This window comes from Bacteroides caecicola, assembly GCF_023337095.1.
GTDB classification, from domain to species: Bacteria; Bacteroidota; Bacteroidia; order Bacteroidales; family Bacteroidaceae; genus Phocaeicola; species Phocaeicola gallinarum.
This window is the reverse complement of record NZ_JAMBLM010000017.1, coordinates 1-45,322: the sequence shown is the minus strand read 5'-3', so window position 1 is coordinate 45,322 and position 45,322 is coordinate 1. Positions and strand designations below refer to the sequence as shown.

Genomic DNA, 45,322 nt, shown 5'->3' with positions numbered 1-45,322 from the left:
GCCCCGCGCGGGGAAACCGAATAGGCTTGTATGTCGTAAAATATGGATTTTATTGAGATGTTTTGAGCGGTTTTCCATATTATTTTCATTACTTTTGGGCATTAATCACTAATATCTGAAAAAACATGAAACTGACATTTCGCATCCGGTATCGCACTGTGTGGGGGGAGAACCTTTGTGTTTTGTTAAACGATGATGAAACGCAAATCATATCTCTTTCTACCCGCAATGGTGATGAATGGCAGGGAAGTTTTGAATATATTCCGGTTGGGTCGAATCAGCTCGTAACCTATCGGTATGCCGTTTATCGGGATAATATATGTATACGTAAAGAGTTGGGAGCTATATCTCATCTATTCTCTTTAGGGAATGCCCAGCAGAATCATTATGTAATTGATGATTGCTGGAGAGACTTGCCTGCCGATTCTTATCGTTACAGTTCAGCATTCAATAGTATTTATACTCCTCAATCTTATAATAAGCTATCCGACAGCGTCGGAAGTTGTATTACGTTTCGTGCCCTTTGTCCGGAGTTGGGCAATCGGAATCAGGCGTTGGGACTTATAGGAAGTTGCAATGCTTTAGGAAGTTGGGAATATTGCCGTCCGCTGCGTATGCAGGAAGTAAGACCTAATGTATGGCATATAACGCTGGATGCTTCCTCTTTGCAATTACCTTTCGAGTATAAGTTTGTAGCCATAAATGCCGAGAGCGGAGCGGTGGAAGAATGGGAATCCCGTCCGAACCGACTTTTCAACGTGCAGCCTTTACAGCGTGGTGAGACTTATCTGCCGATGGAAACAGAAGTCTTTTTTGCACTTCCAGCCCGTAAATTTGCAGGTTCTGCCATTCCTGTTTTTTCGCTTCGTTCGGAAGGTAGTTGCGGAGTTGGGGATTTCGGCGATTTAAAGACGTTTGTATCATGGGCTGCCGATACAGCGCAGCACGTTGTACAGATTTTGCCTATTAATGATACGAGTATAACCGGAAGTTGGACCGATTCTTATCCTTATAACAGCATTTCCATTTATGCTTTTCATCCCATGTACATCGACCTCCGTCAGCTTCCTGCTTTGGCGGATGCCCAATTTGCTAGTCGGTTTGAAGAAGAACGGGCTCGCTTGAATGCCTTGTCGGTAGTAGACTATGAGGCAGTTAACCGGTTAAAGCAGTCCTACTTAAAAGAAGTTTACCGGCAAGAAGGAGAGAATGTATTGAAATCGGATGAATTTAATACCTTTTTCGCTGATAACCGACATTGGTTACAGCCTTATGCTGCATTCTCTTATTTGCGTGATTTATACGGAACATCTGATTTTCATTGCTGGGAGGCATATAACAAGTACGATGAGGAGGAAATACAGCAACTGTGTTCGTCTGAAAGCGATGCTTATACATTCATCGGGTATTATTATTACATGCAATACCTGTTACATGTACAATTGCTCGCCGTAGCCGAATACGCCCGTCGGAAAGGAGTTATTCTGAAAGGAGATATTCCCATCGGAATCAGTCGTACCAGTGTAGAATCGTGGGTAGAACCTTATTATTTCAATATGAACGGGCAGGCAGGTGCACCGCCTGATGCTTTTTCCGTAAACGGTCAGAATTGGGGATTCCCTACTTATAATTGGGAGGTTATGGAGAAAGATAATTACCTGTGGTGGCGCCGCCGCTTTGCTAAGATGGCAGAATACTTCACGGCGTATCGCATTGATCATATTTTAGGGTTCTTCCGCATTTGGGAGATTCCCACGCACAGCGTTCACGGGCTGTTGGGACAGTTTGTGCCCTCTTTGCCAATGAGTGCCGATGAAATCCGCAGTTTCGGGTTGAACTTCCGTCCCGATTTCATGCTCCGTCCGTTTATCAGCGAATACATTTTGAATACTGTTTTTGGCGAACAGAGCGATTACGTGCGCGAAACCTTCGTACGTCCGCTTCATCATGATTTGTATGAGATGCGTCCGGAGTTTGATACGCAGCGCAAGGTGGAAGCCTTTTTCGAAGGAAAGACCGATTCGGAAAGCATTTGGTTGAAAGAAAAACTATATGCTTTAATCAGCGATGTATTGTTTGTTGCCGACCGTAATAATCCGGAATTGTATCATCCGCGTATCGCTGTTCAGAATGATTACATATTCAAGCAGCTCGCCGAGCAAGAGCAGGAAGCCTTTAACCACCTGTATAATCATTATTACTACCAGCGCCATAACGAGTTCTGGTATCATGAAGCCATGAAGAAACTACCCGTACTTACTCAGTCTACGCCGATGCTGGTTTGTGGAGAAGATTTGGGGATGGTTCCCGACTGTGTATCGTGGGTGATGAACGAGCTGCAGATACTCTCGCTTGAAATCCAGCGTATGCCGAAAGCAATAGGCCGCGAGTTCGGGTGCCTTAACGAATATCCGTTCCGTTCTGTTTGTACGATTGGAACGCACGATATGCCTACCTTGCGCGGCTGGTGGGAAGAAGATGCTGCTCTGACCGAGCGTTTCTATCACAACGAACTTCATCATTGGGGAGAGGTTCCGAAACATGCTCCCGGTTGGCTCTGCAAAGAAATCATCGAACAGCATCTGCAAAGCCCTTCCATGCTCTGCGTGCTTGCATGGCAGGATTGGACTTCGATAGACGAATCATTGCGCAATCCCGATGTACAGGCAGAGCGTATCAACGTGCCGGCAAATCCGCATAACTATTGGCAGTGGCGTATGCACATCACGCTGGAAGAACTCATGCAGGCCGATGAACTGAATGATGCCATCCGGCAAATGATTCAGTCGAGCGATAGAAATACAGCGTGCTAAGGGATATGAATCAGCTTGTGTGTTTGCAGACTTAACCGCCATTGGGGATGTGCTTTGATGTAAGCGATGACTTCCTCCGTATTGCTGCACGAACAAGGCTGTAAGAAATAATGCAGGGCAGGCAGGGCAAGATAAGATTCCACATCTTGCCCTGCTCCTGTATAAACCACTTTTACTTCGTCTATTCGTTTTACATTGAGTTTGCCTCCTTGCTTGGGCGAGCAGGTAACCCAGTCTATTGCTTCAGGGAGTACACACGTTCCGTTGGTTTCGATGGCAACATATTTGCCGAGTGCGTGCAATTTCTCTACCAAGTCATCATCAATCCACAAGCCCGGCTCTCCTCCCGTAAGAATAACCATCCGGCACGGAAAAGCCGACACCCGTTCCAATAATTCCTCGTCCGTCATAAGCGTTCCGCTTTCATGGCGGGTATCACAGAAGTCACATTTCAGATTACAACCCGAAAACCGAATAAATACGGCAGGCGTACCCGTATGGAAGCCTTCACCCTGAAGACTGTAAAACAGTTCGTTAATCTTTCTCATAGATCGCCGTGTTTCCTTCCGATTCACACACTTCTACTTTGTAACAGTTCTCCACCTCGGCGCATATCCATCGGGCGATATTTTCCGCCGTAGGGTTAAACGGAAGTACGTCATTCAAATGCTGATGGTCGAGCTTGTCTTTCACTTTTTCCTTGATGTGAGTAAAGTCGGTTACCATTCCGTCGGCGTTCAGTTCTTTAGATCGACAGTAAACGGTCACTATCCAGTTATGACCATGCAAGCATTCGCATTTGCTCCGGTAAGAGAGTTTCAGAAAGTGCGAAGCTGAAATTTCGATTCGCTTGATAACGGTGTACATAATTGTCTTATTAAAAATCTTTGGTTAGATAATATAAAGTAAAGACGCTTAATGTCACCTCAGCGTCGGTGCAAAGATACGGATTATTTTGTAGCGGGACTATAAATCGAATATAGATTGAGTCTTTTTATCGGTTGTTGTACTGTATCGATGAAAGAAAAACTTTGCATCTGTCACATATTAAAATCCTGTTCTTTTCCAACTATCAAAGTATGTGATATCGGTGCTTTGATTTCCAATATACCTTTGAGGAGGTGTTTTCTCCCGGTTCTCGGCTGGCTTACATAAATATCACAATATACGTTGAACTGTCCGTAACAACATTCTATAGTGCAGATTTGTAGCTTATGAGGGTTGATGGGGAACATTTTGTAGATGTTGAATATATCTTCCGGAACCGGTAGGCATTGTGTGGTTTCATTGAGCTGTATAGTTGTTTCTTTCATGACAAGTTTCTTGCTGACATCGTTGTTGAACCGCTCTGTTTCAGGGGCAGGAACTGTCGGAATGTTTCCCTTGAATATCTTCAGTACATCGTTTTGTCTGTACGGATTCCCTGCAATGTACAAGTTCGTAAAGGTATATTCTTGCAGAAAGTGTGAGTAAGGCATTATGATATAATTGATGACTTCCGAGGTCGCATTGGTCATCTTTATCATTTTTATATCAACCGTCACGTTGTCTTGGTACGTGTAAGAGTCTAATGCATACACGATGCTGTCAATCTCGTACCTCGACGAAGGTTCTAACTCTACGGAAATTTCCCTTTCGTCATAGTCGTTTCCTACGTTTATGGTCAGCATCATAGGCTCAAGGTTCATGTTTTCGGGCTTTGAGAAACACAGATGCGTTTCGTCCGTGCGCTCGATGGTCAGATGGATGTCCGGCTGATCGATTACCATCTTAACCGTTTCTTCTTCCGACATATAGAATGGAGAGTTCATCGCAATCAGGTGACCGTCTTTTGCGTAGATGTCTCCGAGGACTTCGCGGAACGCTCCGTCTTCGTCGGTGGAGAATACGTTTCTTATAACCCAGTTTGATGCTTTGAAGCTGACGGTTACGGTGGAGTCGGTATCCGAAAGTTTTATTTCTTCCGCCGACGGTGCATAGTCGTTGATGAACACGTCGCGGTTACATCCGCAGAGCAGGGCGGAGAGGGTGGCGATATAAAGAAGGAAAATTCGTTTCATAGGGAGTAAGGTTTTAAAAATTATCTTGCGTTGAAACGGTAACCTATGCCCAGCATCAGGTTGTTGGGGTCTTTAAAGCGGTAAAGCTGATAACCCGTGTGCAGGAACAGGTTTTTGGTAAGATTGGTTTTCAGTGCAAGTGTTTGGTAAAACTTGTTCGTATCAGGTCCTTTACACAAGAAGTTCTTGCCGATACCTATGTTAATAGAGAATATCGGCATTACTACTTCTGCCCTTACAGACAGCCCCATCGAGAACTGCTCTTTGAAGGGAGGCCGGTAAAACCGAATCTCTTCCGGGGTAGAGGGAATAACTTCGTTGGCAACGTGTTGTTGGATGTTTGCACTTTCGTCATATTGCACGTCGAGTGATACGCCGGCACGGAAGTAACGGTTAAAGTTATAGAGTGGGTTGAAGTTCAATCCCACGATGCCGAAAGAACCCGGAACAAGAAACGAGTTGTTATTCTCGAAAAACACACCTTTTTTTCTTGTAGCCCCGTATACGATTAAGTCGTAGCTCATGTATCGGCTGAACGACGGTTTACATCGCAGGTACGCCGGTTTCTCACTCTTGTCGCCGCCCCCGAAAAAGCGGGTTACGCCGATAGAAGCCCCTATGGTGTTTACTCCGGAATTGGGATAACCCGTGTTTCCGTTCGAATAATGAGTAAGGTCGATTCCGGCACGCAATTCCGTACCGGGTGCCAACTGCCAGTTCAGGAGGAATTCCAAATTGATGTAAGCATTAATTTTAGAACCTACAACCCGGTTCATCGGGTTGGTTTCCGGATTATACTTTTTCCAGCCGAACGAGGCTCCGAAATTCCATTCATAATCGAAAGATAGTTTAGGAGTAATGGTGGCTATCCTTGATGTCTGAAAAACATATACGGCGAGCGGATTCCCCATTTCCGAAGAATTGAAGAACGTATTGTAACCAATGCCTATACCCTGAACCGCGTGCGGATACAGCTGTCCCAGTTTTGTTTCGGGAGTAAACCGGAATCCGTATTTCAGATGTCCCGACAATGCGGAGTTTATTGGGCTCTGTGCGTTATTCATCCCTTTGAGAAATTCATGAGTGGGGAAAACGTATGTAGGCTTAAAGGCGACTCCAATCGCATGAACCATCTTTTGGGGATGGGAATCATTCCCTGCCGAAAAGCTGTTTCTTGTCACCGAATCGGTTGGTGTTGTTGCAGGTGAGGCGGCACAGAAGCCCGAAAAAAGGAACAGTGTCAATATTCCGATTAGCTTTTTAGCATTCATAGCTTTCTGACAGGTTACATTCATTCATAATAGGGGTTATTATTTTCTCTGTTGTAGATGCAAATGTATACGAATAACCGGAAGATGCAAAAAATTGTACGGTAAAAAAGCACAACCGGTATGCTATATTTCCGGAAAGTTTGGTTGGCAGGAACTGAGCTTTTATCAGGGATAAAAACGCTACCCGTAGAGCCGTTGAACGCTACCCATAGAACCGATGTACGCATCCGCATGGGATAACAAAAACTAACGGTAGCGTTTTGACGGACAAACCGCAGCGGAATTTGTGCGTGCGGCTGTCCGATAAAACGCCTGCCGTTTTCAACTGTCAGACAGATGTATGTCTTTGACTTACAGCAAGGTATTCAGTAAAACTTTCCCCGACGTATCTACTACCTTTACTCTGATTTTTCCGTCTGATAAATCAAGACGGGTAGCACTCCGATTGCTTCCCACGATTACCGGGAAAGCATTCCCCGCCTTATTTTTCTCGTGGAAAGCAAACTCATGCGTATGCCCCGACACCATCAAGTCGATATGAGCTTTGTTCAGAATCGGGAGCATTTTGGCTTTCAGATCGTTGATGCCGTGAGTCAATTCCTCTTCTGGGAAAATGTCGACCATCGGATAGTGGGAAATAACAATACGGTACCGGGCTGTTTTAAATTCCTCCGTTTCTACTAATTGAGCCAGCCACTCCGTCTGCTCGGTGCGGTAAGCGTCGAAGTCGGTCAGTCCGGCATACACCTGCGTATCATCGGGTTTATCCTCACCGCAATCCAGCATCACAATCATGATGTCTCCCATCCGGCACGAACCGTAAATCTTCCCGTTCGATTTCGGGAATAATTTCGGATAACTGCGTGCCAGTTTTCCGCGGGTCTCATGGTTTCCGCGCACCATGTTGAAAGGTATGGAAGAAGCAAACCGCTGTACACTCTTGTCGATGAAAGCGCGGAAAGGTGTTTCGCTGTCCTCTATGTAATTCATCATATCGCCAGCATAGAGAAAAGCGTCGCACGTTTTGTAATCGCAAAGATTAAGCAACGTGTCTAATTGTTCAGAGTTGTTATGCACATCGCTTACCACAAACAAAGACCCGCCTTCATGCGTAGGGTCTGTGGTGCGGAACGTGTACCACTGCGAAGTGATACTGTCGCCAAACACCACCTTGTAAGGCTGGAAGTCGCGCATCTCCTTCGAGCGAATCCGGTAATTATACACCGCTCCCGGCTTCAGTCCCTCTGCCCTGACGCTGTGGAAAACCGTATTCGCATCGCGCAGTCCATGCTCCGTATGGTAATAAGATTTGATATCCTTTCCGCCTTCCTCCTTCACTTCGATAAAAGAAAACGAAGGAAGCGAAGTGGTAAACACAAAAGTAGCCCCTTGCGCAGTCACCTCTTGAAGATAAGGTCCGTGATTCACTTGAAACTCCGTTGTTTCTTGGGCAAAAGCGTGCGTTGCCCCGAAAACGAACAGCGCACTCATCAGAAAATCTTTCAGTTTGTTTCTTCTCTGCAACATAATTCATACTATTAATGATGATACCTATTTACAGATACAAAAGTAGACTAATAGTTCAAAGTTGCAAATACCGGGTGGTAAAAATGCTTTGTTTATCTTTCGTTATAGGATTATGTGTTGTTTTTGACCGGAAGAGTGAAATGATAGTGAAACATTAGGGTTAGTTAAATTCCCCAAGTTGTAAATGTTTATTCTTTTGTAAAGGCACTATAAAATATGATTGTGAGAAAATAGTTTATAGTGCCTTATGTATTTATGTGAAGCCTCATTCATTCGTGTGTGGGCATCGAGCTAAATTTGAAACTATTCCTTTAAATGATCTATTTCTTTGATAATCTCATCATTGATGCGTTGCATTTTCCGGAAGATTAAGAAAGCGATTCCGGTACCAACGAGACACCCGATTCCAATGCCTGTTCCCATTATAATGGCATAAGCTCTATCAGATAAATCATAATTCAAAAACTCAAACAAGAATATACTTGCCCAAACTATGCATATCGGAATCCCGACTACCATTTGATTTATGCGATTCTTTTTCATCTTTACAAAAATCTGGCGCGAAGTCAGCAAGTCATGTTTTAGCCATCCTTTTCCTATTACCTTATTAATAAAGAAATCAAAACCAATTTCTACTGCTACAAGTAGCATGGTTGTGATATAAAAGTATAATGAGACTTTCCCCGTTTGGTAAAAGTAAAGAAACATAAGGGCTAATAAGGGCATGAGCAAGAATAACTTTATATAGATATACTTATCTATCCATTTCATTTTGTTCTGCATAACAGTTCGCAAAAGTCGTTCATTATTAATCTGCTGAGATTTTATTTTCTCGGTAAGGATAGCAAACTGTTGTCTCAATTCGTCCATATCGTTTATATTATTCTTTTCCATGATGAATGTCTTTTAAGGATGCATATTTTTAAGTTGTTCTCTGATTCGGGAAAGCCTCACCGAAACATTCTTGGTTGAAATACCTACAATGGCTCCTATCTCATCGTAAGGAAGGTTTTCCAGCCATAGGAGGATTATGGCCCTGTCGAACGGCTCCAATTTGTTGATACGGTTATAGAGTGCTTTAATTTGCTTTGATTCGTGGTCATTATCCTCAAAGAGGTCAATGTCTACTGTTAACGGAACTGTTTTTCTCCGTTTTTTCTTCCGGTCGAATGATATGCACGTGTTCAGACTAATCCGGTAAATCCAAGTTTTCATTTCACTCTTTTGTGCGAAGTTGTCAAATCCTTTCCACAGATTGATAGAGACTTCTTGGTACATATCGTTCACTTCATCTTTGTCTTTTGAGAACATGAAGCAAACGGTATATATGGTCGTTTTATACTCTTTTAATATCCGGATGAAGTCAGTTTCTTTCTTATTCATCTTATCCATAACTTTTAGTACGTTAGACACAAGACATGTTTGGTTCTCTGCAAAATATTCGTTTTTAGAGCCTTCAGACTATTTCACGGCTTCTATCGTGTACCCTTGTTTGCTTAGCAAGTTTAAGATGCCACGTTCACCAGCCAGATGTCCGCTTCCGACAGCAAAAAAAGTCGCTTTTTCTTTCATGATGGCAGGCATGACCTCAGCCCAGTTAGCATTACGCCTGTAAATCAGAGCCTCTTCTTCTTCAGGAAGTGCGTCGCAGGAATTACCCTGCTTTTCTTCAACGATCTCCATTAATTGTTTCAAATCCTGTTTCATATAAGCAGCCGACATCCTTCGGGTTTGTTGTTCTGCCTTATTTAAATTCATGACGGTACAGAGTAGCTGGTCGGCCTGACGCTGAAGAGTTTGCGTTCCGAATAAAACTCCCATTTGGAAATCCATTGTCTCCAAACCGGCAACAGCTTTCCCCTTCTTTTGAGCTTCAGACTGAATCCATCCGTCTAACTGCTGCTGAGGATTGAATCCTTCTACGGTTTTCATGGCTATCAGTGCACTTATTTGCGCAGTGAGAAAAGCCGGTTTTATTTTATCGAACATCTGCAACTCTACCCCCATCAGTTGCTTAATTTTTACAGCCACACTATCATACTGTGCACTATTGAATAACGTATGTAGCGTAGTATCACCCGGTAACATAATAGCCTGCTGCATTTTCTGCATGTTGATTGGACTTTGCATTTCTTCCATCACTATTTCTCCATATACCTGCTCCGTTTCATTCATAGCCTGTTTAAAACCGGGTACACTATCTGTTATTGATAGCGGCGCCAAATGATGAGTACCAAATACATACGACGGTTTAGCCAAATCTTTTCCGGAAACTTTCCATAACAGCTGAGCATTAGCTCCATAAGTGATGCACAGAAGCACTACTAATACCAAAATCTTTTTCATATTCTAAAATTTTAAATTGTTTCTACTTGTTAGACGCACAGGTAAGCAATTTACTACAAAAAATCGGAGAATTTTTTAAATTTATTGGAATTATGCTTCAAAAGTCGAAGTTTGAATTATGGAAAAAGAGGGATTACGGTGGGCGAACAATAACCGACTCAAAGCATTTGTTTGCGCAAGAACACAAAAAAAGCACCTACAAAAACTTTGTAAGTGCTTGATTCTTAATGTGGACCAGCCAGGGCTTGAACCTGGGACCTCCAGATTATGAGTCTGTTGCTCTAACCAACTGAGCTACAAGTCCGGTGTTTCATTTGTGTTTCAGAAACCGAGTGCAAAAGTAATAGTTTAAAAGAAAACAAACAACATTTCTGCGGAAAAAATTAATAAAAAAAACTAATAAGTTCATTGCTTCCAATATATATTGTATTTTTGCGTCACTGAATATTTTAATTTTAGACTTATGTCACAGAATGTTAAAGACTCTCATTTGACCGGACTTACTGATAACGAAGTTCTCGAAAGTCGTCAGCGGTATGGTAGTAATCTTTTAACTCCGCCCAAACGACCTTCCATGTGGAAACTTTATTTGGAAAAATTCAATGACCCTGTGATACGGGTATTACTCGTTGCGGCTATTTTTTCTCTGATTATTTCTATCATTGAGAATGAGTATGCTGAAACGATTGGTATCTTTTTTGCAATATTCTTGGCTACAGGGATTGGCTTTTATTTTGAGTATGACGCAAATAAAAAGTTTGATTTGTTAAACGCTGTGGGTGAGGAGACGCCGGTTACGGTACTTCGAAACGGTAAGGTACATGAAATACCTCGTAAGGATATTGTAGTGGGCGATATCGTTATTCTGAATACCGGAGAAGAGGTGCCGGCAGACGGTACGTTGGTTGAGGCGGTTTCATTGCAAGTTAATGAATCGAGCCTTACCGGGGAATTGATGGTGAATAAAACCACGGATGAAGCGCATTTCGATGAGGAGGCTACTTATCCTTCGAATGCGGTGATGCGTGGAACAACGATTACTGACGGACACGGTACGATGCGGGTTGAACGGGTAGGGGATGCTACAGAAATTGGAAAGGTGGCTCGTCAGGCTACGGAGCAGAGTCAGGAGCAGACGCCGTTGAATATCCAGCTTACCAAACTTGCTAACTTGATCGGGAAAGCCGGATTTACGATTGCTGCGTTGACCTTCATTATTTTTACCAGTAAAGATTTATACGTATATTTTAATAATAACACGGTTACCGATTGGCATCAATGGTTGGAAGTTGCCCGTATCGTGCTTAAATACTTTATGATGGCAGTGACATTGATTGTGGTTGCTGTTCCCGAAGGTTTGCCGATGAGCGTGACGTTGAGTTTGGCTCTGAATATGCGTCGGATGCTGAAGACCAATAACCTCGTGCGTAAGATGCACGCTTGTGAAACGATGGGTGCCATTACGGTGATTTGTACAGATAAGACGGGTACGCTGACGCAGAATCTGATGCAGGTTTACGAGGCGAAGTTAGATGATACTAAATCTGATTTGATAGCCGAAGGTATATCGGCTAACTCAACGGCTTTCTTGGAAGAAAAGGCAGAAGGAGAAAAACCGTCAGGGGTGGGTAATCCTACGGAAATAGCATTGCTCTTGTGGCTGAATGAGCAGGGGAAAGATTATATGGCGTTGCGCGAAGGAGCGAAAATCGTCAATCAGCTTACGTTCTCAACCGAGCGTAAATACATGGCTACGCTGGTTGACTCGCCCTTGCAAAATAAGCGTGTACTTTATATTAAAGGTGCTCCTGAAATCGTAATGAGCAAGTGTGATTTGAGTGCCGAACAGGTACGTTTGAATAATGAACAGCTATTGGCTTACCAGAACAAGGCGATGCGTACGTTGGGGTTGGCATATAAATATGTAGATGCAAGCGATCCGACCGACTGTGCCGAACTGGTGAAAAAGGGAGGCATGACTTTCTTGGGCATTTTTGCCATCAGCGATCCGATTCGTCCGGATGTGCCCGATGCCGTGAAGAGATGCCAGTCTGCCGGAATCGGAATCAAGATTGTTACGGGAGATACGCCGGGTACAGCTACAGAAATAGCACGCCAAATCGGGTTGTGGAAACCGGAAGATACAGAGCGTAACCGGATCACCGGAGTAGAGTTCGCGGCACTGAGCGATGAAGAAGCTCTCGACCGTGTACTCGATTTGAAGGTAATGAGCCGTGCGCGTCCGATGGATAAGCAACGACTTGTACAGTTGTTGCAACAAAAAGGTGCGGTGGTTGCCGTTACCGGAGACGGTACGAACGATGCTCCGGCGTTGAATCATGCTCAAGTAGGATTGTCGATGGGAACGGGAACATCCGTAGCAAAAGAAGCCAGTGATATTACCTTGTTGGATGATTCGTTCCGCAGCATAGCCACGGCAGTTATGTGGGGACGTTCGCTTTATAAGAATATCCAGCGGTTCATCGTATTCCAGCTTACCATCAATGTGGTTGCTTTGCTTAGCGTGTTGTTAGGCGCATTCTTCGGAACTTCCCTTCCGCTTACCGTTACCCAGATGCTTTGGGTTAACTTGATTATGGATACTTTCGCTGCTATGGCGTTGGCTTCTATTTCGCCCAGCATGGATGTTATGAACGAAAAGCCACGTAAGCGCACCGATTTCATCATTACACCTGCCATGCGTAACAACATCTTCGGGGTAGCTTTCGGATTCCTTGTTATTTTAATGGGACTGTTGGTTTATTTCAAAGGATTGCCCGATGGCTTGTTGCCCGATGGAGAGATGAATGTTCATTACCTCACCATATTCTTCACCATCTTCGTGATGTTGCAGTTCTGGAATCTTTTCAATGCTAGCGTGTTCGGAACCAATCATTCTATCTTTAAGGATGCCGGTCATGCGTTGGGTATGCTGAGCGTGGCGATTATCATCCTTATCGGACAGATTATCATCGTTACATTCGGTGGAAAAGTTTTCCGTACCGAACCGCTTTCGTTGGTCGAATGGGGTTATATCATCGGTGGAACATCCATTGTACTGTGGATAGGAGAAATCTGGCGTGGTATCAAGAGACTTAACAAGGCGTGAGTATGAACGGTAATGCTGTGCGGAATGTGGTTTTCGACTGGGGCGGCGTGTTGGTCGATCTCGATGTGGAAGGCTGCATAAAGGCTTTCGAGAATGCCGGGGTAGCAGACGTGCGAACGTTGATAACCGGAACGAACGAAGCGGGACTTTTCCGCCATTATGAATGTGGGGATATCAGTACGGCTGAGTTTCGGGAGGGCGTGCGCAGCCTTACCCGCCGGTCGTTGCCGGATGAGGTGATAGACCGTCTTTGGAATATGGAGGTGCTTGATATTCCGGAGGAAAAGTTGCGTTTATTGCTGGATTTGTCCGGACGGTATAACCTGTACTTGCTGAGTAATACGAACGAATTACATTGGGAAACAGCTTCCCCGCGTGTGTTCCGTTACGAAGGTACGGACGTGAGAAGCTGTTTCAAGCAAATATTTCTTTCTTATCGTATGCGCATGGCGAAACCCGACCCGGCTATTTTCAGGCAGGTGCTGAGCGAAGCCGTGCTGAATCCGGAAGAAACATTGTTTATTGACGATGCCGAGGTTAATTGCCGGTCGGCTGCTTCGGTGGGTATGCAGACCGTTCATTATGTTCCCGGTTCCGATCTGTCGGACATATTTCGATACATTTCATGAAGATAATCACAGACGATATACAAATATCACTTCCTCCCTGTGTCGCTACCATTGGGTGTTTCGACGGGGTACATCGCGGACACCGTTATCTGGTCCGCCAGTTGTGTCAGGTGGGGGAAGAGCGCCGGATGCCGACGGCTTTAATTACTTTTCCCGTGCATCCGCGTCAGGTGATGCAAGCCGATTACCAGCCTCAATTATTGTCCTGCCTTCCGCAGAAAGAGGCCCTGCTGCAAACGCTGGATGCGGATTATTGTATCATGTTGCCCTTTACCCGCCAGCTTTCGCAACTTTCGGCACGTGAGTTTATGGCGTTGCTGCGTAACCGTTTCAATGTCCGTGCGCTGGTTATCGGTTACGATCATCGTTTCGGTCATAATCGCAGCGAGAGCTTTCACGATTATTGTCGTTATGGAGAAGAGTTGGGGATGGAAGTCCGACAGGCGCGGGCATTGGTGGAAGAAGGTGTTTCCATCAGCTCGTCGGTCATCCGCGACCTGCTGAAAAGAGGACAGGTAGAAGATGCCAATCATTATTTAAGTTATCATTATTATTTAGACGGGGTAGTGGTAGACGGATACAAGGTAGGACGCAAATTGGGCTTTCCTACAGCCAACCTGCGCCCGTCGTGTGCCGACAAGTTGGTTCCTGCCGAAGGCGTCTATGCGGTAGCCGTCTATATCGGCGGGAAACGTTATGCGGGTATGTTGAATATCGGACATCGTCCTACGGTGGATAACGGCGCTGAACGGAGTATCGAGGTTAATATCTTTGATTTTTCCGAAGACATCTATTATAAGCAGATGCGCGTTGAATTTTTACATTACATTCGGGGCGAGAAAAAATTCGACAGTCTTGATGCGCTGATATCTCAGTTGCGGCGCGACAAAGAAACAATTATTCACTTGCTGAATCTGCAATCTTAAAATATTATATTATGAGAAACAAAAGCATTAATAGTAATAAGCAATTCATGATAGGCAACGGGCTGTTGGCGTTTGGGGTTTTCTTTGTGGTTTGTCTGTTCTTGTATTTGGGCTTCCGTTCCCGTTCGAAAGGTGAACAGCGGGCGTTCGAAGGTGTTTATACCGTAGAAATCACATCCGGGTTTGCAGGCGACAGCCTGTCGGTTTTTGTGAACGACAGTCTGCTGATGAACCGCACGATGGGCAGTGCCGATGTTACATTACAGATAGAACGGTTTGCAGAAGAAAGCGTGCTGATGGTGGTCGATAACCGTACGGAAAACATCACGCCGTTTAATCTGAACCCCAAAGGAAGTAAGGTTAGCGTATCCAAGCGGAACGGAAAAGTGTTTATCGAAGAAGAGGGCAACTGATTATTATCGCACTAATGAGAAAACTTCCGGTGACGGATAGGTTATAAGGTGAACCCTGAAAGTTGGATGGAAAAACTTTCAGGGTTTATTTTTTATTATTGGGCTGATTGATTTAATGTGTTGATTTTTAGGAGGTGTTTGCTTTCGCTTGGAGCCGAAAAATTCTACCCGTAGAACCAATGAACTCTATGGGTAGAACCGGGCAACGCTACCGCATGGGATGACCAACGCTAACGGTAGCGTTTTTCCGGTTCTGTCATCATGGTTTTCTTCCGTTTGTTCGGCTGGGTTTAAAAATTATTCAGTATCCAATCGCAGGTTATTACGATACAAATTCGTACTTTTGTGACAACTAAAAATTATGAAGGATATGGCACAAAGTTCACGTCAGGTACAAACTCAAGCACAGCAACAAATACAGACTTTATCACCCCAACAGATTTTGGCGGTGAAATTGCTGGAACTCCCTACCGTGGAGCTGGAAGAGCGTGTCCGTGCGGAACTCTTGGATAATCCTGCATTGGAAGAAGGTAAAGACTCTGCCGATTCGTCGGATGAGGCGGAAGAAAACTATGCCACCGACGAGGACGGAGAACCGAATACCGATTATGGAGAAGACCTCTCGCTGGGCGATTACCGGAGTGAGGATGACATACCGGATTATAAACTTCAGGAAAATAATCATTCAAAAGATAATAAGCCCGAAGAAATCCCTTTTTCGGACAGCGTGTCTTTCTATGAGACACTGAAAGAACAGCTTGACATGCAGAATCTTACGCCGGAGGAAAAACAGTTGGGCGAATACCTTATCGGTTCGCTGGACGATGACGGACTCTTGCGTAAGTCTACCGAAACGCTGATTGATGAACTGGCTATTTATCAGGGAGTTTACGTAACATCAGAACAGTTGGAGCATGTTCTGTCGGTCATCCAAGATTTCGACCCTGCCGGGATAGGCGCACGCAGTTTGCAGGAATGTCTGTTGCTGCAAATTCGGCGCAAGGAAGATTCCCCGTTGAAGCAGATAGAATACGACATCATAAGCAAATGTTGCGACGATTTCACGAAAAAGAATAAAGATAAAATCATCCAGAGACTCGGCATCACCGAAGAACAGTATAATCAGGCAGCGGCAGAGCTCACCAAACTGAATCCGCGTCCGGGCAGTTCGTTGGGTGAAACGATTGGTAAAAATCTGCAACAGATAGTGCCCGATTTCATCGTGGAGACGGAAGAAGACGGAACCATCAACCTGAGCCTGAATAACCGCAATGTGCCCGAACTGCGGTTGAGCCGCGAGTTTACCGAAATGTTGGACGAACATACGCGCAACCGGGCAAACCAAAGCAAGGAGTCGAAAGATGCACTGATGTTTTTGAAACAAAAAGTAGATGCTGCTCAGGGTTTTATCAATGCGGTGAAACAGCGTCAGCAAACCCTCCTCAGCACCATGCAGGCGATAATCGACCTCCAGCGCCCCTTTTTCCAAGAAGGCGATGAGTCACTACTCCGCCCGATGATTCTGAAAGACGTGGCTGAACGTGCGAAACTTGACATCTCAACGGTGTCGCGCGTGAGCAACAGCAAATACGTACAGACCAATTACGGCATTTATTCGCTGAAATTCTTTTTCAGCGACGGCTATACGACGGAAAGCGGTGAAGAACTTTCCGTGCGCGAGATAAAACGCATTTTAAAAGAATGTATCGACGGTGAAGATAAGGCGAACCCTTATACCGACGACGAACTTGCCGATATGTTGAAATCGAAGGGTTACCCCATAGCCCGACGTACGGTGGCAAAGTATCGGCAACAGTTGAACATCCCCGTGGCACGTTTAAGAAGATAATCATGGAAGAAACGAATATCCCCGACCAACTGGCTTACCATCGGTTTAATAGGAACCCGCAAGATGGAGCTGCAAAAGGCAGACTCTTTATGACGGCGCGGATTATTTCGGCTGTTTTTACTCCGTTTATGGTTCCTTTTGTAGCCTTTTTGCTGCTCTTTTTGTTCACTTATTTGCGCATTATGCCCCTCGGTTATAAGGTGACGGTACTTGTTCTGGTTTATTGTTTCACCATTTTTCTGCCGATGCTGGGCATTTACTTGTTTCAAAAAATAAACGGGTGGAGCATCCACGAATTAGGGAATCGCAAAAAGCGTTTTATCCCTTACGCAATGACGATTTTGAGCTACATAGCCTGCCTGATAACGATGTACCGCATCCATATCCCCCGTTACATGAGCGGTATCGTTGTCGCAACGCTGATTTGCATGATTCTGTGTGCGGTAATCAACATCAAATGGAAAATCAGCACCCACATGGCGAGTTGCGGCATCATGGTAGGCGGGCTGCTTTCGTATAGTTTTATTTTCCAGTTCAACCCCGTAAGCTGGCTTTGTTTCTTTATTTTGCTGGCAGGTTTGCTGGGTTCGGCACGGATAATAGTCCGTCAGCACACGCTTAACGAAGTAGGAGGCGGTTTTTTAGTCGGTTTGTTTTGCGGAGTCGTCGGAATTTTGTTTATTTGAAGCTAAATTGTTTAATCCCTTAAAAGATAAAATTATGAATTTCCCAACCAATGTAAAGTACACCAGCGAACACGAATGGATTCGCATGGATGGAGAAGAGGCTTATGTAGGCATTACTGATTATGCGCAACAGCAATTAGGCGACATCGTTTTTGTTGACATCACTACCGAAGGCGAAACGCTGGAAAAAGGCGAGACGTTTGGAACCATTGAAGTTGTAAAAACCGTGTCAGACCTGTTTATCCCCGTCGGCGGAGAAGTATTGGAAGTGAACCCGGCTCTGGAAGAACATCCCGAACTGGTAAACCAAGACCCTTACGGCGAAGGATGGCTGATAAAGATGCGTCCTACCGACCCCAATGAACTTTTGGGCTTGCTGGATGCAGAAGCATATCAGAATATAATAAATGAATGATTTTTTGAATTTTAAAACCAAGTAATTTGAAATGAAACCCATTGTAAGTATCATTATGGGCAGTACGTCTGACCTTCCTGTTATGGAAAAAGCGGCAAAACTGCTTGATGAGATGCAAGTTCCGTTCGAAATGAATGCACTTTCAGCTCATCGCACTCCTGCCGAAGTGGAGAAATTTGCAAAAGAAGCGGCCGGAAGAGGCATTAAAGTAATTATCGCCGCTGCCGGAATGGCGGCTGCTCTGCCGGGCGTAATCGCTGCAAATACAACCCTGCCGGTTATCGGAGTTCCGGTAAAAGGTTCGGTACTCGACGGAGTAGATGCACTTTATTCCATTATACAGATGCCTCCGGGCATTCCCGTGGCTACGGTTGCCATAAACGGAGCGATGAATGCAGCTATTCTTGCCGTGCAGATGCTTGCATTGGCAGATAGTGAATTAGCTCAGAAGTTTGCTGCCTATAAAGAAGGACTGAAGAATAAAATCGTGAAGGCTAACGAAGAATTGAAAGAAGTGAAGTTTGCTTTCAAGACGAATTGATTATGGATCTTTTCAACTATTCACGAAGACAGGCGGATGAGGTGAACGTCGGGGCAACTCCGATGGGTGGAGACAACCCTATCCGCCTGCAAAGCATGACTAACAAACCTACCACGGACACGGAGGCTTGTGTGGAACAGGCTATACGTATCATCGAAGCAGGAGGAGAGTATGTGCGCCTCACCACACAGGGGACGCGCGAGGCTGAGAATTTGAAAAATATAAACATCGGCCTGCGTGAAAAAGGATATGATACCCCTTTGGTGGCCGATGTGCATTTTAATCCTAACGTAGCCGATGTTGCTGCTCTTTATGCTGAAAAGGTGCGGATTAATCCCGGAAACTACGTGGATGCCGCGCGTACCTTCAAGTCGCTGGAGTATTCCGACGAGGAATATGCCGCCGAAGTGCAGAAAATACGCGACCGCTTTGTTCCCTTCCTCAATATCTGTAAAGAGAATCATACGGCAATCCGTATCGGAGTAAACCACGGTTCGCTGTCCGACCGCATCATGTCGCGCTATGGCGATACGCCGCAAGGCATGGTAGAATCGTGTATGGAGTTTTTGCGCATCTGTGTGAGCGAACATTTCACTGATGTCGTTATATCCATCAAAGCCTCGAATACCACCGTCATGGTGAAAACCGTACGTCTGTTGGTACAGCAGATGGAAGCTGAAGGCATGGCTTTCCCGCTTCATCTGGGAGTAACCGAAGCCGGCGACGGCGAAGACGGGCGCATCAAATCGGCATTGGGTATCGGTGCGCTGCTTGCCGACGGTTTGGGTGATACCATCCGCGTTTCGCTGAGCGAAGAACCCGAAAACGAAATCCCCGTAGCTCGGAAAATTGTGGATTATGTTATCCGTCGGGAAAATCATCCTTATATCCCCGGAAAAGCCGCCCCCGAATTTAACTACGTGGATTCGGCACGCCGCAAAACGGTTGCAGTAAAAAATATCGGCGGAAATAATCTGCCCATAGTGATTTCTGCGCGCTTGGATAGCGACGACATGGCGGTAAACGAATCCTTTAAGCCGGATTACATCTATTGCGGGCAAAAACTACCCGAAGTGATGCGTGCGGATATCGGCTACATGGTAGACGCAACGGCATGGAACGGAACAGAAAATACCTATCCGGCGTTTACCGGTCAGCAGTTGATCGAGCTGCATTATTCTCCGGCACCGCTGAAGTTTCTGTTTACTTCTTATATGGGGATGAACGATGAGGTGATAGCCTGCTTGAAACGCCATCCCGAAGTTGTGATTATTGCACAAAGCAATCACCCCAACCGGTTAGGCGAGCTGAGAGGAATCGCACACCAACTGATGGCGGAAGGACTGATGAATCCGTTGGTATTTTTCCAACATTATCAGGAAACCGCGCTCGAAGACTTCCAGATAAAGGCAGCTGTAGATATGGGTGCGTTGGTGTTTGACGGGCTGTGTGACGGTATTTTGCTCTATAACCTTTGTGAGAGCGAATTTACATCTGCTCAATCCGATGAAACAGCCTTTGCCATCTTGCAAGCCGGACGCTTGCGGACTTCGAAAACGGAATACATTTCATGCCCCGGATGCGGCCGTACCCTGTATGACTTGCAGGCTACCATAGCCCGCGTGAAAGCGGCAACGTCTCATCTGAAAGGCTTGAAAATAGCCGTTATGGGATGTATTGTCAACGGTCCCGGTGAAATGGCAGATGCCGATTACGGTTATGTAGGTGCCGGACGAGGAAAAATCAGCCTCTATAAAAAGAAAGAGTGCATCGAAAAAAACATTCCCGAAGAAAAAGCAGTAGAAAAACTCGTAGAGCTGATCAAGGCAAACGGAGATTATCACGAGAAGTAAGCACTTCGATATAATGAAAAGGCGTGTACATTACGAAACTTAAAAAAAGAAAGTCGGTACACGCCGTTTTTCTGTTATCAAATCTGAAATAGCGTTTTCGGAGAAGCGAATATCCTAAGAAGCTATAAAAATCAATTCTTTACCAGCAAAAAAAGTAGAAAATTTTTGCCTGTTCACGGAAAAGCCGTACCTTTGCACGCCGATTATTATCAAAAGTGACAAAATTTAATCCGAAACGTTTTGTTTGTCTTTGTCCGAAGATGAATGAGACGCGAGGAAAGTTGTTTTTTAGTAGTAACATTTTAAAAAAAGATTTAAGAGTGGATACTTTAAGTTACAAGACCATTTCAGCAAACAAAGAAACTGCAACGAAAGAATGGGTTGTAGTTGATGCTACCGATCAGGTCGTAGGCCGTCTCGGTGCGAAAGTTGCAAAATTGTTGAGAGGAAAGTACAAACCGAACTTTACTCCTCATGTAGATTGCGGCGACAATGTAATCATTATCAATGCAAGCAAAGTAAAATTTACGGGTAAAAAATGGACCGACAAGATTTACCTGCGTTATACAGGCTATCCGGGCGGACAGCGTGAAATGACTCCGGCTGCTTTGATGGCGAAACCCAACGGCGCTGAGAAGCTGATGAAGAAAGTCGTAAAAGGAATGCTTCCTAAAAATCGTTTGGGCGATAAATTGCTGGGCAACTTGTATGTTTATGAAGGAAGCGAACATACACACGAAGCTCAATCTCCGAAAGTAATTGATATTAACTCACTTAAATAATAGAAATGGAAGTAGTAAATGCATTAGGCAGACGTAAAAGCGCGATAGCTCGCGTTTTCGTAAGCGAAGGTACGGGAAAGATTACTATTAACAAGAGAGACCTTGCACAGTACTTTCCATCATCCATCCTACAATATGTAGTAAAACAGCCGCTGAACAAATTGGAAGTTGCTGAAAAATATGATATCAAAGTAAATCTGCGTGGTGGCGGTTTCACCGGTCAGTCACAAGCTCTGCGCTTGGCTATCGCTCGTGCGTTGGTGAAAATCAATCCGGAAGACAAGAAGGCACTTCGTGCTGAAGGCTTCATGACTCGTGACTCACGTGCCGTTGAACGTAAGAAACCGGGACGTCCGAAAGCACGCCGCAGATTCCAGTTCAGTAAACGTTAAGCTTTTGAGTTTGTTAGTTTTTAAGTTTGTAAGTTTGTTTAAGTAATCGGTTTCCCCAGACTTACGCCGACTCAAGAGCTTAAAAACTCAAAAACTTAAAATAAAAGCGTTTAGTATCTAAACCGTCGGGATTTTCCCTACATGGTTTGCGGAGAAACTACCCGGCAGTTGGTTCAATTAACAAAAAAGAAAGTAAACGATTTAAAGATTAAAACAATGTCAAGAGTAAATTTTGATACATTATTGGAGGCTGGTTGCCACTTCGGACACCTTAAAAGAAAGTGGAATCCGGCAATGGCTCCCTATATTTTCATGGAACGCAACGGAATCCATATTATCGACCTTAACAAAACCGTTGCTAAAGTAGATGAGGCTGCTGAAGCCCTGAAGCAAATTGCAAAATCAGGAAAGAAAATCCTGTTCGTTGCTACTAAGAAACAAGCAAAACAAATCGTAGCTGAGAAAGCTACATCTATCAATATGCCTTATGTTATCGAACGTTGGCCGGGCGGTATGTTGACTAACTTCCCCACCATCCGTAAGGCTGTGAAGAAAATGGCTACTATCGATAAGTTGACTAACGATGGTACATTCTCTAACTTGTCTAAAAGAGAAATTCTTCAGATCTCTCGTCAGCGTGCTAAATTGGAAAAGAACCTCGGTTCTATTGCTGATTTGACTCGTCTGCCGTCTGCATTGTTTGTTGTTGACGTATTGAAAGAAAATATCGCAGTACGCGAAGCTAACCGTTTGGGTATTCCTGTATTTGCTATTGTAGATACAAACTCAGATCCTTCTAATGTAGATTTCGTAATCCCTGCAAACGATGACGCTACCAAGTCTATCGAAATCATTCTCGATGCTTGTTGCGCAGCAGTAGCAGAAGGATTGGAAGAAAGAAAAGCTGAGAAGGTAGACATGGAAGCTGCAGGAGAAAATACTCCGAAAGCTCCGAAGAAAAAAACGGCTAAAGCGCGTATGGATAAGGCTGAAGAAGATGCAATCAACGCATCTAAGGCTGCCGCTTTCATCGACAAAGAAGAAGAGGCTTAATATTTATTCAAGAATAGAAGATTGAGAATTGAAAATTAAAGGAATTGATTTTATTATCCTTTTTCTTTAATTCTCAATTCTCAATTTTCGTATATGACGTTCTTGAACATTCATTTTTAATTTTCAATTTCTAATTTAAATAAGATTACTATGGCTGTAAGTATGGCTGATATCCAGCACTTGCGTAAAATGACAGGAGCTGGTATGATGGATTGCAAAAACGCTTTGACCGAAGCTGAAGGAAACTTCGATAAAGCAATGGAAATTATCCGTAAAAAAGGACAGGCAGTAGCTGCTAAACGTTCTGACCGTGAAACTTCAGAAGGTTGCGTTTTGGCTAAGTCTACCGGAGATTATGCCGCTATGATTGCGCTGAAATGTGAAACTGACTTCGTGGCTAAGAACTCAGACTTCGTGGCTTTGACTCAGGCTATCCTCGATGCTGCTATCGCTAACAAATGTCAGACTATCGACGAAATCAAAGCTCTTCCGATGGGTAACGGTACGGTAGCTGATGCTATTGTTGAACGTAGCGGTATTACGGGTGAAAAAACAGAATTGGATGGTTATAACTTCGTTTCTGGAGCTTGCACTGCTATTTACAACCACCAAAATAAGAACCAGTTGTGTACGTTGGTTGCTTTCAACAAGGCTTGCGACGAAAAGGTTGCACACGAAATCTGTATGCAGATTGCAGCTATGAGTCCGATTGCTATCGATGAAGCAGGTGTTCCGGCTGACGTATTGGCTCGCGAAAAAGAAATCGCTGCCGATAAAGCACGTCAAGAAGGCAAACCTGAAAACATGATTGAAAAAATTGCAATGGGACGTTTGGGCAAATTCTACAAAGAAGTATGTCTGCTGAAACAAGAAAGCATCATGGACCCGAAGAAAACGGTTGCTGATGTATTGAAAGCTGCTGACCCTGAATTGGCAGTAGTTGACTTCAAACGTTTCACTTTGCGTGCTGAATAAAATCAGTCCTTGCGAGGGACTTTAAGATAAGGCATGGATTTTATAAATGGGAGCCTCTCACTTGTAAATTCCATGCCTAATTTTTTATCCGGATAATTTGTTTTATTTTTTAATCTAAATACATGAAATACATTTGGCTATTTGTTTTGATTTGCTGTGTTGGCGGTAATTTGGCAGCAAAAGAGATTGTTTCCTTACTCTCTCCAAACGGAAAGATAGAAGTAAAAGTGCGTGCTTCGGATAAAATTTATTACGACATCTTTCTGGAAGGAAATCCTGTATTAGAAAATAATGTACTGAGCCTGACTTTGCGTGGCGAAACTTTAGGATTGAATCCTGTGGTAAGAAAGGTTCAGAAGACACAAATTAATGAAGAGTTACATCCTGTTGTTCCCTTAAAATATGCTACGGTTGCGAATCGGTGTGCCGAAGCCTTTATACAGATGAAAGGCAACTGGGGAATACGGTTTAGAGCGTATGACGATGGGGTAGCCTACCGTTTTGTGTTGCAGCGGAAGGGGGAGGTTGAGGTTCTGACGGAGGAGATGAATTTAAACGTGCCTGACGACTGTTTGCTTCACTTGCAGCAGCCGGGAGGTTTTAAGACTTCGTACGAAGAAGCCTATACGCATGTGGCTTGTCGGGACTGGAAAACAGAGAAACGTTTGGCTACTCTCCCTGCGTTGTTTGAAACAGCAGACTCTGTTCATATCTTGATTTCCGAAGCCGATTTGCATGATTATCCTTGCCTCTTTCTTACAGGAGACAAGGAACGGGGAATAACTTCTGCTTTCCCGAAAGTTCCGTTAGAATTTGGCGAAGACGGAGACCGGAGTTTGAAGATTCTTCAAGAGGCGGATTATATAGCCCGTACATCCGGAAAGCGAGATTTCCCGTGGCGGTACTTTGTTGTGACGGCAGATGATAAGGTGATTGTTGAGAATACGATGAATTGCAGGCTGTCGGGACAGAGCAAGCTGGAAGATGTTTCGTGGATACATCCCGGACAGGTGAGCTGGGAATGGTGGAACGGAGCTTCGCCCTACGGCGATGACGTGAATTTTGTTTCCGGATTTAATCTGAATACATATAAATATTATATTGATTTTGCTGCCAAGCACGGAATCCCTTATATCCTTTTAGACGAAGGGTGGGCAGCAAGCACGTACGATCCTTATACCCCGAATCCGGAGGTAGACGTACACGAACTGATCCGATACGGAAAAGAAAAGAATGTAGGAATTGTGTTGTGGCTTACTTGGCTGTGTGTCGACCGTCATCCCGAATTGTTTGCTAAATTCCATGAGTGGGGAGTGAAAGGCGTGAAGATTGATTTCATGGACCGTAGCGACCAATGGATGGTTAATTTTTATGAGCGTGTAGCCCGTGCAGCAGCCGAAAATCATATTTTGGTCGATTTCCACGGTTCGTTCAAGCCTGCCGGGTTGGAGTATAAATATCCCAATGTGCTGTCTTACGAGGGAGTGCGCGGTATGGAACAGATGCAGGGATGCACACCCGACAACAGCCTTTATTTTCCTTTCATGAGAAATGCCGTGGGCGCGATGGATTATACACCGGGAGCCATGATAAGTATGCAGCCGGAGGTATATAGCGGTTGCCGCCCTAATTCGTCGAGCATCGGGACACGTGCTTATCAGTTGGCACTGTATGTTGTGTTCGAAAGCGGTTTGCAGATGCTTGCCGATAATCCTACTTTATATTATCGCAACGAAGACTGTACCCGTTTCATTACCGGCGTTCCTGTTACGTGGGATGAAACGAAAGTTTTGGCTGCCGAAGTGGGGAAATATGTGATAGTGGCAAAGCGGAAAGCCGGAAAATGGTATATAGGCGGCATTACGAATAACGAAGAGAAGGAGCGTAGTTTTAGCTTGAACTTCGACTTTCTGCCGGAAGGGAAACAATATAAAATGACTTTGTTTGAAGATGGCATCAATGCCGGTTATCAAGCCATGGATTATCGGAAAAAGGAGATTACGGTAAAGCGTGGCGATAAGTTATCGGTAAAGATGGTTCGTAACGGCGGTATGGCTGCCGTGTTGGAGTGATTATAAAAACAGTAGCAGATGTGTATTCGTATGCACATCTGCTGCTGTTTTCCGCTTACGGTTTTAACACCACGCGGTCGCCGGCATTTTGTGCCATCAGGCTCTGTGTTTCGTGCAGTTCCTTGTAGCGTTTCATGATTTCCGCACAGCGCACCGGGTCGTTGGCGATGGCAGGGTCGGTCAGCGCCTGAAGCGTGTGCTTCATTTCCTCGTCTACGATAGACAGTTTGAAGTCGACCAACAGGCGGGGAATCAGTTCGTACAAACGTTCTTCGTCGGTCACTATTTTCTGCCCTTTCGAGTGGTATTTGCTAAGTTGGTAACGCTCGCTTATCATGTCTACGGCAAGTTTGCTTACCTGCGGGTCGGGATGGGCGATGAAATACCGCTCGGCGGTAAAATGTTCATCGTGCAAGTGGGCTTCCGCTTCTTTCAGAACCCGGCGGTGGAGTGCATCGTGAAACTGAAGTTCGTCTTCTTTCAGGCTTGAAGCGATACATTCGATAACAGTCAGCGGGTGCTGCTCGCCGTTCTCGTCTTCTACGTAACACATGATTTTCTCGCCGTGGCGTATCAGCATCCGGATTAATTCTTCTTCTTTGGCATAGAAAACGCTTTGTTCGTTTCCCGTGGTGGGGATAAACGAAGTGTAATTGTCCGGTTCTTCACTTTGAGGCGCGGGCGAGATAACAGACGCGGGTATGTCTTCCGGAGCGGGAGGAGGCGGAACGGGTGTCGATGCATCCGATGGGGGAAGCGTGCCGGCAGGTTGCGACTGCCGTGTTTCGTCAGCAGGCGAAAGGGCGTTGCGCTGCTCCCGTTCCCGTTTGCGCTGTTCTTCCTTGAATTTTGTTTCGCGCGCCTGTTCGATAAGTTTCGCCGTGGCTTCCACCAATATTTTTTCTTCCATCTGGAGCAACTGGCTGCATTCGCGGATGTATACCGAACGCACAATGGCGTCGGGTATCACCGAGATACTCTTCACGATGCTCGAAATCAGTCCGGCACGCTTGATGGGGTCTTTCCCGGCTTCTTCCAACAGCAGGTTGGTCTTGAAGCGGATAAAATCCACCTCGTGGGCGTTGATATAGGCTTGGTAATCCGTAGCGTTGTGCTTGCGGGCGAAGCTGTCGGGGTCGTCGCCGTCGGGCAGGAGGCAGACTTTGACGTTCATGCCTTCCTCTAACAACATGTCAATGCCTCGGATGCTTGCCTTGATACCCGCTCCATCGCCATCGTAAAGCACGGTGATGTTATTCGTAAAGCGGTGAATCAACCGGATTTGGTCGGACGTAAGCGCCGTACCCGATGAGGCTACCACGTTCTCAATTCCGCTTTGGTGCATCGAAATCACGTCGGTGTAACCTTCTACAAGGAAACAGCGGTCTTGACGGACGATTGCTTGCTTGGCAAAATAAATGCCATACAGCTCTTTGCTTTTGTGGTAGATTTCCGATTCGGGCGAGTTGACGTATTTCATCTGCACGTTTTTCGTTGCTGCACTCAACACACGCCCTCCGAACGCCACCACCTTTCCCGAAATGGTATGTACCGGGAAGATGACACGTCCCCAAAAGCGGTCGCGCAGGGTCCCGTCGTCTTTTTTGTAACACAGTCCGGTTTTAATCAGGAAATCTTCTTTGTAACCTTTCTGCAAGGCAGCCTTTGCCAGTGCGTCGCGGCTCTCCGTGCTGTATCCTAATTGGAATTTCTTGATGATGTCATCCCGGAATCCACGTCCGCGCAGGTACGTCATTCCGATGCGTTGCCCGTCGATGTGATTATATAAAATGTCTTGAAAATATTCGGAAGCAAACTGGTTGACCACGAACAGACTTTCGCGCAGGCTGTTTGCCTGCTTCTCCTCGTTGGTCAGTTCGCGTTCCTTGATTTCGATGTTGTACTTCCGCGCCAGCCATTTCAGTGCTTCGTAATACGAGAGCTGTTCGTGCTCCATAATGAAGTGAATCACGTTTCCTCCCTTTCCGCAGCTGAAACATTTACATACTCCCTTGCTGGGCGATACGCTGAACGAAGGGGTTTTTTCGTTGTGGAACGGGCATAGCCCGATGTAGTTGACGCCCCGTTTGCGTAGCGTTACAAATTCGGAAACCACATCAACTATTTGTGCGGCGTCCAATATACGGTCTATGGTGGCTTGGTCTATCATAATCAAACGACAAATGTACGGAAAAAACTGGAACAGACGTTTTATTTTTTGTGCGAAGATGAGCATTTGTTTTTATTTTCATCCGGCTTTGTCAGAGGCTTAAAACACTATGGGAAGAACCGGGCAACGCTATGGGAAGCGTTGGTCAACGCTACCGCATAAGATGACTGACACTAACGGTTGCGTTTTGGGGAGGAACTGCACCGGTAAATTTGAACCGGTGCTGATATTTCAGGTGCTGAAAGCTGTAAAAAAGAACGGAAATATATCAGAAATCGGTTATGTTAGTATTTATATGATTATCAGTATGTTACTGATTTATTTGGACAATAGAGGCAGGATTTTGGACAATAGAGATAGTGGTTTGTACTTTTCTGACCGTAGTTTGTACTCTTCGTTTCATGGGTTTTACTTCTATCTTATACCTTTGCCATCAAAGTTAACTAATCAAAAAACCTATTTATGAAAAAGACTTTATTGATACTTTCGTTAATCTTGTGCGGAGGCAAGATGATGGCGGAAAATTACATCGTAAAATCTCCCGATGAAAACATCGTCGTAAATGTGGAAACGGGAGCGATTACCACCTATTCTGTGAGCTTTAAAGGACAGGTCGTATTAAGTCCTTCTCCTATCTCAATGACATTCGATAACGGTACGGTTATCGGCCGGAATATGAAAGTTACCGATGTGGATTACCTTTCAGAAGATAAAACGCTGACTCCGGTCATTCGTCAGAAGAGCAAAACGATACGCGACCATTATAATGAAATGGTGTTGAGCGCAGATAAATACCAGCTTCGTTTCCGGGTGTACGATGACGGTCTGGCTTACCGGTTTCATACCGATTTTGCCGATTCTTTAAAAGTGCTGAGCGAAGAAGCTACTTATTGTTTCCCGAAAGACTATAACACATTGTTCCCCGAAGAACGTACCATGCTGTCGGCACAGCAACCTTTGTTTAAGCCGATGAAACTTTCTGAAATTCGTCCGGAACAGTTTTGCAGCACTCCCATCCTGATAAAGATAGACGATAAGGCGCGTATCTTCATCAGCGAATCCGATTTGGAAAGTTATCCGGGAATGTTCTTGAAGAAACAGGGCAAATACGAACTGGCAGGCAAGTTTGCCGCTTACTCGTTGGAGGATGAAAAAACCGACGACCGTCAGATATTCCCCACCAAGCGTGCCGATTATCTTGCCCGCGTGAGCGGAACGCGCAACTATCCGTGGCGTGCGATGATTGTGGCCGAAGATGATGCCAACCTGATAACCAATCAGCTTATCTATAAGTTGGCTCCCGAATCGGAAGGAGACTACTCATGGGTACGTCCGGGAAAAATCGCATGGGACTGGTATAACGCTTTGGCGCTGTATGATGTAGATTTCAAAGCGGGTGTGAATAATGAGACGTATAAATATTATATCGATTTTGCTTCGCGTTACGGAATCGAGTACGTGGTGCTCGATGACGGATGGTCGGAAGCATGGGATGTAACCAAGACCGTTCCCGAAATCAACATGGAGGAACTGGTGGCTTACGGAAAGAAAAAGAACGTCGATCTTATTTTGTGGGTATCTTGGGCTCCGTTCCGCGAAAAGTTGGATGAAGCATTCGACCTGTTTAGCAAATGGGGTATCAAAGGTATCAAGATGGACTTCATGAACCGCGATGACCAAGAGATGGTTGACTTCTATTACACCGTAGCTCGCAAAGCTGCCGAACACAAACTGTTGGTAGACTTCCACGGAGCTTACAAACCTACCGGATGGTTACGTACTTTCCCCAACGTGCTGACTTCGGAAGGAGTAGCCGGTCTTGAGAATCATAAATGGGGCAGTTTCGTTACTCCGGAACATAACGTAACGTTGCCTTTTACACGCATGGTGGCAGGTCCGATGGACTATACGCCGGGAGCGATGCTCAACTTCCACGAAAAAGACCACAAGATATGGTTTAACCTTCCTGCCTCCGTGGGTACACGCTGCCATCAGTTGGGCATGTACGTGGTATACGAAAGCCCGTTGCAGATGTTGGCCGACTCTCCTTCAAACTACTACCGCGAAGAAAAGTGCATGGAGTTCTTGAGCCAAGTGCCCGTGGTATGGGACGAGACCCGCGTGCTGAAAGCATCGGTAGGAGAATACGTGGTAGTGGCCCGCCGTTCGGGAGACACATGGTATATTGGCGGCATGGTAGGTAAAAAAGGACAAACCTTCGACATCAACCTCGACTTCATCAAAGGAACAAAAACGATGACCAGCTGGGAAGACGGAGTAAATGTCGACATACAGGCAAGAGACTTCGCCTGCCGCACCAAGAAAGTAAAACAAGGCGATACCGTAACCATCAAGATGTATGATGGCGGAGGTTATGCGGCTATCATCAAATAAGTATTTGCGGGAGTTATCCAAACTCCCGTAAAGCCCATTGATTAATTATCTAATCGTGTGAACACATACTTACTAAATCTAATTACTTATCTAATGAAAACATTTCAATCAAGTTCAAGTAGCAAGCATCTCTTGATAGCGGGTATGCTTGCATGGGGAATTTTGCCGACGTTTGCAAGTCCCGCTACCGCCCATGAAGCAACGGATGCTGCTCCTATCGTTCAGCAGGATGTTACGCTGAAAGGAACAGTTGTAGATCAGAAGACGGGCGAACCTATCATCGGTGCTAATGTGGTTGTAAAAGGTACTACCAACGGAGTGATTACCGACATCGACGGTAACTATATGTTACAAGCTCCCGTAGGTTCTATTTTGGAAATATCTTATATCGGATATCAGAGTTTGGAAATCAAGGCTACGGCTCAGCCCCAACACATAGAGCTTGGTGAAGATACGCAAGCGTTGGAGGAAGTAGTGGTGGTAGGTTATGGCGTACAGAAGAAAGCAACCGTAACCGGGTCTGTGGCTACGGTAAAAGGAAGCGAACTGAAAGCCACCGGTACACCGAACGTTACCAATATGTTTGCCGGTAAGATTCCGGGTGTAATTACTACCTCGAATTCCGGTGAACCGGGCAATGACTGGTCTGATATTTATATCCGTGGTAAAGGTTCATTGAATAGCAATAGTCCGCTGGTTGTAATCGATGGTGTGGCAGACCGTAATGGCATCAGTAACTTGGAGCGTTTGAATCCGAACGATATTGAGTCTATCAACGTATTGAAAGATGCTTCTGCCGCTATCTATGGTGCGCAGGCTGCCAACGGTGTTATCTTGGTTACTACCAAGCGCGGTTCGTCTGCCAACGGCAAACCGGTCGTAAACTATAACGGTTCGGTAACGCTGGCTCAAAACACCCGTACACCCGACTTGATGAATGCCTATGAGTACATGGTTTACGATGATGAAATCAAGCGGTATAACAATCAGACTCCTCTTTGGGAAAGCGTGAAAAACGGTTATTTGGACGGAACGATTGACCGCAACCAGTATGGCGATACCGACTGGATGGACGTATTGTTCCGTGGCGTAGCTCCCCAAACCCGTCACTCTCTGTCTATCAACGGAGGCACGGATAAGGTAAAATATTACGTTTCAGGCGACTATTCTTATCAGGAACCGATGTATGAGAATACGGTATTCAACTATAATACCTATCAGGTACGTTCGAATATTGATGCTCAGGTAACAAAAGATTTGAAAATCAGTGTAAACCTCGACGGACGTAAAGAGCGTCGTAACCAGTCTATCTATCCTACGTCTACCATCTTCTGGGAAGCGATGCAAGTTCCCCCTCACATGTACGATTATTATCCGAACGGATTGCCGGGACCGGGTATCAATAACGGAAATAACATTGCTATCCTTGCTTCCGGAAAAGATACGGGATACGATAGAGTAGACGATTACTTTATAAACTCGAAGTTTGCTTTCGAACTGAACATGCCGTGGATTACCGAAGGACTTTCTTTGTCGGGTTACGGAGCGTTCAACTTCCATTTCCGCAATGAAAAGCAGATGTGGGATGTATGGGATACCTATACTTATAATACACTGACGGGTAATTATGATAAGCAAACCACTAACCCCGAAGGAGGTACGATTAAGTTGGACCAGTCGCATGAGAACAACTTGTCTCGTACGCTGCACCTGAAGTTGGCTTACGACCGAGTATTTGGCGATCACCATATAAGCGCATTCGTGGCTTACGAACAAAACAAGTACGATGGTGAAGTATTTGCGGCAGAACGTAACTATTTCTTAAACAGTAAGCTGGATTACCTAAACTTTGGTGGAGACCGTGAAAAGACCAACTCCGGTAGCGGCTATATTTCAGTGCGCCAGAACTTCTTCGGACGTTTGAACTATACGTTTAAAGACCGCTATATGTTTGAGTTCTCTATCCGTCGAGACGGTTCAATGAACTTTGCTCCCGGTCATCGTTGGGGTACATTCCCCGGTTTGTCTGCCGGTTGGCGTATCAGCGAAGAAAAGTTCATCCGCGAGAAAGCTCCTTTCATCAACGACCTGAAGTTGAGACTTTCTTGGGGTAAGTTAGGTAACGATAACGTAGACGCTTTCCAATACGTAAGTCCGTATGTGATGGAGAACGGTGCCATTTTAGGCAGAACTCCGGCATTGGGCAAAGCCATTTACCCGGGCGTGCTTGCCAATCCGTATATTACATGGGAGAAAGTAGACTCGAAGAACATCGGTGTCGACGGAACTTTCTGGGATGGCATGTTAGGATTTACTGTTGAATATTTCTTCCAGAAGCGTACCGATATCCTTGCTCCGCGTCAGGCTTCTATCCCTTACTACACCGGATTGGGAAATACGCTTCCCGATGAAAACTTGGGTGAGGTCAATAATCAAGGTATCGAATTTATGTTGAGTCACCGTAATAAGATAGGAAACGTAAATTATTATGTAAGCGGTAACTTTACCTTCGCAAGAAACAAGATTGTATATTTCGATGAAGCTGCCAACATTCCCGACTGGCAACGTGAAACGGGAGGCCCGATGGATACGTGGTTGATGTATAAAACCGACGGTATTTACCAGACTTGGGATGAGATTAACAGCACTCCGCATTTGTCAGGAACTCAGCCGGGTGACATCAAATACGTAGATGTAGACGGTAACGGAGAAATAACGGATAACGACCGAATCCGCAGCAATACCAGCAACGTTCCTGAAATCGTGTACGGTATCAACTACGGCATCGAATGGAAAGGATTGGAAGTAAGCATGTTGTGGACAGGACAAGGGAGAGCCAGCCAGATGATTGTGCCTTACTCTTATAACTTGGATAAGGATTTCTATGAAAACCGTTGGATTTCTGCCGAAGAAACTCCGAACTCCAAATATCCGAGAGCTTTCAATAAAGACGACCAAATCAATACGAAATGGAGCGATTTCTGGCTGTATGATGCTTCGTTCATCCGTTTGAAGAATGTGGAAATAGCTTATAACCTGCCGCAACGAATCGTAGAACGCTTGAAGATGCAGAACATCCGCCTGTCATTGACGGGTACAAACTTGCTGACGTTTGATAAGATTAAGATACAAGACCCGGACTCAAAAGCTACCGGCTTTAATCAGGCATATCCGATGGCAAAAACTTATTCGTTTGGCGTTAATGTCACTTTCTAACCTTTAAAAGAATACGTATATGAAAACAAAAATATTTAAAACGATTGGTCTTGGGGCATTGATAGCTTCTGTAGGAGCGTGCGACATCTTGGATGTTGAGCCTTTAGACACTTATACAAAAGAAGATGTGTTTACTGATGTAAGCCTGTTACAGTCATACGTACACCGTAACTATAACCTGCCTCAAACCGGTTGGGATCAGAGCGCTTTGCGCTTCTCATGTGATGAAACGTATAATAACTTTAACTGGCAATCTTCGTACACGGTACTTGAAGGAAGCGTAACTCCCGACCAGTTGGGTAACTTGGATATCTGGAGTGCGTATTATGAGAACATCAAGAACTGTAACATCTTCTTCGAAAACATGGACTATGTAAATCAGGTAGACGAACCGGAAAGAAGCTACCTGATAGGCGAAGAAACCTTTTTCCGCGCTTTCTATTACATGTCATTGGTAAACCGTTACGGCGGTGTGCCTATTATAACGAAGTCTTATAATCTTGAAGATACCGACGAGATGATGGATGTGAAACGTGCAAGCTATAAGGAATGCGTAGACTCCATTATTACATGGTTTGACCGCGCTGCAAACTATTTGCCTGAACAATATAGTGATGACGCTGACTTTGGACGAGCAACAAGTATTGCGGCAAAGGCGATGAAGAGCCGTATGTTGCTGTATGCAGCCAGTCCGTTATGGGCTTCGGAAAGCGGTAGAACCTATCAAGAGGCAGCTGATGCAGCCAAAGAGGTTATCGACTTGTGTTTAGCCAATGGTATGGATTTGGATCCCGATTATGGAGGTATGTTCTTGAATCCTGAAAGTCAGGAAATCATTTTCGAACGCTTGTATGACCAAGAGCACGGACATTATTTTGATTGGGATAACTCACCTAACGGGTACGGTGGCTATTCCGGTACTTGCATTACTCAAGAAATGGTTGACAGCTATGAATTGCCGGGAAGAACATTCCCTGACAGGACATGGTATACCACAGGCGATTCAACGGATGTTAATCCGTGGCAAAACCGTGACCCGCGTTTCTATGCATCTGTCTTATGCGACGGACAAGAGTTCAGAGGACGTGAAGTTGCTTTCTATGTGCAGGAAACCGAAAATGAGAAAACTCATAAGATTGAAGTTGTATCAGGTGGTATAGATAGTGAATTCGGAAATCAAAACTGGAACTATTCTAAGTCTCACTATACCATTCGTAAGTTTATGGATGAAACCTTGCGTGTGGCTTGGACAGATAAAGGAAGTCAGCCGTGGATCTATTGCCGTTTGGGTGAAATTTACTTGAATTATGCCGAAGCATCTTATTTTGCCGGAGATGAAGAAACGGCTCGTAAATACCTGAACTTGATACGTCAAAGAGCACGTAACTACGGTGTACAGTATTTGGAACAAGATATCCCCGATATGCTTCCGGATATTACAGCGAGCGGTGACGAACTGTTCGAGGCTATTCAGCAAGAACGTAAGGTTGAATTAGCCTTTGAGGAACATCGTTTCTTCGATGTACGTCGCTGGAAAAATGCTGAAGAAAATCAAGTCGGGCAATTCCACGGCATCCGAATCTTGAAGAAATTGAATGGTGTAAAGAACTATAAGATAATAGAGTTAGGAAAAGTACGTAGCTTTATAGCTCCGAACCACTATCTTGTCCCGATACCGAACTATGAGCGTCGCAAGAACAGTGCGTTGGAACAAAATCCGGGTTACTCTGACTTGTAATCGTACAGAATCAGAACAACATGAACCGATAGATGTGTAGGGTTAGGTTATAGTAGCAATAAACGCTGCCGCGTTTATAAATAAATGTGCCCGCGTTTTGAAAAAAATACGGGCATATTTTTTATTTTTACCCATCGGAAAACACTACCGTTAGTGTTACTCATCTTATGCGGTAGCGTTGACCGGTTCTACCCATAGTGTTGATCGGTTCTTCCCATAGCGTTTTTCAAGCCGCTGACAAAGCCTGATAACGTTTGGACAAACCTGTTGTTCGAGATAAATCATAGAATAGTAACTGAATAAAAATTAGAATGTTATGAATGTGTTTAAAACACTGGCTGTAGCCGGATGTTCATTGCTTGCCTTAAACGGGGCGGCTGATGAATCTCCACGTTGGCATATTGCACCGGATAATAAAATCGTGTGGACAGTTGACGGGCAGATTCCTCACGAAGACCATATTGAAATGAGCGGCAAACAAGTATCGGTGGTATTGCGATACGGAGTGGATTGCAACGGAGGATTCACACTGAATAAAAGCATGGTATGGCCTCTGCTGCGAACTATCCCCAACAATACCCATGCCAGCCTGATGCGTCGTTACGATTGGAATCCGCTGAGCGGCATCACGGTAAACGGACGCAGCTTTACCAACGAGAAAGTAAAAGATATTACGCTGAAAGGAATGCTTACGGTAAAGAGTACGTTCGATCAGGGTTATTACGGACAGTGGGAGCTGACCCGCGAATATCTGCCTTCGGCAGAACTTCCTGCTTTGGTGGAACTGTATCAGGTGGTGAATACGGGTAAGGGCAACCTTTCCATTGAAATACCGGAAGACGGTTTTGTGGCTCATACAGACCCTGCCAAAGGGGTGACAGGCTCGTATACCATCGAAGGAAAACTTGACCGCAACGGATTTTTCACCTTGCAGCCCGGCGATACCCTGCGCTTTACTGCTTCTGTTTCTGCACATCGGCAGAATGAAAGTCCGGTAAAGATTGATGCTGAGGCTGAGAAGGCGAAACGCATGGATTTGGTAAACGGATGGATGGATAAACTGGTGTTAGAAACTCCCGATTCTGTTATCAACCGCATGTTTGCTTTTTCTAAAATCCGTGCTTGCGAAAGTATCTACGAAACACAGGGCGGCCCCATGCACGGCCCCGGAGGAGAATCGTATTACGCGGCTATTTGGGCTAACGACCAAGCAGAGTATATCAATGCTTATTTCCCTTTCACCGGGTATGAATACGGCAATGCTTCCGCACTGAACTCGTTCCGTCATTTCGCACGCTTTATGAACGACGAATGGAAACCCATTCCCAGTTCGATAGTGGCCGAAGGGCTGGACATCTGGAACGGAGTAGGCGACCGCGGGGATGCGGCAATGATAGCGTACGGAGCATCGCGTTATGCGTTGGCTTACGGAAACCGTGAGGTGGCGGAAGAATTGTGGCAACTCATTACGTGGTGTCTGGAATACTGCAAGCGCAAACTGAATGCCGAGGGCGTGGTGACATCGGATACCGACGAGCTGGAGAACCGTTTCCCGTCGGGCGATGCGAACCTCTGTACGTCATCGCTCTACTACGATGCGCTGATTTCGGCTTCTTACCTTGCAAAAGAATTGAACAAGGGTAGTAAGATTGCCAATACATACCGCAGCCAAGCAGCCGAACTGCGTAAAAACATCGAAAAATACTTTGGAGCCAAAGTTGAGGGATTTGATACCTACGCTTATTATAAGGGTAATGACATTCTCCGTTCATGGATTTGCATCCCGCTTACGGTGGGTATCAACGAACGTGCGCAAGGAACCATCGATGCTCTGTTCTCACCCCGCTTGTGGACGGAAAACGGGCTGCTGACCCAAGCAGGCGACCAGACTTTCTGGGACCGTTCTACACTTTATGCTCTGCGTGGAGTCTATGCGGCAGGCGAAACCGAAAAGGCTACCGATTACCTGCACCGTTATTCGGCAACCCGTCTGTTGGGTGAACACGTGCCTTATGCCATCGAAGCATGGCCGGAAGGCGGACAGCGTCACTTGTCGGCAGAAAGCGGCTTATACGGGCGCATCATCACCGAAGGCATGTTTGGCATTCGTCCGGTCGGATTTAAGGAATTTATCGCCACTCCCCGGCTTCCGCAGGCATGGAATGAGATGAGGCTTCGCAACATTTGTGCTTTCGGAACTACATTCGACATGGAAGTCAATCGCTTGGCTAATGGAAAGTTGCAAGTGTCTGTTTGGCAGAAAGGGAAAAAGAAAACTTATACAGTGAAAGACGGAAATTCTATTAACATCAAATTAATGTGATTTTATGAAACACACTTTACTTATTGGTTTGTCGGTTTTATGCCTGATGGGGTGTGGCACTTCTCAAAAGGAGAATGACGGACAACTTACTCCGGAGCAGATTTCTGTATTTACATCGTCCGACAAGGATTTGGAAAATGTGTATATGTGGGCGAAAAAGACGGCATTGTCGTATGCTCACGACGGAACGGATTCGGTAGGCTATTGGTATGAAGCGGCTTTGCCGCAGCGTGAGGCGTTTTGCATGAGAGACGTGTCTCATCAGTCGGTCGGAGCCCAGATATTGGGACTTGGGCAGCATAACAAAAATATGTTTACCCGCTTTGCGGAAAACATCAGCGAGAGCAAAGATTGGTGTACGTACTGGGAGATAAACCGTTATAATAAACCCGCTCCCGCCGATTACCTGAACGACAGCGAATTTTGGTATAACCTGAATGCCAACTTCGACGTAATGCAGGCTTGCCTGAAAATGTACGAATGGACGGGCGATAAGGATTATCTTACCGATTCTTGTTTCACCAATTTTTACGACAAGTCATTGAATGAATACATCACTCGCTGGAAGCTGGAGCCTGAGAATGTAATGGCTCGCCCGCGCTATATGAACCAGCCGGACAATTTTGATGTGAACAACAATTTCCATACTTGCAGGGGACTGGCTTCGTATGTCGAGAATTTCAGAGGATTGACGATGGGGGTCGATTTGCTGGCATCTCTGTATGCCGGATATAATGCCCATGCCCGGATTGCTGCATTGTGCGGCAATGAAGAACAGGCACAGCAGGATATGTTGCGTGCGCTTCAGTATCGCGACATCATGGAAAACCAGTGGTGGAGCGAAGACAGTTCGTATTATCAGACTTTCTGGACGGAAGACCGCAAATTTTATCGGGGTGAGGGAGTTCCTTTCATCTTATGGTTTGGGGCTACAGAGAATCCCGACCGCATCCGTGCTTCCGTAAAAGATATTCTGAGCAGGGAGTGGAACGTAGAAAACTTGTCGGCTTTCCCGGTTCTGTTGTATCGGTTAGGATATTATAAAGAGGCTTACGATTACATGGTTACTTTGCCTCAGATGGACCGTTCCGAATATCCGGAAGTATCGTATGGTATTGTCGAAGGGATGGTTAGCGGCATGATGGGTGTGGTTCCTTCTGCCAGCCGGAATACGATTGCTACTTGTTCGCGCTTACCGGAGGGAGTAAATGAAGCACAGATAGCAAATGTTCCTGTAATGGATGGCTATGTTACGGTGAAACATACGGGACGTTCGGCTACTGAAATAGTAAACAATACCGGCAAGGATTTGACTTGGGAGGTTTCGTTTGTAGGCAACTGTCCGCAGGTTGAGGTAGACGGGAAAACTTATTCTACCGTACAGACGCAAGACAACAATGGCAATACGATTGCCACAGCTTCTGTAGAACTGCCTGAAGGAAGCACGCTTACGGCTAAGGTTATTTCTCTTAATTGATTACAGGCATGAAGAAAATAGTTCTATATTTATTTTGTTTGGTAACGTTTGGCGCGTATGCGCAGAAAACGTTTGAACTGAAGTCGCCCGACGGACGACTGGTCACTACTGTTAAGGTAGGCGAACGGCTTACTTACGATATCCGCTGCAACGGGAAGCAGGTGTTGGCTGATTCTCCGTTGGGTATGACATTAGACGACGGCACGACGTGGGGCGAAAGTCCCCGCTTGTCGGGTACTTCGCGCAAGAGTGTGGATGAAGTGATAGCTTCGCCTCTTTACCGCCGCGCGCAGGTACGCGACCATTACAACGGATTGACCTTGAAATTCAAGAAGGGATGGAACGTAGAGTTCCGTGCCTACAACGATGGCATTGCCTACCGTTTCGTAAGCCGTGTGACGAAGCCGTTCAATATTTTGGATGAAGAAGTAAGTTATTGTTTCCCTTCCGATGTAAAAGCCACGGTTCCTTACGTAGTTCCGCGGGCAAAAGACGGTACGCTCGAAGCACAGTTTTACAGTGCATTTGAAAATACGTATGTTACCGACAAACTGTCGAAACTGGATAAAAAACGCCTGATGTTCCTGCCGCTGGTGGTAGAGACGGAAGACGGGATAAAGGTATGTATCACCGAGTCTGATTTGGAAAGTTTTCCGGGACTGTATCTGTCGGCTTCCGAGGGTGGAAACAAGCTGACGGGGGTTCATGCTCCGTATCCGAAGAAGAGCATACAGGGCGGACACAACATGTTGCAGATGCTGGTAAAAGAGCGTGAGGCTTTCATCGCAAAGGTAGATGGCAGTCGTTCTTTCCCGTGGCGCATGGCGATTGTGGCTGCCGAGGACAAAGCGTTGGCTGAATGTGATATGACTTATTTGCTGGCTTCTCCGTCGCGCATTGACGATATTTCATGGGTGAAACCCGGAAAGGTGGCATGGGAATGGTGGAGCGACTGGAACTTAGACGGAGTGGACTTTGTGACAGGCGTAAATAACAATACCTATAAGGCATATATTGATTTTGCTGCACAAAACGGTTTGGAGTATGTAATTCTTGATGAAGGATGGGCAGTAAACCTGAAGGCAGACTTGATGCAGGTGGTAAAGGATATCGACCTGAAGGAGTTGATTGATTATGCTTCCGCTAAAGGAGTGGGTATCATCTTGTGGGCCGGTTATTATGCTTTCGAACGCGATATGGAGAACATTTGCCGCCATTATGCCGAGATGGGGGTGAAAGGCTTCAAGGTAGACTTTATGGACCGCGATGACCAAGAGATGGTAGACTTTAACTACCGTGCGGCTGCGATGTGTGCGAAGTACAAACTGCTGCTCGACCTGCACGGCATGTACAAACCTTCGGGACTGAACCGTACTTATCCGAATATCTTGAATTTCGAGGGCGTCCACGGACTTGAAAACATGAAGTGGAGTACGGCGGAAGTCGACCAAGTAGAATACGATGTAACCCTGCCTTATATTCGTCAGGTGGCAGGCCCGATGGACTATACGCAAGGAGCAATGCGCAATGCAGTGAAAGAAAGTTTCTATCCGTGTAACTCCGAACCGATGAGTCAGGGAACACGCTGCCGTCAGTTGGCATTGTACGTGGTGCTGGAATCGCCGCTGAACATGCTGTGTGATACGCCGCAAAACTACGCACGCGAAGCTGAATGTGCGCAGTTTATCATGGATATTCCTACCGTGTGGGACGAAACCCGTGTACTCGACGGACGGATGGGCGATTACATCGTGACTTCACGCCGTAAAGGAGATGTTTGGTATATTGGCGGACTTACCGACTGGCAGGCACGCGACATTGAGATAGACTGCTCTTTCTTAGGCAACAAGAATTATGAAGGAGTTTTATATAAAGACGGAGTTAACGCACATCGCACAGGTAAAGATTATCGGTGTGTACCCGTTGAGCTTAATGGAAATACTCGCCTGAAAATACATTTGGCTCCGGGAGGTGGTTTTGCTATCCGTGTGAAATAAAATTACTTTATCTGTTGTATTCCCCGTTTCTTACAGCGGAAGAGTTTCTCCTTCTGTAAGAGCGGGGGATTATTTGTACATGCAAGCTGGATTTCTATATCGTACGACGTGATTCTTCTGCCAAATAACTGACTGATAAATATTCAACCGCGAAGGCTTGAATTTAAAATCTTGTCAATAAAGATGCAGGATTGCGCTATTTTTCGTATTTTTGTAAAGAGAGAGTTGTTAATCATACGTCACGATGCTAAGAATTACTCATATATTATATTTCGTCCTGTTTAATCTTTGTCTGCTGTCATTGCACGGTCATGCCAATAATTTCAGATATTATACGATAAGTGAAGGTCTGTCGGTCAATGCGGTTTATTGCATTATGCAAGATTCGAAAGGCAGAATGTGGTTCGGAACGATTGACGGACTGCACAGTTTCGATGGCAATCAGATACAGGTATGGAGAGATTCGCAGGTAAAAACGTTAGGGCCTTGTATCTATACCGTGTTTGAGCACGAACAACAGCTTTATGTAGGCAGCGATGAAGGTTTGTCTGTATTTAATCTTTGTATGGAAAGTTTCTCGGAATTCGATGTCCGTACCGAAGCAGGCGAAGGCATTCGCACTCCCGTGAGGCAAGTAACGAAAGACAGCAAGGGAAACCTGTGGATATCGACATTCGGGCAAGGCGTTTTCCGTTTCGACGTGCGGCAGGGGAAATTGTATCAGTACGTGTCGCCCGGCAAGTCAATCTCCGATTTCGTTTATTCGGTTACGGAAGACAGCTCCGGTACGATATGGCTCGCCACACAAGATGCAGGCATCGGGAGGTACATCCCTTCTAAAGATGTGTTTCAGCCTATTGCTTCCAATACGGTGAAAAGCATACGGGTGATATTCGAAGATTCGCGGAATAATCTGTGGGCGGGCAGCAATACAGAGGGGCTTTTCCGTTTGGATAAATCGAAAAAGCAATTAGTGTCTGCCGTAAAGCCCTTTGGAGTCAACCGTCCGCTTCAGGTCCGTAAAATCGTTGAGAAAGGTATAGGAGTCCTGCTGTTTGCTTCCGATGAAGGATTAACCGAATATGATACGAATACCGGGACAGTAACCTCGCTCAAGGTTGATAGCAGGCATCCCGACGGATTGAATGACAATTATTTGCATGAACTGTTCTTCGACCGTGAAGGTTCGTTGTGGATAGGAACCTATTTTGGAGGCGTGAATTACGTTTCTGCCACCGGAGACAATTACAAACATTATAACCGGAAAAACTCGCAGTTGAACGCACGCATCGTGAGCGTGTTTGCAAAGGCAGATAATGACAATTTATGGATAGGAACAGACGATGCCGGATTTTTCTACTGGAACAGGCAGGATAATACGTTTAAATCGTATTATTCGGCATCGGGTAAGTCAGTACCTTCTTATCATAACATTCATGCGCTGATGCAAGACGGGGATAAACTGTATGTGGGGATGTATATGGGCGGGTTAGACATTCTCGATTTGAAAACCGGAACATTTAAGAATTACAAGGCTACCTCTTCGCCGTATTCTCTTTATTCTTCGGAAGTATATGCGCTTTATAAAGATAAACGGAATCAAATTTGGGTAGGTACTACATTGGGCTTGAATAGATACGACGTGCAGAACGATAAGTTTGAACGTATCTATGAAGTTAAGTCGGCAGATGTTTCGTGTATCTTAGAGGACGCGGATGATTATTTATGGGTATGCTCGCTGAATAACGGCATCTTCCGCTTCAATTATAAAGCAGAGAAATGGGAACATTTTCATCGTTTTTCAGACAAAGAATCCCGGATTGCTACTGACCAGATTGTTACGGTATGTAAAGATGACAGAGGTGGCCTGTGGTTTGGCACTTACGGAAACGGATTGATGAAATACGATTATAAGAACGGAAACTTTGTAAAAATAGATTTACCTTCTTACATTCGGGTTATTCATAAAATCATTGCCGATAAGGGGCACTTATGGCTTACCACTAACAACGGACTGTATTGTTATGATGCTGCAACGGGAGAAACGAAATCGTATAACAAATACGATGGCTTGCAGGAGAACCTGTTTCTGCCCAATTCAGGAATCCAACTGTCCGACGGTACGATTATGGTAGGAGGCATTAATGGTTTCAATGAGTTTCATCCCGATAAAATCCGGAATAATATTCAGGTTCCAACCGTTATTCTTACCGATTTCCAGTTGTTTAACCAGCCGGTTAAGATTGGCAGCGAACATTCTCCGCTGGCTGCGTCGATTACCTATTCCGACCGTCTGACCCTGCGCCATGAACACTCCATGTTCAGTTTTACTGCCGTAACGTTAAGTTATACCAATCCGTCTAAAAACCTGTATCGGTATAAATTGGAGGGATTTGAAAAAGAATGGACAGAAACCGACCTGCCTCCTCGCGTAACTTATACCAATCTGCCTGCGGGGAATTATGTATTTCGGGTTAGTGCGTCGAATTCCGATGGAGTGTGGAATCAGGATGCGATAGCATTGCCTATTCAGGTGCTTCCTCCGTGGTGGCGGTCTATGCCTATGATTTTCTCTTATATTCTGATTTTCATCGGTAGTCTGGTGTATGTGTTTTATCGGATAAACCGGAAGCATCGTAACCGGATTGCGATACTGACCGTAGAGAAAGATAAGGAAATTTACCAAAGCAAGATAGAATTCTTCACCCATATCATGCACGAAATCCGTACACCGCTGACGCTTATATTGGCTCCGCTTGAAAATGTGATGCAGATGGATGGCTCGATAAAAGACGCACTGCCGAAACTGCAAGTCATAGAGCGGAACGGAAAGCGGCTGCTTACGCTGGTCAATCAGCTGATGGATTTCCGGAAGATAGAGTCCGGGCGCATGGATTTGGCGTTTACGGTAGTCGATATCAGGACATTGCTTGCCAATGTTTATCAGCGGTTCCAGCTTTCGGCAGAAGTAAAACAGATCGAACTGCTTACTACCATGCCCGACGAGGCTTGTTACGTGAAGGTAGATCAGGAGGCTTTTACCAAAATAGTAAGCAATCTGTTATCGAATGCCTTGAAGTTTACCGGCTCTCACATCTGGATTGACTTGGCGATTACCCCGGAAAGGCGTGTAGAGCTTTGCGTGAAAGACGACGGACAAGGTATTCCGGCAAAAGACCGTGAGAAAATATTCATGCCGTTTTATCAGGTAGCCGAAAACCGCAAAAGTGATTACGTGGGTACGGGCATCGGTCTTTCTTTGGTAAAGAAGCTGGTAGATATGATGAAAGGCGAACTGACCTTAGAGAGTGAGCCGGGCAAGGGAACCACGTTTGTTATTCGCTTTGACATGGCGGAATCGCCGGAAGTGAAACCCGATGAGGCATTGCCCCAAGTGAGTGCCCCGTCTGCTTCCAGCGGTGCGGCAGATGCCGTGCGGTATCACATTCTGGTGGTAGATGATAATCAGGATATGAGGAATTATTTGCAGGCGTTGTTGTCTGATTATCGGGTGACGTGTGCGTCTGACGGCAAAGAGGCATGGGAACTGTTGCCGAAAATCATGCCCGACTTAATCATCAGCGATGTGATGATGCCCGTAATGAGCGGTATCCAGCTTTGCCGTAAAGTAAAAGAAAACCTTTTGGTTAGCCACATCCCGGTAATTATGCTGACGGCAAAGGCTACAGCCGACGATTACGTGGAAGGTTTTGAAAGCGGCGCCGACATTTATATCGAGAAGCCATTCTCTGCCGATGTGCTGAAAGCCCAAATAGCCAGCCTGTTCAAGAACAGGGAGCGGAGCAGGAGAGAGTTTAAGTCGGAACCGATGGCTTCGCCGGCAGGCATGTCGTGCTCGAAGTTAGACTCCGCCTTTATGGAAAAGGTAGCCAAGATAGTGGAAGAACGGATGACCGAGCCTGATTTTACCGTAGACATCTTGGCGCAAGAGGCAGGCATATCCCGTTCCGGCCTGTTCAACAAGCTGAAAGCCATAGCCGGCATGACCCCGAACGATTACGTCCGCCTGATCCGCTTGAAAAAAGCTGCCGTGCTTTTGGCGGAAGAAGGTTTGTCGAGCAGTGAAGCCTGTTTCCAAGTGGGCTTTTCTTCACCTTCTTATTTTGCCAAATGCTTCCAGACCCAGTTTGGTGTCTCGCCCACCGAGTTCAGAAAGAAATATACGGCACAATAGCGGCAAGCTGAACCGTATTTGTTGTTTTTTGCACCGTTATTCTTATTTCCCTTTGTTCTTCTTTGTTAGTTTTGCGGCATGAAAAACATTCAGGGCCTGT

The 45,322-nt window shown here is 45.4% G+C and carries 31 protein-coding genes and 1 tRNA gene; 22 read left to right on the top strand and 10 right to left on the bottom strand.

Features of this window, described 5'->3' with window-relative positions; all coding sequences use genetic code 11:
* Nucleotides 1-125 precede the first annotated feature (125 nt).
* A complete protein-coding gene (locus M3085_RS12905) occupies nucleotides 126-2,813 on the top strand; it encodes a 4-alpha-glucanotransferase (protein WP_249053209.1) in 2,688 nt (895 codons plus the stop codon).
* Here M3085_RS12905 and M3085_RS12900 read toward each other — a convergent pair.
* From M3085_RS12900 to M3085_RS12860, 9 genes are all read right to left on the bottom strand, one after another.
* The gene (locus M3085_RS12900) at nucleotides 2,810-3,361 is read right to left on the bottom strand and encodes a 7-carboxy-7-deazaguanine synthase QueE (RefSeq protein WP_191710934.1); all 552 of its coding nucleotides are present in this window, start codon (nucleotides 3,359-3,361) and stop codon (nucleotides 2,810-2,812) included. The two genes, M3085_RS12905 and M3085_RS12900, sit on opposite strands and share 4 nt — an antisense overlap.
* A complete protein-coding gene (gene queD / locus M3085_RS12895) occupies nucleotides 3,348-3,680 on the bottom strand; it encodes a 6-carboxytetrahydropterin synthase QueD (RefSeq protein ID WP_249053208.1) in 333 nt (110 codons plus the stop codon). Before queD ends, M3085_RS12900 begins: the two co-directional genes overlap by 14 nt.
* Nucleotides 3,681-3,853: 173 nt before the next feature.
* A complete protein-coding gene (locus M3085_RS12890) occupies nucleotides 3,854-4,873 on the bottom strand; it encodes a hypothetical protein (protein WP_249053207.1) in 1,020 nt (339 codons plus the stop codon).
* 20 nt (nucleotides 4,874-4,893) lie between these two features.
* Nucleotides 4,894-6,168 (bottom strand): acyloxyacyl hydrolase, encoded by a 1,275-nt coding sequence (locus M3085_RS12885; RefSeq protein ID WP_249053206.1) that lies wholly within the window; start codon nucleotides 6,166-6,168, stop codon nucleotides 4,894-4,896.
* A 327-nt stretch (nucleotides 6,169-6,495) separates the two neighbouring features.
* Nucleotides 6,496-7,671: an FN3 domain-containing metallophosphoesterase family protein gene (locus M3085_RS12880; protein WP_249053205.1), complete on the bottom strand. Its 1,176-nt coding sequence runs from the start codon at nucleotides 7,669-7,671 to the stop codon at nucleotides 6,496-6,498.
* 303 nt (nucleotides 7,672-7,974) lie between these two features.
* A complete protein-coding gene (locus M3085_RS12875; RefSeq protein ID WP_249053204.1) occupies nucleotides 7,975-8,565 on the bottom strand; it encodes a hypothetical protein in 591 nt (196 codons plus the stop codon).
* A gap of 12 nt (nucleotides 8,566-8,577) precedes the next feature.
* Entirely contained in the window at nucleotides 8,578-9,063 is a 486-nt protein-coding gene (locus M3085_RS12870; RefSeq protein WP_249053203.1) for an RNA polymerase sigma factor, read from the bottom strand.
* 69 nt (nucleotides 9,064-9,132) lie between these two features.
* The gene (locus tag M3085_RS12865) at nucleotides 9,133-10,017 is read right to left on the bottom strand and encodes a TraB/GumN family protein (RefSeq protein WP_178257476.1); all 885 of its coding nucleotides are present in this window, start codon (nucleotides 10,015-10,017) and stop codon (nucleotides 9,133-9,135) included.
* 230 nt (nucleotides 10,018-10,247) lie between these two features.
* A tRNA-Ile gene (locus tag M3085_RS12860) sits at nucleotides 10,248-10,321 on the bottom strand.
* Between the two features lie 159 nt (nucleotides 10,322-10,480).
* Here M3085_RS12860 and M3085_RS12855 point away from each other — a divergent pair.
* From M3085_RS12855 to M3085_RS12790, 14 genes are all read left to right on the top strand, one after another.
* The gene (locus M3085_RS12855; RefSeq protein WP_249053202.1) at nucleotides 10,481-13,126 is read left to right on the top strand and encodes a calcium-translocating P-type ATPase, PMCA-type; all 2,646 of its coding nucleotides are present in this window, start codon (nucleotides 10,481-10,483) and stop codon (nucleotides 13,124-13,126) included.
* Between the two features lie 2 nt (nucleotides 13,127-13,128).
* Nucleotides 13,129-13,755, top strand: coding sequence for an HAD family hydrolase (locus M3085_RS12850; protein WP_249053201.1), 627 nt, complete (start codon nucleotides 13,129-13,131; stop codon nucleotides 13,753-13,755).
* A complete protein-coding gene (ribF, locus tag M3085_RS12845; protein ID WP_178256315.1) occupies nucleotides 13,752-14,681 on the top strand; it encodes a riboflavin biosynthesis protein RibF in 930 nt (309 codons plus the stop codon). The genes M3085_RS12850 and ribF overlap by 4 nt, the downstream gene beginning before the upstream one ends.
* 11 nt (nucleotides 14,682-14,692) lie before the next feature.
* Nucleotides 14,693-15,094: a hypothetical protein gene (locus M3085_RS12840; RefSeq protein ID WP_249053200.1), complete on the top strand. Its 402-nt coding sequence runs from the start codon at nucleotides 14,693-14,695 to the stop codon at nucleotides 15,092-15,094.
* Between the two features lie 370 nt (nucleotides 15,095-15,464).
* Nucleotides 15,465-16,943 (top strand): RNA polymerase factor sigma-54, encoded by a 1,479-nt coding sequence (rpoN, locus tag M3085_RS12835; RefSeq protein ID WP_204499533.1) that lies wholly within the window; start codon nucleotides 15,465-15,467, stop codon nucleotides 16,941-16,943.
* An 89-nt stretch (nucleotides 16,944-17,032) separates the two neighbouring features.
* Entirely contained in the window at nucleotides 17,033-17,629 is a 597-nt protein-coding gene (locus tag M3085_RS12830; protein WP_178256318.1) for a hypothetical protein, read from the top strand.
* Nucleotides 17,630-17,663: 34 nt separating this feature from the next.
* A complete protein-coding gene (gene gcvH / locus M3085_RS12825; RefSeq protein ID WP_178256312.1) occupies nucleotides 17,664-18,044 on the top strand; it encodes a glycine cleavage system protein GcvH in 381 nt (126 codons plus the stop codon).
* Between the two features lie 31 nt (nucleotides 18,045-18,075).
* Nucleotides 18,076-18,585: a 5-(carboxyamino)imidazole ribonucleotide mutase gene (gene purE, locus M3085_RS12820; protein ID WP_178256311.1), complete on the top strand. Its 510-nt coding sequence runs from the start codon at nucleotides 18,076-18,078 to the stop codon at nucleotides 18,583-18,585.
* A 2-nt stretch (nucleotides 18,586-18,587) separates the two neighbouring features.
* Nucleotides 18,588-20,438, top strand: coding sequence for a 4-hydroxy-3-methylbut-2-en-1-yl diphosphate synthase (locus M3085_RS12815; protein WP_249053199.1), 1,851 nt, complete (start codon nucleotides 18,588-18,590; stop codon nucleotides 20,436-20,438).
* Between the two features lie 320 nt (nucleotides 20,439-20,758).
* Entirely contained in the window at nucleotides 20,759-21,220 is a 462-nt protein-coding gene (gene rplM / locus M3085_RS12810) for a 50S ribosomal protein L13 (RefSeq protein WP_178256309.1), read from the top strand.
* Between the two features lie 5 nt (nucleotides 21,221-21,225).
* Nucleotides 21,226-21,612 (top strand): 30S ribosomal protein S9, encoded by a 387-nt coding sequence (gene rpsI / locus M3085_RS12805; protein WP_178256308.1) that lies wholly within the window; start codon nucleotides 21,226-21,228, stop codon nucleotides 21,610-21,612.
* 216 nt (nucleotides 21,613-21,828) lie between these two features.
* Nucleotides 21,829-22,665, top strand: a complete 837-nt coding sequence (gene rpsB / locus M3085_RS12800) for a 30S ribosomal protein S2 (protein WP_191710530.1) — start codon at nucleotides 21,829-21,831, stop codon at nucleotides 22,663-22,665.
* Between the two features lie 150 nt (nucleotides 22,666-22,815).
* Nucleotides 22,816-23,640 (top strand): translation elongation factor Ts, encoded by an 825-nt coding sequence (gene tsf, locus M3085_RS12795; protein ID WP_191710531.1) that lies wholly within the window; start codon nucleotides 22,816-22,818, stop codon nucleotides 23,638-23,640.
* A gap of 122 nt (nucleotides 23,641-23,762) precedes the next feature.
* Nucleotides 23,763-25,712 carry a glycoside hydrolase family 97 protein gene (locus M3085_RS12790; RefSeq protein ID WP_249053198.1) on the top strand — a complete coding sequence of 650 codons (1,950 nt, stop codon included), beginning with the start codon at nucleotides 23,763-23,765 and terminating at the stop codon, nucleotides 25,710-25,712.
* A gap of 55 nt (nucleotides 25,713-25,767) precedes the next feature.
* Here the strand turns inward: M3085_RS12790 and dnaG are convergent, their stop codons facing one another.
* A complete protein-coding gene (dnaG, locus tag M3085_RS12785; RefSeq protein ID WP_249053210.1) occupies nucleotides 25,768-27,882 on the bottom strand; it encodes a DNA primase in 2,115 nt (704 codons plus the stop codon).
* A gap of 462 nt (nucleotides 27,883-28,344) precedes the next feature.
* Here dnaG and M3085_RS12780 point away from each other — a divergent pair, with 462 nt between their 5' ends.
* The 7 genes from M3085_RS12780 to M3085_RS12750 all read left to right on the top strand — a co-directional run bounded on the left by M3085_RS12780 (nucleotide 28,345) and on the right by M3085_RS12750 (nucleotide 45,222).
* Nucleotides 28,345-30,276, top strand: coding sequence for a glycoside hydrolase family 97 protein (locus M3085_RS12780; protein WP_249053197.1), 1,932 nt, complete (start codon nucleotides 28,345-28,347; stop codon nucleotides 30,274-30,276).
* A 93-nt stretch (nucleotides 30,277-30,369) separates the two neighbouring features.
* Entirely contained in the window at nucleotides 30,370-33,492 is a 3,123-nt protein-coding gene (locus M3085_RS12775; protein WP_249053196.1) for a SusC/RagA family TonB-linked outer membrane protein, read from the top strand.
* 19 nt (nucleotides 33,493-33,511) lie between these two features.
* Nucleotides 33,512-35,230: a RagB/SusD family nutrient uptake outer membrane protein gene (locus tag M3085_RS12770; protein ID WP_191710534.1), complete on the top strand. Its 1,719-nt coding sequence runs from the start codon at nucleotides 33,512-33,514 to the stop codon at nucleotides 35,228-35,230.
* A gap of 316 nt (nucleotides 35,231-35,546) precedes the next feature.
* Nucleotides 35,547-37,553: a hypothetical protein gene (locus tag M3085_RS12765; RefSeq protein WP_178257086.1), complete on the top strand. Its 2,007-nt coding sequence runs from the start codon at nucleotides 35,547-35,549 to the stop codon at nucleotides 37,551-37,553.
* Nucleotides 37,554-37,557: 4 nt separating this feature from the next.
* Nucleotides 37,558-39,030, top strand: coding sequence for a hypothetical protein (locus M3085_RS12760; RefSeq protein WP_178257087.1), 1,473 nt, complete (start codon nucleotides 37,558-37,560; stop codon nucleotides 39,028-39,030).
* Nucleotides 39,031-39,038: 8 nt separating this feature from the next.
* Complete coding sequence (locus M3085_RS12755; RefSeq protein ID WP_249053195.1) at nucleotides 39,039-41,027, top strand: glycoside hydrolase family 97 protein; 1,989 nt, start codon at nucleotides 39,039-39,041, stop codon at nucleotides 41,025-41,027.
* 244 nt (nucleotides 41,028-41,271) lie between these two features.
* Nucleotides 41,272-45,222: a hybrid sensor histidine kinase/response regulator transcription factor gene (locus M3085_RS12750; protein WP_249053194.1), complete on the top strand. Its 3,951-nt coding sequence runs from the start codon at nucleotides 41,272-41,274 to the stop codon at nucleotides 45,220-45,222.
* Nucleotides 45,223-45,322 lie beyond the last annotated feature (100 nt).

What these genes read in the sequence shown, in the direction of transcription:
- M3085_RS12765 (WP_178257086.1), top strand. Translation starts at nt 35,547, where the DNA reads ATGAATGTGTTTAAAACACTGGCTGTAGCCGGATGTTCATTGCTTGCC.
- M3085_RS12865 (WP_178257476.1), bottom strand. Translation starts at nt 10,017, where the DNA reads ATGAAAAAGATTTTGGTATTAGTAGTGCTTCTGTGCATCACTTATGGA.
- gcvH (WP_178256312.1), top strand. Translation starts at nt 17,664, where the DNA reads ATGAATTTCCCAACCAATGTAAAGTACACCAGCGAACACGAATGGATT.
- dnaG (WP_249053210.1), bottom strand. Translation starts at nt 27,882, where the DNA reads ATGATAGACCAAGCCACCATAGACCGTATATTGGACGCCGCACAAATA.
- M3085_RS12905 (WP_249053209.1), top strand. Translation starts at nt 126, where the DNA reads ATGAAACTGACATTTCGCATCCGGTATCGCACTGTGTGGGGGGAGAAC.
- queD (WP_249053208.1), bottom strand. Translation starts at nt 3,680, where the DNA reads ATGTACACCGTTATCAAGCGAATCGAAATTTCAGCTTCGCACTTTCTG.
- M3085_RS12770 (WP_191710534.1), top strand. Translation starts at nt 33,512, where the DNA reads ATGAAAACAAAAATATTTAAAACGATTGGTCTTGGGGCATTGATAGCT.
- rpsB (WP_191710530.1), top strand. Translation starts at nt 21,829, where the DNA reads ATGTCAAGAGTAAATTTTGATACATTATTGGAGGCTGGTTGCCACTTC.
- M3085_RS12850 (WP_249053201.1), top strand. Translation starts at nt 13,129, where the DNA reads ATGAACGGTAATGCTGTGCGGAATGTGGTTTTCGACTGGGGCGGCGTG.
- M3085_RS12890 (WP_249053207.1), bottom strand. Translation starts at nt 4,873, where the DNA reads ATGAAACGAATTTTCCTTCTTTATATCGCCACCCTCTCCGCCCTGCTC.
- ribF (WP_178256315.1), top strand. Translation starts at nt 13,752, where the DNA reads ATGAAGATAATCACAGACGATATACAAATATCACTTCCTCCCTGTGTC.
- M3085_RS12870 (WP_249053203.1), bottom strand. Translation starts at nt 9,063, where the DNA reads ATGGATAAGATGAATAAGAAAGAAACTGACTTCATCCGGATATTAAAA.
- M3085_RS12790 (WP_249053198.1), top strand. Translation starts at nt 23,763, where the DNA reads ATGAAATACATTTGGCTATTTGTTTTGATTTGCTGTGTTGGCGGTAAT.
- purE (WP_178256311.1), top strand. Translation starts at nt 18,076, where the DNA reads ATGAAACCCATTGTAAGTATCATTATGGGCAGTACGTCTGACCTTCCT.
- M3085_RS12885 (WP_249053206.1), bottom strand. Translation starts at nt 6,168, where the DNA reads ATGAATGTAACCTGTCAGAAAGCTATGAATGCTAAAAAGCTAATCGGA.
- M3085_RS12755 (WP_249053195.1), top strand. Translation starts at nt 39,039, where the DNA reads ATGAAGAAAATAGTTCTATATTTATTTTGTTTGGTAACGTTTGGCGCG.
- M3085_RS12830 (WP_178256318.1), top strand. Translation starts at nt 17,033, where the DNA reads ATGACGGCGCGGATTATTTCGGCTGTTTTTACTCCGTTTATGGTTCCT.
- M3085_RS12815 (WP_249053199.1), top strand. Translation starts at nt 18,588, where the DNA reads ATGGATCTTTTCAACTATTCACGAAGACAGGCGGATGAGGTGAACGTC.
- M3085_RS12855 (WP_249053202.1), top strand. Translation starts at nt 10,481, where the DNA reads ATGTCACAGAATGTTAAAGACTCTCATTTGACCGGACTTACTGATAAC.
- M3085_RS12750 (WP_249053194.1), top strand. Translation starts at nt 41,272, where the DNA reads ATGCTAAGAATTACTCATATATTATATTTCGTCCTGTTTAATCTTTGT.
- M3085_RS12760 (WP_178257087.1), top strand. Translation starts at nt 37,558, where the DNA reads ATGAAACACACTTTACTTATTGGTTTGTCGGTTTTATGCCTGATGGGG.
- M3085_RS12775 (WP_249053196.1), top strand. Translation starts at nt 30,370, where the DNA reads ATGAAAACATTTCAATCAAGTTCAAGTAGCAAGCATCTCTTGATAGCG.
- tsf (WP_191710531.1), top strand. Translation starts at nt 22,816, where the DNA reads ATGGCTGTAAGTATGGCTGATATCCAGCACTTGCGTAAAATGACAGGA.
- M3085_RS12900 (WP_191710934.1), bottom strand. Translation starts at nt 3,361, where the DNA reads ATGAGAAAGATTAACGAACTGTTTTACAGTCTTCAGGGTGAAGGCTTC.
- M3085_RS12840 (WP_249053200.1), top strand. Translation starts at nt 14,693, where the DNA reads ATGAGAAACAAAAGCATTAATAGTAATAAGCAATTCATGATAGGCAAC.
- M3085_RS12880 (WP_249053205.1), bottom strand. Translation starts at nt 7,671, where the DNA reads ATGTTGCAGAGAAGAAACAAACTGAAAGATTTTCTGATGAGTGCGCTG.
- rpoN (WP_204499533.1), top strand. Translation starts at nt 15,465, where the DNA reads ATGGCACAAAGTTCACGTCAGGTACAAACTCAAGCACAGCAACAAATA.
- rpsI (WP_178256308.1), top strand. Translation starts at nt 21,226, where the DNA reads ATGGAAGTAGTAAATGCATTAGGCAGACGTAAAAGCGCGATAGCTCGC.
- M3085_RS12780 (WP_249053197.1), top strand. Translation starts at nt 28,345, where the DNA reads ATGAAAAAGACTTTATTGATACTTTCGTTAATCTTGTGCGGAGGCAAG.
- M3085_RS12875 (WP_249053204.1), bottom strand. Translation starts at nt 8,565, where the DNA reads ATGGAAAAGAATAATATAAACGATATGGACGAATTGAGACAACAGTTT.